The sequence below is a fragment of the Clostridium sp. genome (assembly GCF_032576335.1).
Taxonomy (GTDB): Bacteria; Bacillota; Clostridia; order Oscillospirales; family Acutalibacteraceae; genus Faecalispora.
The window spans coordinates 1-51,855 of record NZ_JAWFXC010000011.1; the positions used below are offsets into that span (position 1 = coordinate 1).

General features: G+C 45.2%; 55 protein-coding genes and 3 tRNA genes. 29 read left to right on the plus strand and 29 right to left on the minus strand.

All coding sequences use genetic code 11. The features are described 5' to 3' along the window. The 3 genes from E7L17_RS11850 to E7L17_RS11860 all read left to right on the plus strand — a co-directional run. Positions 1 to 188, plus strand: a 188-nt coding sequence (locus tag E7L17_RS11850; RefSeq protein ID WP_316323371.1) for a hypothetical protein, incomplete at its 5' end; no start/stop codon positions are given. Positions 189 to 281: 93 nt separating this feature from the next. Next, positions 282 to 1,043 (plus strand): spore cortex-lytic enzyme, encoded by a 762-nt coding sequence (gene sleB / locus E7L17_RS11855; RefSeq protein ID WP_316323372.1) that lies wholly within the window; start codon positions 282 to 284, stop codon positions 1,041 to 1,043. 248 nt (positions 1,044 to 1,291) lie between these two features. Continuing rightward, complete coding sequence (locus tag E7L17_RS11860; RefSeq protein ID WP_316323373.1) at positions 1,292 to 1,870, plus strand: hypothetical protein; 579 nt, start codon at positions 1,292 to 1,294, stop codon at positions 1,868 to 1,870. 149 nt (positions 1,871 to 2,019) lie between these two features. On the opposite strand, the gene E7L17_RS11865 is transcribed toward E7L17_RS11860, so the two are convergent. Then, on the minus strand, positions 2,020 to 2,553 hold the full coding sequence (locus tag E7L17_RS11865; RefSeq protein WP_316323374.1) for a hypothetical protein: 534 nt from the start codon (positions 2,551 to 2,553) through the stop codon (positions 2,020 to 2,022). Between the two features lie 506 nt (positions 2,554 to 3,059). On the opposite strand from E7L17_RS11865, the gene E7L17_RS11870 reads away from it, so the two are divergent. Both E7L17_RS11870 and E7L17_RS11875 read left to right on the plus strand, forming a co-directional pair. Then, on the plus strand, positions 3,060 to 3,428 hold the full coding sequence (locus E7L17_RS11870; RefSeq protein ID WP_316323375.1) for a hypothetical protein: 369 nt from the start codon (positions 3,060 to 3,062) through the stop codon (positions 3,426 to 3,428). Then, the gene (locus E7L17_RS11875; RefSeq protein ID WP_316323376.1) at positions 3,413 to 3,997 is read left to right on the plus strand and encodes a collagen binding domain-containing protein; all 585 of its coding nucleotides are present in this window, start codon (positions 3,413 to 3,415) and stop codon (positions 3,995 to 3,997) included. Before E7L17_RS11870 ends, E7L17_RS11875 begins: the two co-directional genes overlap by 16 nt. 49 nt (positions 3,998 to 4,046) lie before the next feature. On the opposite strand, the gene E7L17_RS11880 is transcribed toward E7L17_RS11875, so the two are convergent. The 3 genes from E7L17_RS11880 to E7L17_RS11890 all read right to left on the minus strand — a co-directional run bounded on the left by E7L17_RS11880 (position 4,047) and on the right by E7L17_RS11890 (position 5,610). Beyond that, positions 4,047 to 4,472 (minus strand): EamA family transporter, encoded by a 426-nt coding sequence (locus tag E7L17_RS11880; RefSeq protein WP_316323377.1) that lies wholly within the window; start codon positions 4,470 to 4,472, stop codon positions 4,047 to 4,049. A 135-nt stretch (positions 4,473 to 4,607) separates the two neighbouring features. Continuing rightward, positions 4,608 to 4,763, minus strand: a complete 156-nt coding sequence (locus tag E7L17_RS11885; protein WP_316323378.1) for a hypothetical protein — start codon at positions 4,761 to 4,763, stop codon at positions 4,608 to 4,610. A gap of 142 nt (positions 4,764 to 4,905) precedes the next feature. Beyond that, positions 4,906 to 5,610, minus strand: coding sequence for a cyclic nucleotide-binding domain-containing protein (locus E7L17_RS11890; RefSeq protein ID WP_316323379.1), 705 nt, complete (start codon positions 5,608 to 5,610; stop codon positions 4,906 to 4,908). A 63-nt stretch (positions 5,611 to 5,673) separates the two neighbouring features. Between E7L17_RS11890 and E7L17_RS11895 the strand changes: the two genes are divergently transcribed. Both E7L17_RS11895 and E7L17_RS11900 read left to right on the plus strand, forming a co-directional pair. After that, positions 5,674 to 6,096 carry a DMT family transporter gene (locus E7L17_RS11895; RefSeq protein ID WP_316323380.1) on the plus strand — a complete coding sequence of 141 codons (423 nt, stop codon included), beginning with the start codon at positions 5,674 to 5,676 and terminating at the stop codon, positions 6,094 to 6,096. A gap of 15 nt (positions 6,097 to 6,111) precedes the next feature. Continuing rightward, positions 6,112 to 6,576 carry a DMT family transporter gene (locus tag E7L17_RS11900; RefSeq protein ID WP_316323381.1) on the plus strand — a complete coding sequence of 155 codons (465 nt, stop codon included), beginning with the start codon at positions 6,112 to 6,114 and terminating at the stop codon, positions 6,574 to 6,576. 120 nt (positions 6,577 to 6,696) lie between these two features. Here E7L17_RS11900 and E7L17_RS11905 read toward each other — a convergent pair whose 3' ends face one another. The 20 genes from E7L17_RS11905 to rpmH all read right to left on the minus strand — a co-directional run bounded on the left by E7L17_RS11905 (position 6,697) and on the right by rpmH (position 21,212). Continuing rightward, entirely contained in the window at positions 6,697 to 7,263 is a 567-nt protein-coding gene (locus E7L17_RS11905; RefSeq protein ID WP_316323382.1) for a DNA-3-methyladenine glycosylase I, read from the minus strand. Between the two features lie 23 nt (positions 7,264 to 7,286). Beyond that, positions 7,287 to 7,733, minus strand: a complete 447-nt coding sequence (locus tag E7L17_RS11910) for a VOC family protein (RefSeq protein ID WP_316323383.1) — start codon at positions 7,731 to 7,733, stop codon at positions 7,287 to 7,289. 248 nt (positions 7,734 to 7,981) lie between these two features. Beyond that, a complete protein-coding gene (locus tag E7L17_RS11915; protein ID WP_316323384.1) occupies positions 7,982 to 8,266 on the minus strand; it encodes a hypothetical protein in 285 nt (94 codons plus the stop codon). 56 nt (positions 8,267 to 8,322) lie between these two features. Further along, positions 8,323 to 8,454, minus strand: coding sequence for a hypothetical protein (locus E7L17_RS11920; RefSeq protein WP_316323385.1), 132 nt, complete (start codon positions 8,452 to 8,454; stop codon positions 8,323 to 8,325). A 105-nt stretch (positions 8,455 to 8,559) separates the two neighbouring features. Continuing rightward, a tRNA-Val gene (locus E7L17_RS11925) sits at positions 8,560 to 8,636 on the minus strand. 43 nt (positions 8,637 to 8,679) lie between these two features. Further along, positions 8,680 to 8,754: transfer RNA gene (locus E7L17_RS11930), tRNA-Glu, on the minus strand. A gap of 2 nt (positions 8,755 to 8,756) precedes the next feature. After that, positions 8,757 to 8,833 (minus strand) — tRNA-Met (locus E7L17_RS11935). 96 nt (positions 8,834 to 8,929) lie between these two features. Next, complete coding sequence (locus E7L17_RS11940) at positions 8,930 to 9,658, minus strand: acyl-[acyl-carrier-protein] thioesterase (RefSeq protein ID WP_316323386.1); 729 nt, start codon at positions 9,656 to 9,658, stop codon at positions 8,930 to 8,932. 116 nt (positions 9,659 to 9,774) lie between these two features. Next, a complete protein-coding gene (gene serS, locus E7L17_RS11945; RefSeq protein ID WP_316323387.1) occupies positions 9,775 to 11,067 on the minus strand; it encodes a serine--tRNA ligase in 1,293 nt (430 codons plus the stop codon). Between the two features lie 44 nt (positions 11,068 to 11,111). After that, the gene (locus tag E7L17_RS11950) at positions 11,112 to 11,975 is read right to left on the minus strand and encodes a ParB/RepB/Spo0J family partition protein (RefSeq protein WP_316323388.1); all 864 of its coding nucleotides are present in this window, start codon (positions 11,973 to 11,975) and stop codon (positions 11,112 to 11,114) included. Beyond that, positions 11,972 to 12,754, minus strand: coding sequence for an AAA family ATPase (locus E7L17_RS11955; protein ID WP_316323389.1), 783 nt, complete (start codon positions 12,752 to 12,754; stop codon positions 11,972 to 11,974). The genes E7L17_RS11950 and E7L17_RS11955 overlap by 4 nt, the downstream gene beginning before the upstream one ends. A 466-nt stretch (positions 12,755 to 13,220) precedes the next feature. Then, positions 13,221 to 14,045, minus strand: a complete 825-nt coding sequence (locus tag E7L17_RS11960; RefSeq protein ID WP_316323390.1) for a ParB/RepB/Spo0J family partition protein — start codon at positions 14,043 to 14,045, stop codon at positions 13,221 to 13,223. Between the two features lie 108 nt (positions 14,046 to 14,153). Then, positions 14,154 to 14,867, minus strand: a complete 714-nt coding sequence (rsmG, locus tag E7L17_RS11965; RefSeq protein ID WP_410470666.1) for a 16S rRNA (guanine(527)-N(7))-methyltransferase RsmG — start codon at positions 14,865 to 14,867, stop codon at positions 14,154 to 14,156. Further along, on the minus strand, positions 14,864 to 16,750 hold the full coding sequence (mnmG, locus tag E7L17_RS11970) for a tRNA uridine-5-carboxymethylaminomethyl(34) synthesis enzyme MnmG (RefSeq protein ID WP_316323391.1): 1,887 nt from the start codon (positions 16,748 to 16,750) through the stop codon (positions 14,864 to 14,866). Before mnmG ends, rsmG begins: the two co-directional genes overlap by 4 nt. Positions 16,751 to 16,852: 102 nt before the next feature. Continuing rightward, positions 16,853 to 18,232, minus strand: coding sequence for a tRNA uridine-5-carboxymethylaminomethyl(34) synthesis GTPase MnmE (gene mnmE, locus E7L17_RS11975; RefSeq protein ID WP_316323392.1), 1,380 nt, complete (start codon positions 18,230 to 18,232; stop codon positions 16,853 to 16,855). A 76-nt stretch (positions 18,233 to 18,308) separates the two neighbouring features. After that, positions 18,309 to 19,187, minus strand: a complete 879-nt coding sequence (jag, locus tag E7L17_RS11980; protein ID WP_316323393.1) for an RNA-binding cell elongation regulator Jag/EloR — start codon at positions 19,185 to 19,187, stop codon at positions 18,309 to 18,311. Between the two features lie 31 nt (positions 19,188 to 19,218). Continuing rightward, complete coding sequence (locus E7L17_RS11985) at positions 19,219 to 20,319, minus strand: YidC/Oxa1 family membrane protein insertase (protein ID WP_316323394.1); 1,101 nt, start codon at positions 20,317 to 20,319, stop codon at positions 19,219 to 19,221. 85 nt (positions 20,320 to 20,404) lie between these two features. Then, a complete protein-coding gene (yidD, locus tag E7L17_RS11990) occupies positions 20,405 to 20,662 on the minus strand; it encodes a membrane protein insertion efficiency factor YidD (RefSeq protein WP_316323395.1) in 258 nt (85 codons plus the stop codon). Further along, a complete protein-coding gene (gene rnpA, locus E7L17_RS11995) occupies positions 20,659 to 20,994 on the minus strand; it encodes a ribonuclease P protein component (protein WP_316323396.1) in 336 nt (111 codons plus the stop codon). Before rnpA ends, yidD begins: the two co-directional genes overlap by 4 nt. An 83-nt stretch (positions 20,995 to 21,077) precedes the next feature. Beyond that, positions 21,078 to 21,212: a 50S ribosomal protein L34 gene (gene rpmH, locus E7L17_RS12000; RefSeq protein ID WP_009064849.1), complete on the minus strand. Its 135-nt coding sequence runs from the start codon at positions 21,210 to 21,212 to the stop codon at positions 21,078 to 21,080. A gap of 698 nt (positions 21,213 to 21,910) precedes the next feature. On the opposite strand from rpmH, the gene dnaA reads away from it, so the two are divergent. The 14 genes from dnaA to E7L17_RS12070 all read left to right on the plus strand — a co-directional run bounded on the left by dnaA (position 21,911) and on the right by E7L17_RS12070 (position 37,335). Next, complete coding sequence (gene dnaA / locus E7L17_RS12005) at positions 21,911 to 23,224, plus strand: chromosomal replication initiator protein DnaA (RefSeq protein ID WP_410470667.1); 1,314 nt, start codon at positions 21,911 to 21,913, stop codon at positions 23,222 to 23,224. A gap of 339 nt (positions 23,225 to 23,563) precedes the next feature. Then, positions 23,564 to 24,670 (plus strand): DNA polymerase III subunit beta, encoded by a 1,107-nt coding sequence (gene dnaN, locus E7L17_RS12010; RefSeq protein ID WP_316323398.1) that lies wholly within the window; start codon positions 23,564 to 23,566, stop codon positions 24,668 to 24,670. Between the two features lie 15 nt (positions 24,671 to 24,685). Beyond that, positions 24,686 to 24,898, plus strand: a complete 213-nt coding sequence (locus E7L17_RS12015; RefSeq protein ID WP_316323399.1) for an RNA-binding S4 domain-containing protein — start codon at positions 24,686 to 24,688, stop codon at positions 24,896 to 24,898. Further along, entirely contained in the window at positions 24,895 to 25,998 is a 1,104-nt protein-coding gene (gene recF / locus E7L17_RS12020; protein WP_316323400.1) for a DNA replication/repair protein RecF, read from the plus strand. Before E7L17_RS12015 ends, recF begins: the two co-directional genes overlap by 4 nt. A gap of 11 nt (positions 25,999 to 26,009) precedes the next feature. Further along, complete coding sequence (gene remB, locus E7L17_RS12025) at positions 26,010 to 26,282, plus strand: extracellular matrix regulator RemB (RefSeq protein WP_316323401.1); 273 nt, start codon at positions 26,010 to 26,012, stop codon at positions 26,280 to 26,282. Positions 26,283 to 26,317: 35 nt separating this feature from the next. Next, a complete protein-coding gene (locus tag E7L17_RS12030) occupies positions 26,318 to 26,638 on the plus strand; it encodes a hypothetical protein (RefSeq protein ID WP_316323402.1) in 321 nt (106 codons plus the stop codon). A 138-nt stretch (positions 26,639 to 26,776) separates the two neighbouring features. Further along, positions 26,777 to 28,720 carry a DNA topoisomerase (ATP-hydrolyzing) subunit B gene (gene gyrB / locus E7L17_RS12035; protein WP_410470668.1) on the plus strand — a complete coding sequence of 648 codons (1,944 nt, stop codon included), beginning with the start codon at positions 26,777 to 26,779 and terminating at the stop codon, positions 28,718 to 28,720. 59 nt (positions 28,721 to 28,779) lie between these two features. Then, positions 28,780 to 29,418: a hypothetical protein gene (locus E7L17_RS12040; protein WP_316323403.1), complete on the plus strand. Its 639-nt coding sequence runs from the start codon at positions 28,780 to 28,782 to the stop codon at positions 29,416 to 29,418. A 49-nt stretch (positions 29,419 to 29,467) separates the two neighbouring features. Beyond that, on the plus strand, positions 29,468 to 30,046 hold the full coding sequence (locus E7L17_RS12045; RefSeq protein WP_316323404.1) for a YcxB family protein: 579 nt from the start codon (positions 29,468 to 29,470) through the stop codon (positions 30,044 to 30,046). After that, entirely contained in the window at positions 30,043 to 30,603 is a 561-nt protein-coding gene (locus E7L17_RS12050) for a YcxB family protein (protein ID WP_316323405.1), read from the plus strand. The genes E7L17_RS12045 and E7L17_RS12050 overlap by 4 nt, the downstream gene beginning before the upstream one ends. After that, a complete protein-coding gene (gyrA, locus tag E7L17_RS12055; RefSeq protein ID WP_316323406.1) occupies positions 30,604 to 33,159 on the plus strand; it encodes a DNA gyrase subunit A in 2,556 nt (851 codons plus the stop codon). It begins immediately after the preceding gene. Between the two features lie 234 nt (positions 33,160 to 33,393). Continuing rightward, a complete protein-coding gene (locus E7L17_RS12060; RefSeq protein WP_316323407.1) occupies positions 33,394 to 33,813 on the plus strand; it encodes a YjdF family protein in 420 nt (139 codons plus the stop codon). A gap of 595 nt (positions 33,814 to 34,408) precedes the next feature. Next, positions 34,409 to 35,998 carry a D-aminoacylase gene (locus tag E7L17_RS12065; RefSeq protein WP_316323408.1) on the plus strand — a complete coding sequence of 530 codons (1,590 nt, stop codon included), beginning with the start codon at positions 34,409 to 34,411 and terminating at the stop codon, positions 35,996 to 35,998. A 197-nt stretch (positions 35,999 to 36,195) separates the two neighbouring features. Next, positions 36,196 to 37,335, plus strand: coding sequence for an aldo/keto reductase (locus tag E7L17_RS12070; RefSeq protein WP_316323409.1), 1,140 nt, complete (start codon positions 36,196 to 36,198; stop codon positions 37,333 to 37,335). 99 nt (positions 37,336 to 37,434) lie between these two features. Here E7L17_RS12070 and E7L17_RS12075 read toward each other — a convergent pair whose 3' ends face one another. Beyond that, entirely contained in the window at positions 37,435 to 37,980 is a 546-nt protein-coding gene (locus tag E7L17_RS12075) for an NUDIX hydrolase (RefSeq protein ID WP_316323410.1), read from the minus strand. A 193-nt stretch (positions 37,981 to 38,173) separates the two neighbouring features. On the opposite strand from E7L17_RS12075, the gene E7L17_RS12080 reads away from it, so the two are divergent. Together E7L17_RS12080 and E7L17_RS12085 are read left to right on the plus strand one after the other, a co-directional pair. Continuing rightward, positions 38,174 to 39,016 carry a M14 family metallocarboxypeptidase gene (locus E7L17_RS12080; protein WP_316323411.1) on the plus strand — a complete coding sequence of 281 codons (843 nt, stop codon included), beginning with the start codon at positions 38,174 to 38,176 and terminating at the stop codon, positions 39,014 to 39,016. A gap of 126 nt (positions 39,017 to 39,142) precedes the next feature. Next, a complete protein-coding gene (locus E7L17_RS12085; RefSeq protein WP_316323412.1) occupies positions 39,143 to 39,802 on the plus strand; it encodes a lysozyme inhibitor LprI family protein in 660 nt (219 codons plus the stop codon). Positions 39,803 to 40,090: 288 nt separating this feature from the next. Here the strand turns inward: E7L17_RS12085 and E7L17_RS12090 are convergent, their stop codons facing one another. From E7L17_RS12090 to E7L17_RS12105, 4 genes are read right to left on the minus strand one after another with little or no spacing between them, the layout of a single operon-like run. Then, complete coding sequence (locus E7L17_RS12090; RefSeq protein WP_316323413.1) at positions 40,091 to 41,557, minus strand: DUF4340 domain-containing protein; 1,467 nt, start codon at positions 41,555 to 41,557, stop codon at positions 40,091 to 40,093. Position 41,558: 1 nt separating this feature from the next. Next, positions 41,559 to 43,244 (minus strand): GldG family protein, encoded by a 1,686-nt coding sequence (locus E7L17_RS12095; protein ID WP_316323414.1) that lies wholly within the window; start codon positions 43,242 to 43,244, stop codon positions 41,559 to 41,561. 16 nt (positions 43,245 to 43,260) lie between these two features. After that, entirely contained in the window at positions 43,261 to 43,965 is a 705-nt protein-coding gene (locus E7L17_RS12100; RefSeq protein WP_316323415.1) for an ABC transporter permease, read from the minus strand. After that, positions 43,962 to 44,921 (minus strand): ABC transporter ATP-binding protein, encoded by a 960-nt coding sequence (locus tag E7L17_RS12105; RefSeq protein ID WP_316323416.1) that lies wholly within the window; start codon positions 44,919 to 44,921, stop codon positions 43,962 to 43,964. Before E7L17_RS12105 ends, E7L17_RS12100 begins: the two co-directional genes overlap by 4 nt. Before the next feature lie 298 nt (positions 44,922 to 45,219). Between E7L17_RS12105 and E7L17_RS12110 the strand changes: the two genes are divergently transcribed. The 6 genes from E7L17_RS12110 (at position 45,220) to E7L17_RS12135 (ending at position 51,589) form a co-directional block, all read left to right on the plus strand. Then, positions 45,220 to 46,494, plus strand: a complete 1,275-nt coding sequence (locus E7L17_RS12110; protein WP_316323417.1) for a DUF1015 domain-containing protein — start codon at positions 45,220 to 45,222, stop codon at positions 46,492 to 46,494. Positions 46,495 to 46,663: 169 nt separating this feature from the next. After that, a complete protein-coding gene (locus E7L17_RS12115) occupies positions 46,664 to 47,065 on the plus strand; it encodes a helix-turn-helix domain-containing protein (protein ID WP_316323418.1) in 402 nt (133 codons plus the stop codon). A gap of 10 nt (positions 47,066 to 47,075) precedes the next feature. Beyond that, positions 47,076 to 47,555, plus strand: coding sequence for a GNAT family N-acetyltransferase (locus tag E7L17_RS12120; protein WP_316323419.1), 480 nt, complete (start codon positions 47,076 to 47,078; stop codon positions 47,553 to 47,555). A gap of 65 nt (positions 47,556 to 47,620) precedes the next feature. Beyond that, positions 47,621 to 50,014, plus strand: coding sequence for an anaerobic ribonucleoside triphosphate reductase (locus E7L17_RS12125; RefSeq protein ID WP_316323420.1), 2,394 nt, complete (start codon positions 47,621 to 47,623; stop codon positions 50,012 to 50,014). 19 nt (positions 50,015 to 50,033) lie between these two features. Continuing rightward, positions 50,034 to 50,519, plus strand: coding sequence for an anaerobic ribonucleoside-triphosphate reductase activating protein (gene nrdG, locus E7L17_RS12130; protein ID WP_316323421.1), 486 nt, complete (start codon positions 50,034 to 50,036; stop codon positions 50,517 to 50,519). 296 nt (positions 50,520 to 50,815) lie between these two features. After that, positions 50,816 to 51,589, plus strand: coding sequence for a hypothetical protein (locus E7L17_RS12135; protein ID WP_316323422.1), 774 nt, complete (start codon positions 50,816 to 50,818; stop codon positions 51,587 to 51,589). Positions 51,590 to 51,855 lie beyond the last annotated feature (266 nt).

Below are 51,855 nucleotides of genomic sequence, written 5' to 3' on the forward strand. Positions count from 1 at the left end.
AACGCCTTTCGGCTTTCCGTGTCGTGCGCCGTTCTCTGTGGCGCTTGACTATAATACCAAACCATTCACTTAATGTCAATGCTTTTTTTAAAGTTTTTTCAGATTTTTTTGAAATAGTTGGTTTTTCGACCAAATTTTCCAGGTTTCAAGCCATTTTTCGACCTTTTTTAATTTTGAAGTTTTTTTAGCATTCCGGTGTAAACAGACTGTTTTCTTTGTATAAATGCATCTTACAGGGGAACTCTTTTCTAAAAGGACTGAAAGAATAGGTTGTGATAACAATGAAACATGCGCAAAAAACAGAGTATAAAGAGTTCGGGAAGTACATTTGGCGTGTTATGATGATACTCCTTGTGAACCTATTAATGATTTCTATTGTAAGCGGTGTAGGCGAACAAGCAGTTTCTCGGCTGCGCGGCAGTACAACTGTAGAGACTCTTTCTCGAGTTGGTTCTCGTGGAGACGAAGTAAAGAAGATTCAAACGAAACTGAAAAACTGGGGGTACTTCTCTGGAAGTGTGGATGGCATCTTTGGAGAAGAGACTCGCCAGGCGGTTGTTAAATTCCAAAAGAAGAATAATCTTACCGCTGATGGCGTTGCTGGAACAGAAACATTAAAGGCTATGGGTATCACTTCTGCTTCCTCATCATCGCCCTCCAAAGATTCCGGTGGCGGTCAGGGCCAATACAGCAGCAGCGATATTGATTTGCTGGCTCGTGTTATCTCCGCTGAATCCCGTGGTGAACCGTATTCTGGTCAAGTAGCGGTTGGCGCGGTTATTCTAAACCGCATTACACACCCCTCTTTCCCAAATACACTGGCAGGAGTAATCTACCAGCCCGGTGCATTCTCATGCCTCAATGACGGTGGCATTAACGCAGCGGTGGCAGACTCTGCCTATAAGGCGGCGCGGGATGCCATTAACGGTACCGATCCTTCGGGTGGGGCTATCTATTATTATAACCCTGAAAAATCGACCAGCAAGTGGATTTTCTCCCGAAAGGTAATTACGGTGATTGGTAAGCATCGCTTCGCGATTTAACTACAACCACAATATTATACTATATATAAGAAGAGGAGCTGCAATAAACAGTTCCTCTTCTTTTTATTAATTATAAATATTTATAACAATTGTAGTGTGATAAGTGCTATACTAGTAAGTATAAATTAAAATGACTCTGAGGAAGCTCAAATTAAAGAGTATTATGAAATTGAGTATATGGATTTGTTTAGAAAGCATTGTTATCACTATGGATGATTCAATAGAGCTCTGTGCTGAGGTAATTACATATGACAACCAAACAAAAAACTCTGATTCGAACCATAATAAAAATCTTTCTCGTCTTTCTTTTATTCTTTGTTTTTGAGAATTGGAAGTATCTTTTCCTATTGTTCGTGTTAGGATGGCTGATTTTTGACTTTGTAAAGAAAAAAAGAAAATCAGTTCTCTTTGACTTCCTAATCATTGTTTACGCACTTATTATTATGTACGTATCTCCTGTTCAGGAGTTTACGGAGCGGATACGCTTTTATGTATTCGAAAGCCGGTATACCTCTGTAACTGAGCAGCTGCAACCTATATTATCCCAAGAGAATGACTCCTCTTGGGTTGAACTGCGAGACAACCGCTTATTTGGCCTTGCAGAAAACCGGACTGTTATCTATGTAAAGCGCGGCAAGGATATCTTAATTTACTACCCCACATGGACTAATTTTTTCAGAAGCGGCGGCTATGTGTATTACAACAGTGAAACTGCGCGGGATTTTTGGGAGCATCCCCACCAATATGATGATTCGCTTTCAAAAAAATCCGCCTATGATGACAAGGAGCCATTGAATGGCAATTGGGATTGCATTAAAATATATTGATAGAAAAGATTTGTAATCTTCATAATGATTAAGCCCCAATAAACCAGATTTATAACGGAGCTTGGGATATTAATTTGTTACTTCTGCATTATATAGTAAGAACAGCCTTTGCTCATATAGAGCAAAGGCTGTTTCGTTTTTGTTTTTAATTACTTTTGAAAGTTTTGAAAAATGGTCTTTACTTCTTCCGCACGCTTTTGGTGAATCTCAGCGTTTTGCGTATCGGTATACACCATCAGGTAGTCACCATTGAGTGTTGCAGGAACCTGCTTCTCCATTATGGTAAAGGTACCTTTTTCTTTTATTTCAGCTAACACCTTATTAGCAGCTTCATTTAGGTTTGCAGAATCAAAACGATACAGCTCGAGGGTAACATTGTCTTTCCCTTCAAAGCTTACACGGTACCGAACACCCTCTTTTGCTCCAATCATGCCGGCTTCCATCGGGATTGCATCGCCTGCGGCCACGCCCTTTGCTACCATATACTCCTGAAGACCCTTCATGGAGTTTTCGTACGTTGCCGGTGCTTGGCTTTGCCCTGCCTGAGAAGATGTCTCAGCCGCTGCCTGTGATGCCGCCGCTTTACTGGCCAAATATTCCGCACTGCCCACATCGCCAGCGCCGCACCCTGCAAAAGAAACTGCCATTACACCGGCAGCCATAATTGCCATCCATTTTTTCATAGGGGACAACCTCTCTTTTTCCTATTTCCATTATTATTTCACGAATCTAAAATCCATTCACACAGTCACCAATATTCATCGAAATTGGTGCTGATTATGCTCTTTTTATAGAAAGCTTCTGCGGTAGAGGAGTATTTTAAGTTGTTTGGCGGGTATCCGCTCCCAAAACACAAAATCAATTTTAACCATTTAAAACAGAACACTGCTCTGCTATAAAATTACCCCACCGGCAAGATGCTTTTGCTTTGGTTATTATAACGTATCCCATAAAAAAATGCAACGGGTAGCTTACTGCCTTATTTTGTTCCGTTTTTATCACTACTCAAGGCATTTCTTCACTCGGCTCCTACTTTATTATTGCAATTAAAAATACCCTACGGTAATCCGTTAAGAAAATTAAGACTTCTGCTCGTATTTTGGCTAAAACACCTCACACCTGTCCCACAGTACACATATACTAAAACAGGGGTAACCTCCCGCATAATAAGACAAAGGACTGTGACTATATGTATTGCAAACCTGCAGGCCTGCTCAATTTGTATTGTTTTACAGAACAGCTACCGCTTAGTGAGGCTTGCATCTATATAGCAGATGCCTGCGGCAATTATGTTAGCAACGGGAAAACAAATAGCAAGGGGCTGGTTCAGCTCCACTTTGAAACAGACGGGTTTTACCGTATTTGGGCAGGAGAGTGCAGACCTTTTCAACCAATTATGCAAGGCTGTGGAGTCTGTTTGTACACCGGCTGCAACAACTGTTTGTCGTTCCCGTTTCGCACAATGGAGGATGGTTCTTTATTGATTACTTTACGGGACAAGAACTACCCCGAATATACTTTATCAAAAGGAGTCTTTACGTTATGGCGGATATACTGATTGGCAGCTCCCAAACGAATGAAAACGGACTAGCTGCTTTTACAGGTTTGCCTCCCGGAACCTATAAGTATAAACAAACCAGTGCGACAACAGGCTATACTTCAGATACTACCGAGTATACCATTACAATCTCCAATGCTATCCCTGTTGAAGCAGACCGCACCAATTCACCAGCAGCTACGGGAACCATCACCATTACAAAAAGTGTTGCTGGATTCCCTGCCTATGTACTACCTGGTGCAACCTTTAAATTGGCAGACAGTAATGGCAAGGCACTTGTTTCCGTTTCTACTCCAACAAGTGCAGATGGTACACTTACCTTCCAAAATGTAATGTCAATTGACGGAACACCTCAAACGTACGAGATTACAGAGGTTTCTGCTCCCTCTGGATATGAACAGAACACCACAAAATATGATGTGCCTGTTTCCGTTGGTCAAGTCGCAACACAAGCTGTTCCCAACACACCATCGGTTCAAGGCGCACTGGACATTACTCTTACCGACACAAACTATACAAATTATGGTTTGCAGGGTTCAGGCTACGATCTGTACCTGGTTACGGACTAATCAAACAAGGGGGCTGGCATTTTGCCAGCCCTTTTCCTTTGGTATTTTATTATTTTGTAATCAAAAAAATACCTACAATACAGACGCACATTCCCAATAGCTGGCGTGCTGTAAAGCTTTCTTTAAATAAAATAAAACCTATTACCAGCAGCACACAAGCAAGCGCCACATTTGCCACCAAAGAACCTACGCCCACTTTCCATCCTGCGCGGTACACAAATAAATAACCAAGCTCTAAAAATACGATGGAAAAACCAAGGGTAAAGCTTGTCCAGTTAACCTTATGTACCTCTTGCAAAAGATTTTTGTTTTCCCCAAACACAAAATACAAAAACAAGGATGAAATTGCAGCTGTAACATAAGTAACCATAAGGGATGCAAGCGGTGCAACATCACTCGGTGTAGACTTTGCGCACAGGTGGTACAGTGAGTTAGCCCCTACCACCATGAGGATAGGCCAAATATAATTCCACATAATACTAAGTACCTCCAAAAAAAGTCGCAAACAAGAAAGCTTCCTTGTTTGCGACAGCATTTCAATTGCTAGATTCGGCAAATGTGATTTCACCTATTATGAAACTACAAACGTTTGCCTATTCCCGACCAAATATTATTCTTTTCCGTGTCTGGTAAATGCCCAGGCCACTACACCTATAATAACCACGGCTACAGCTGCAAGAGCGAAAAGACCAACCATACTCATACTTGAAACCTCTTGTGACACAATAATAGAAGTTGGCCCATCTGCACTGCCAATAACGCCCATTTCATGTCAATCCCTTTCCTTATATGATTTTTTCATCATAGCATTAAACGCTTTTTTTGTAAAGCACGGGCCCGCTAGCAAAGCGCATGAGCCTTCTGAAAAAATTAAGTAAGAAAGGCTCTCTTCTTCCCATATCATTCTTCTATTGACGGTAAACATTCCCTGCAATTTTACTTAAAGAATCAGAGTCCGCGATTCGGTACCCCGCCTTTGTTTTTTGCAGCAAGCCTTTATCACACAAGGAGCGAAAAACACGAAGCAAATGCCGTAAGCTGCAACCAAGGCTTTCTGCGAGTAGCGTGTAGTTGGCAGAGAATACCCCATTCTTCTGCATAACCAGAATATACCCTGCCAGCCGCTGCTCCAGCGGATACAACAGGTTAATTGCAATGGTTGAGCTATTACGGTCTGTTTTGGCGCAGGTTTCACGGCAAACAAACTGCAGAAAAGAATTGTCTGACAACAGCCGCTCCCTGTGCTCCTGAACAAGCGCAGAAAGGCAATAGGTTTCTTTTAAGGCTTGTACATTTGTTTTTGCGAGCGGGTCGCCAAACAGCTCAAACTCCCCCATTACTTCAATATCCTCATAAATGCAAAGAAGCACATTGCGTCCATTTTCAAGCGTTTTAAATACCTTGCAGCTTCCTGCAAGCATAATTTGAAGGCTGCCCGCCTGCCTGCCCTCCTTGTACAACAGCTCCCCGGTATCATAACGACACAAGCGAAAGCATTCAAATGCCTGTGCGGATAAACTAGAGCGCACTCGGTTTATCCGCTCCAACAAATCTTGATTTTGAGAAAGCGCAAGATACTTTATAGGAATTCCTCCTTTTATGACATTTGTCATAACCGCTTCTGTGAACTCTATGCAATAATAATACCATAAATAAAAGCGCAGAGGGGCGTTTGAATGAACTTTTTCCTTTTACTGGTAAGTGGAATCTGTTTGGGGCTAATGGTTAGCCTGAATGGGATGTTGGCAACTGACTTCAACTTATTCGAAGTTAGCTTTTTGGTTCACATCATTGGAGCGGTCATGCTGATTGTATCAGCGGTACTCATTCAAAAGCAAAAAATAAAGCTAACGGGTGCACCGCGTTATGTTTACCTGGTAGGCTTCTTAGGAGTTGCCATGATTGTTACCACTAGTTTAAGCACCACTTATATAGGTGCGGCTTTAACAATGGTATTATCGATTACTGCACAGCTTATCAGTTCGGCAGTTGTTGACCACTTCGGGTGGTTTAACGTACCCGTAAACAAATTTAGTCTGCGGCGCATTCCGGCCTTTGCGGTTATTCTAACCGGCCTGCTGCTCATGATCTTCTCTTAAAGGGGGTAAGAAGAAATGCTATTCTTTGTGATACTCGCCGCAGTAAATGGCTTTATTGCCGTTGTAAGTAAAATGATGAATTTAGAAGCGAAAAAATCGCTGGGAACCGTTAATGGCACCCTGATTAATTATATAGAAGCCTCGGTAATTTCACTTATTATCGTTCTTTGTATGGGAGACAGCCGACTCGCTGATGTTTCTCATTGGTCTACGGTACCACCCATTTATCTTCTCGGCGGTGTTTTTGGTTTGGTCGCAATGGTTTTAACGGTAATTGCAATGGAAAAGGTGCGTATTTCTTACTCCACCATTATTTTACTTGCAGGCCAGCTTGGTACCGGATTTATTATAGATGCCATTCTTGCCGGCAAAGTCGTTCCGCTTAAGCTCCTTGGCCTTATTATTGTAATCGCCGGTATTTTCATTGACCAAATGGCAACCGGTAAAGAAGAAAAGATACCTAAAAAAGAAATAGAATAACAAATAATTACTCCCCTGATTTACAGCACGATTTATTTTAACTTCAAAGAATCATTCAATCAGAATATTTACTTTTTACTTTAATAAAGAAAGGAAGCACATAATAGTGCTTCCTTTCTTTTATGCACGGTTATAAAAATCACAGTACGTTAAATGGTCATTTACCATTCCAATGGATTGCATCAACGCGTAAATGGTTGTGGTACCCACAAACTGAAAACCGAACTTTTTTAGCTCTTTGCTAATTGAATCAGAAATTGCTGAGCTGGCCGGCACCTCACTTAGCTGGTTCCAGTGATTCACAATAGGTTGAAAGCTTACAAAGGACCATAAAAAGTGATCCAATGAGCCATGCTTTTCACACAGTTTAAAATATGCCTTTGCGTTGTTTACCACGGCCTTAATTTTCTGCTTGTTTCGTATGATTCCCTTGTTCTGTAATAGCTCTTCTAATTTTAAGTCATCATAGGTTACTAAAATGGCAGGGTCAAAATTATCAAAGGCTTCACGTAAGGTTTCCCTCTTTAATAGAATGGTTGCCCAGCTTAACCCTGCCTGCTTCCCTTCCAAGATAAGGAGCTCAAACAGCTTTCGGTCATCATGAACCGGTATCCCCCACTCTGTATCGTGATACTCCTGCTCAAGGCGGTTATGCTCGGCCCAATCACATCGCTTCAATGCAACCATCTTTTTCTCTCCTATAATAAACCCTATACGGTTTCATCTTTTATAATGAGCATATTGTTTTCATCAAATTCCCAATGAGGGCCGTAAGCTGCCTCCCAATAATACCCGTCAGGGTCTTGAAAATAACCGCTGTACCCACCCCAAAAAACTCGCTCTGCTTTTTTTGCTATTGTGCCGCCACTGCGCTCCACTAGCTCTAAAAAAGCATCTACCTCTTCTTCAGACTTTAGATTGCATGCAAATGTAATTCCACAAAACCCACCGGTAGACAGCTTGGGCGGGTTTTTCTCATTAATATCCTCCGCCAGCTTTTCAATTGGATAAAGTTCCAGCTTACTGCCTTCATTGTTAAAAAATACAATCAGGGGATTCTTCTCTTTCTCAAATGTTTGAAAACCTATTTTCTTGTAAAACTCTAAGGATTTGGCCATATCCCGTACGCCAATACTGATTAAATTGACTCGATTCATTTTCATTCACTCCCCATTTGCAATTATTAATTATTTATGTGTGTTTTTTTGAATGCCATTCCTTTCATTCTGAATATCCGATATAAATGCCTCCATTTTATCATGGATAACAGAAAAAGTCATGGAAAGAGTCCACAATCTCATTCCATAACTTTTATTGCAATGCCCTCCGTTACAAAAGGCTAAAGACTTTTGTATGGTAAAGAGGATTGTATAATCATTACTCTGTGCTGTTGCAAAATGAATTTTTAATTCAAAGTGTCTACATATTGTTTTGCTGTAACCAAATCCATTTGAGTTTGTTCACGAATTGCTTTTACGGCCTCAACTGTTTTGCCGTCCCGTTTCAACTGAATTACCTGCTCTTTTAAACTGTCAGATACCCAGTAGGAAGATAAATCTTCTTGACCTGTCCGTTTTGCCAATTCATTTAGCCGCTTCTCTTGGCTTTGAATCACTTTCTTTAATGCAGAGATTTCGTAATATGCCATAACCCCCACAATGCACACTAATGCGAGTATAGTATTTTCCACTTCTATTTGCACTCCTTTATTCTTGTTAGACTATTTATATTATTATAGCATAAAAATCAGGCTGAAGCAGACGCATTCTCGTCTGCTTCAGCCTGACAATTTTGGTAGACGCAGGGGGACTTAACAGCGTCTATCAACGCTTCCCGGCTTGTGGCACAGCTAGCTGCACCGCTCTTTGCTAAAAACATGCCACCAACCTATTTTCCATACGCTCAGACCCTTTCGGGTTCGAGTCCCGCTTTGTTCAATACAAAAAAGAAAAGAACCCAGCAACATTGCTGAATTCTTTTTCTTGGTGGACGCAGGGGGACTCGAACCCTCGACCTCTCGCGTGTGAGGCGAACGCTCTAACCAGCTGAGCTATGCGTCCAAATAAACGATTCCCCCGAATGATTCGGGGGAATGTTTTTGTGTGGTGACCCGGACGGGATTCGAACCCGTGAACCCGCCGTGAAAGGGCGGTGTCTTAACCACTTGACGACCGGGCCGCTGGTAGCGGCAAATGGACTTGAACCATCGACACTTCGGGTATGAACCGAATGCTCTAGCCAACTGAGCTATGCCGCCATATGAACAACGCACAAAGCGGAGCGATATTCATTATATTATATACTTGTCCTTCTTGTCAATACATAAAACGAAAATATATTTTTTCTTTTCTTATTATTCGACTTTTCCCTGATATTCAAAGCTAATTCCGCGCGGATTTACCCCACGCATAAGTATATATCCGTCTTTTTCTTCCCGCTGTATCTGCAATATCTCTCCCTCAAGGCTTTCCATTGCATAATGAATCTGAAATTCACGCAGGGTACGTCCGTGCATTCCGCCGGGAACAAAGTCACAAAAAATATCGCTATATACCGAGTTATTGACATGACCATTATAGTCTAAATCGGAATAGCGTATTTCACGCTCACCAACTACCGGCATATCTTTTGGTAAGTTGAGACGCTCTAGCCGCTGGCCACAGTTTTCACCGGCACCAACACCGTAATCCAGAAACGCTTTGGGGCGCAGAAGCTTATGTTCCTGTGTGCTTACCACAACGGAAGCCTGTAAGATTTCCGCCAAATGCTCATCACCACAATAAAAATCGAAACTGCGATAAAACTGTACCCCCACTACTCCGCATGCGCGCGTAACTATCGTGACCGGGTCATGCTGGCCAGGCCAGCGGTGAATCACTCCACCGGAACGGGTAAACACAAATACAATGCCATCTTTTGACATTTTCCCATGAGTAAGACCATAGCACGCCAAATGAAGCTCGCAGGCCTCTTGGCAATAGCGCAGCAGTGCAGACGGCCGAAGGGTCACGTTCGCATCCATATCGTATGTTTTAAGTTCTACCTGTTGTGTGTATTCACTCAGTTTCGCATTTAGTCCCATTCTCTACGCTCCTTTTAAAAGAACCGCCCCGGGCTCTCCCGGGGCGGATGACACGTTAAACTTCCGCCCGCTTTTCCATTTTCAGCGGGGTTTGCATACTTTGAAATAAAATGAGCTTATTCCGGGCACTTGAGAACATCTACGCCCATAAACGGACGCAGAACCTCCGGAATGGTGACGCTACCGTCTTCATTCTGGTAATTCTCCAAAATAGCTGCAACGGTACGGCCAACTGCCACACCGGAACCATTAAGGGTGTGCACGAGCTGTGCTTTATCGCGAGGTGTTGCTTTAAAGCGAATCTGCGCACGGCGTGCTTGGAAATCCTCGAAGTTTGAGCAAGAGGAAATCTCGACATACCGATTGTAAGACGGCATCCAAACCTCAATATCGTAAGTTTTTGCTGAAGAGAAGCCAAGGTCACCGGTGGCGAGACAAACAACACGGTACGGCAGGCCCAAAAGCTGCAACACGCGCTCTGCATCGTTCGTGAGAGATTCGAGCTCTTGGTAAGAAGTTGCAGGATCCGCAAACTTTACAAGCTCTACTTTATTGAACTGGTGCTGGCGGATCAGGCCGCGGGTGTCACGCCCGGCAGAACCAGCCTCCGCACGGAAGCAAGCAGAATATGCACAATATTTAATCGGCAGGCTAGCGCCCTCCAATATTTCGCTGCGGTGCATATTGGTTACCGGCACCTCCGCTGTGGGGATGAGGAAGTAGTTCTCAGCGGTGTCTTTATTAATCACCTTGTACGCATCCATCTCAAACTTCGGCAATTGCCCGGTACCGGTCATCGATTCACGGTTTACCAGAAAAGGAGGGAATACCTCGGTATAGCCACCCTCGGAATGTGTATTTAAAAAGAAATTGATGATAGCACGCTCCAAACGAGCACCCAAACCTTTGTAGAAATGGAAACGAGCACCGGTTACTTTCGCCGCTGTTTCGGGGTCTAATATGCCAAGTTCCTTACCCAAATCCCAATGAGGCTTGGGTTCAAAGGAGAACTTCGTGGGCTCGCTCCAGCAGCGCAGCTCTTTATTCTCGGAATCATCCTTACCCAGCGGTACATCAGCACAAGGAATATTGGGCAGAGTGAGCAGCAAATCACGCTGTTTTTCTTCCAGCAGACCAAGCTCGCCATCCAACTCTTTAATTTGGTCGGATAGCTGTTTGAGCTGAACCATAAGCTCGGTTGTGTCTTTCCCCTCTTTTTTCAGCATGGGAATCTGTTTTGTGTCAGCATTTTGCTGTGCCTTCAGGCTTTCTGTTTCACCGGTAACACGGCGGCGGTCAACATCAATTTGCAGGATGGATTCGATTACTTGGTCGGCATCCATATTTCTGCTCTTCATAGCCGCTTTCACCCGTTCGGGGTTTTCTCGAATGACTTTAATATCTAACATGTAAGTTCTACTCCTTTATTTTAGTGCGGGGACTTTTTTCTAGTTCAGTCTGTATGAAAGCGCAGGCTGTTCACTAGATTCGCTAAATCCTCTTCACCATAAAATTCTATTTGCAGCATTCCTTTGTTCTTGCCGCCATCCACCTTTACCTTTCGGCCTAAGTGTGTATTGAGCGCAAGCTCTACCTCTTCAAAGTAATGGGGCTTCTTTCCCTTCGATGTTACCGGCTCAGCACTAGGCTCATGCAACAGAAACTTCTTTACCATTTTTTCCAGTTCTCGCACAGAAATACCATGCTTTACCGTAAGCTGTGCCATTTCGAGCATGTCCTGCTCAGACTCCATGGGCAGCAGCGTTCTGGCATGGCCAGCAGATAACTTCCCAGCGCCCACCATTTCACGTATGGATTCTGGCAAATTCAGCAGACGAAGCACATTAGCAACAGCCGGTCGCGATTTGCCTACTATTTTTGCAATCTCCTCTTGTGTTAGCTCATACATCTCCATGAGTGTTTGATAGCCCTGTGCTTCTTCCATGGCGGTTAAGTCTTCTCGTTGCAGGTTTTCGATCAACGCAAGCTGCATTACCTGACGATCCGTCATTTCACGTATAACAGCTGGTACCTCAGTAAGCCCCGCCATTCTAGCGGCCCGCCAACGGCGTTCGCCCGCTACAATTTGGTAACCGCCACTGACCAGCGGCCTTACTAAAAGTGGTTGCAAAATTCCATGCTGTGTAATGGAGTCAGCCAGCTCTGCCAAAGCACCTTCATCAAACTGCTTTCTGGGCTGTCCACGGTTCGGCTCTATCTCTCGCAGAGGTAGCGTGATGGAGGAATTTTGATTCTCCGTATCATTTTCTGCAAAGATGGCGTCTAGGCCCTTTCCAAGACCGCCTCTCTTTTTCATTCCGTACGCCCCTCTCCCTGATTATTCTGAATAATTTCCATTGCCAACGCTTCATAGGCCACTGAACCCTTGGAAGTGCGGTCAAAATACAATACCGGCTTACCAAAGCTTGGTGCTTCCGAAAGTCTTACCGTACGCGGCACAACTGTGGCAAACACCTTACGCGGAAAATACCGCTTCACCTCATCCACCACCTGCTGGGTTAGGTTTAGGCGGCCATCGTACATGGTAAGCAGCACTCCTTCAATATCAAGCTGGTCGTTATACTGCCGTTTCACACGCCTTACCGAGTTCATAAGCTGTGAAAGCCCCTCGAGTGCGTAATACTCGCATTGCACCGGCACCAGAAGTGTATCTGCAAGACACAGTGCGTTGGTTGTGATAATTCCCAAGGAGGGGGGGCAGTCCAAAATAATGTAATCGTATTCCGAGCGCAAAGGTAGAATGGCACACCGAAGAACGGCTTCTCGGTTTTTCAGGCTAACAAGCTCCAACTCTGCGGCAGCTAAATCCATACTAGAAGGAATTAAATCCAAATTCTGGAACCCAGTATGAATTCGTACGTCACTCGCCTTCGCCTCATCCAATAAAATCTCATATACGGTGCTTTTCAGCTTACGACGGTCAACCCCTACCCCACTTGAGGAATTACCCTGGGGGTCGATGTCGATAAGGAGTGTTTTTTTACCCAAACTCCCAAGAGAAGCCGCCAAATTAACGGCGGTAGTCGTTTTGCCTACACCGCCCTTTTGGTTTGCAATCGCAATGATTTTGCCCATGTCCTATGTTCCCCGCTTCTCTTACTTTTTATAAAATCAGTATGTACTCCGGCAAATCATTGGTAAGGAAAAGCCGAAGTCTGATTTTCAGCCCTAATCGGCTGCATTGCTTCCCATTATAACACTCTTCTTTTATAAGATAAAGGGTATTTGGGCAAAAAGTGCTTGTTTCACGTGGAACAATACCCAATGTTGGACTTATTATCTATCAGTTTAATTTTAAACAGCTTTTAGACTTGCCTGTGGAGAACTTATAATTGTGTTTTTAAATTTCGATTAAGTTTTCCACTGTTGAAAACAAAATGATACGAAGCGCTTGGTTTTCAACAGTTTCATTTTTTTATTATTGATTTTATCGCCTGATTATCTGTCATTTAAAAACAGTAAAAGAGCGGAGCAAAAGCTCCGCTCTTTTACTGTGGAAAATAAATAAGGGAATGGGGAAATTCCTTGTAAGTAAATTTTGTTAGGCAGGCTTTTTCTTATTTGCTAATGCCTGCTCTTTTGGAATGCGAACGACATATTCAATATATTCGTCTGTCTCATGGTTTTGCGCCACTGCATCAATTCCAGATTGTCGCATGGTATCTACCGCGTGACGGATTGTATTTAAAAACAATCGAACATCTTTAATCACAAACGTGCGTTTATTCTTTACCGGTTGCGGCTGCATACATTTTTCTAGTTCCTCTGCAATGAGGTCTTCTGTTTGCCGCACATTCAAGCCCTCATTAATAATCTTATGTAGTACACGCAGGCGAAGCTCTTGATTCTCAATACGAAGCAGTGCGCGCGCATGGCGCTCGGTTAACTCTGCGTGAGAAATCATATTCCGCTCTGACTCCGAAAGTCGGAGTAAACGAAGCTTGTTTGCGATGGCAGACTGGCTTTTCCCTAAACGGGCTGCCGCTTCCTCCTGAGTGACACCCCACTCTTCAATTAAACGTCGTATGCCTTCTGCCTCTTCAAAGATTTGCAGATCTTGCCTTTGAAGATTCTCAAGAATCGCATACACAGCAGACTGCTGTTCATCGCAGTTTACTAAAATACAGGGTGCGCTGCTCATTCCCGCCATAAAACAGGCACGCATCCGCCGCTCTCCTGCAATCAGCTCATAACCGCCGGGTACTTTTCTTACGGTTAATGGTTGCAGTAAGCCGTTGGACCGAATACTGTCTGACAGCTCCTGTAACTCTCGCGGCGCAAAAATGCGGCGCGGCTGAGATGGATTAGGCCGAATTTGATTCAGCGGAATCTCATTGACCCGCTTCTTTTCTTGAAAGAATAACAAAGCGCCGCCCCCCTGCTTGTCTGTTTTTTCCAGAATAACATAGAGAGCGGCACATGTTCTGTTGAATTATGACTTGTCTAAATAATATTTTGGCTTGATTTATGGCCTTTAAAGGGGAGTTTTCGCAATTTTTGAGCCGTGACGCGGATATTTGTCGGAGGTAGCCGACGTTTTACGGCAGATAATAATATTCCGTTCACTGCCATCTGGCAAAGTAAAGGCTTTGGTCGACTCTGCTTTTGCACCTAAAAGGCGAATCGCTTTTTCGCCAGCACTCAATTCTTCCGCTGCGCCAGGCCCCTTCATTGCCGCAAAGGCGCCACCGCTGCGTACAAACGGCAGGCAGTATTCACATAGCACCGGCAGTGATGCCACAGCACGTGCGCACGCTAAATCATACTGCTCCCGCAACTTCGGTTGGCGGCTTCCCTCCTCTGCTCTGGCATGAATCAATTCTGCAGAAAGGCCTAGAGCATCACACACTGCTTGTAAGAAGTTCAGTCTCTTCTGTAAGCTATCTAATAAAGTTAAACGGATATCTGGTCGGTAAATAAGGAGGGGTATCCCGGGAAAGCCTGCACCGGTGCCAACATCAATTACCTTTGCATTCTGGGGAATCTCCACTGCCTTTAATAGTAGAAGGCTGTCTAGGAAATGCTTTTCTACCACCTGCTGCGGTTCTGTAATAGCTGTAAGATTCATTTTTTCGTTCCACTCAAGCAGAAGCTCCATATAGGTTTGAAAAGCAGCTGCCTGTTGTGTGCTAAGGGGAAGTCCGTTCTCCTCAGCAAGCTTTATCATATGCTGTTCCATATTACTCACAGAGCAGCGTCCTCCTTTTCTTCCTGCCGGGCAAGCCAAATCAATAGCACCGATATATCTGCCGGACTAACACCAGAGATACGAGATGCTTGACCAATACTCGCTGGGCGAATCTTTTCCAGCTTTTCCTGTGCTTCTAATCGAAGACCGGTTACTGTCGTATAATCGAGCTTCTTAGGCAGAACTCGTTGCTCCAAACGCCGCATTTCTGCAATATCTGCTTTCTGGCGCCGAATGTAGCCCTCGTACTTTATTTCAATCTCCACATTTTCAAACACAGATGCTGGTAGCTCTGGCCTTGCCGTGTCTATAGGCGTTAACACCTCATAATTAAGTTCTGGGCGGCGAAGTAAGTCAATGAGATGTACCCCGGTAGAAACTGAAGTTGTTCCACGTGAAACAAGTATTTGATTGAGCTCTTCTGTTGGAGAAAACACCGTTTGCATGGTACGTTTTTTCTCCTGCTCTTTGAGTGCCTGCTTTCCTTGGTATCGAGCGAAGCGCTCTTCCCCAACGAGGCCAAGCTCATGCCCAAGTGGAGTCATACGCTCGTCTGCATTATCTTGCCGCAGCACAAGGCGGTATTCCGAGCGGGAGGTCATCATACGGTAGGGGTCGCTTACGCCCTTGGTTACAAGGTCGTCTACAAGTGTTCCAATATAAGAGCCTGCTCGATCCAGTATAATCTCTTCTTTTCCTTGTGCCCTGCGTGCTGCATTGATACCCGCTAAAAGTCCCTGTGCGGCGGCTTCCTCATAACCAGAACTGCCATTAAACTGCCCTGCACCGAAGAGGCCGGGTAAATCTTGAAACTCGAGTGTTGGGTCAAGCTGGAGAGGGTCTACACAATCGTACTCAATGGCATAGGCACAGCGCATGATTTCAACATTCTCTAACCCTTTGATGGTACGGTAAAACGCAAGCTGTACCTCCTCCGGTAATGATGAGGACATTCCCTGCAAATATAGCTCCTCTGTATCTAACCCGCAAGGCTCAATAAAGAGTTGGTGGCGTTTTTTATCTGTAAAACGCATAATCTTATCTTCAAAGCTGGGGCAATAGCGCGGGCCAACCCCTTCAATTTTTCCCGCGTAAAGCGGAGAGCGATGTATATTCTTTAGTATGATCTCTTTTGTATCATCGTTCGACCAAGCCATATGGCACACTGCCCTATTTTTGGGAAGCTCAACCGTATCATAAGAAAACGGAACTACTGGCTCATCTCCCTCTTGTACCTCTAAATCCGTAAAATCAACACTAGAGCGGAGCACACGAGCGGGTGTACCTGTTTTAAAGCGGCGCAGGCTTACTCCCAGCTTACGAAGCGATTCCGATAAAAAAGCTGCCGGGAACAAGCCGTCTGGTCCGCTTTCATAAGAAACATCTCCCACATAGATTTTACCGCTCAAATAGGTTCCGGTAGCAAGCACCACGCATTTCGCTGTAAAACCAGCTCCCATACGCGTTACCGCCTGCCATGTACCATCTCCATTTCGGAACAAATCGATAATCTCGCCCTGCTTAAGCTGAAGATTTGGCTCCAGCTCCAACTTATGCTTCATAATTTTGGAATACTCCCGGCGGTCAATCTGTGCTCGCAAAGAGTGTACCGCAGGGCCCTTTCCCAAATTCAGCATGCGGCTTTGCAGGGTGCACGCATCTGCCGTCTTCCCCATTTCGCCGCCAAGGGCATCAATTTCACGAACGAGGTGACCTTTTGCCGTTCCGCCAATGGACGGATTGCATGGGCAGTTTCCCACTGCATCCAAATTAATGGTAAAGATTACCGTACGGCAACCAAGCCGTGCCGCAGCCAAGGCTGCCTCTATTCCGGCGTGGCCGGCACCAATTACTAGTACATCATACTGATCTGCCTGATACATCGTCTTTTGCACCTGATTCCTTTCCGCCGTAAGGCGGTTTCCGAATTATTTCCCTTACTAGTTCTCTTTCTTTTAAAGCCCAATACTATCGAAAGAAACCAGTTATTTTCCAACACAAAAATGAGCAAAAACCGTTTCAACAATTTCATTTGTTGCACGTTCCCCGGTAAGCTCCAGTAATGCAGAAACCGCACCCTCTACCGATACCGTAACGGCGTCGAGTGTCATTCCCCCAGCTAGGGCTTGAATGGCTTCTTCCAGCTCTTCTTTGGCACGACGCGCAGTATCGCGCTGCCGTTCCGTATACAAAATCCCCTCGGATGGGTTTAAATCTGCCGTGTGAAGTATCTGCTCCACTGCTTGCTGCAATTCGGTAAGACCATCTCCACTTTTGGCTGAAATATATACATATTGTTGAAATGATTGTTTTATATACTCATTGTCGATTTTTGATTCCAAATCACTTTTATTGATGATTGCAACTGCCGGCATACCGGCTAAACGAGTGACTAGTTCGCGATCCTGCTCTGTTAGCGGTGAGGAAGAATCAAATACTGCCAGCACAAGCTGCGCGGTATTCAACCGATTTTTTGCACGGTCTACTCCTATGCTCTCCACCGGGTCTTCTGTTTCGCGCAATCCTGCCGTATCTGCAAGCCGCAGTGGTACACCGCCAAGCAGAACGGTTTCTTCTACAATATCGCGTGTTGTACCAGCATACTCGGTTACAATAGAGCGCTCACAGCCTGCCAGCAGATTCATCAAAGTAGATTTCCCCACGTTCGGCCTGCCCACGATTACCGTATCTACACCCTCTCGCAGAACCCTTCCCGCATCGAATTGACTGAGTAGTCGAGACAAATCAACCTCTACCTCTTGAAGAGAATGAAGCAGCGATTCCTCATCGAGCTGCGGAATATCATCCTCGGGGTAATCTGCCCAGGCTGAAAGGTGCGCTGCAATGGTAAGAAGCTTTTCTCGGCTTGTGTGAATCCGGCGGTAAAGCGCCCCCTCGCGGCCTGCACGTGCCGTACGGAGTGCTTGACCACCCTGTGCGCCTATTAGCTGCATGACTGACTCTGCCTGCGTTAAATCCATCTTCCCGTTTAAAAATGCACGGCGGGTAAATTCTCCTGGTCCGGCAGGAGTTGCCCCGGCAGCTAAAACAGCATCCAGCACACGGCGCAAGAGGTACAGTCCACCGTGACAAGAAAGCTCTACAACATCCTCACCGGTATAGCTATGGGGAGCAACAAACACCGTTGCCACCGCTTCATCAATTCGCTCTTTCTCTTCCCCTGCATATACCCAGCCATACAGTGCCGTGTAGCCCGGTATTTCTTCTATTTTCTGCCCTCTGGCAGAGACAAATACCCGGCCTGCAATTTGCCTTGCACCCGTGCCGGAAATACGTATTACACCAATTCCACCGGGAGCTTGTGCCGTTGAAATTGCCGCAATAGCGGAAGTTCTTTGTTGCATGATTCTCTCCTTTTGTACCACAAAAAGCGGCTCGTTTCACGAACCGCTTTTCTATCGTTCTTATACCACGCAAAAGTTAATCCTTTTTCGTGTCAATCTTGCTGTATAAAGGGCTGTTTCCCTTTTTTGCGGGGCGGCTTTCCGCAGGCGGAGTATAAGGTGCTCTTTGTTCCTGCGCTGGGCGCCTATCTCTGCTGTCACGCGAAGATGTTGAGGAGCGTCCACCATAGTTTCTACTTCCACCCTGTGAGGGGTGGCCGCCACGGTCTCTATTAAAATCTCTTCCGCCACGAGAGCGGTCATTCGGTCGGCGGAACGCAGGGCGCTCACCACCCTCGGGGCCAATTACAACATGGCGCGCAAGGTCTTCCCCCTCGCTCCAAGATTTTACCCCTTCCACCTCTTGAACAGCCGTATGTATAATGCGGCGCTCATAAGGATTCATTGGTTCCAATGAACAATTACGCTGGGTTTTAAGAGCCTTTGCCGCCATTTTTTTACCGAGCGACTCGAGCGTCTCCTTACGTTTTTCTCTGTAATTTCCAATATCAAGTGTAATTCTAAAGTAAGAATCCTCCACATGATTTGCCACTAAGCCGGAGAGATACTGTAAAGAATCGAGTGTTTCACCTCTGTGACCAATGATAAAGCCAATGTCATCACCGGTTAAGGTAAGCAACGCACCGTTCTCTTGTTCGGTAATCTCAATTTTGACTGTTGGAATGCCCATCTGCCCTAAAACCTGTTTTAGGTAATCAGCAGCAGCCTCTGCGGGGCCAGATTTCATAAAAGCGCGTACTTTCGCGGGTGCGCCGCCAAAAAGGCCGAATTTCTTTTTTTCGGGAAGCTCCAAAATTTCAAATTCCGCTTCATGTGATTCTACCCCAAGCAGTTTGCAGGCTTCTTCAAACGCCTGCTCCACGGAATCTCCCGTTGCAATCGCTTCTTTAACCACCTTCGCACCTCCAAATATTGAATCAGAAACCCTATTTTTTCTTCCCTAGGTAGCTATCTTGGCCACCTATGGATTTTCCGCTTTTCTTTTTCTGTTCTTTTTTTGCTGATGTATCTTCCTTTTTACTATCTGTAGCAGCAAATTTTTCTGCTGTACGCTGGCGTAGGTGAGCCGGCTGCGGCTCCATTGCCGCTTCTTCCATCTCCAACAGCGCAATTCGCTGTGCCTCTGCCTTTGCAGTAAGAGATGCGGGGCTGAAAAATGCATGAACCAAAAGCACCTGAATCAGTGCGGTAATGGTAGATATAATCCAATAAAAACCGACTGCCGCAGGAACAGACATGGCAAATACGGCTGTAATAGCGGGTAAAATATACAACATCATCTTCATTGCACCCTGCTGCTGCTGCATACCGGGCTGCAAACGCATGGTAATAATCTGAGTAATTATCGATGATGCAAGGCAAAGTACCGGGATCAACCACAAGTTGGTTTGGAACATTGAAACAAATTTACCGAAAAAGCTGGAAACTGTAACATCGGAAGGAGTTCCTAACAGATTCAGCCCCAAGAAATTAAAGCCAGAGCTGAGTGACTGAATTTTTGCAATCTCATCATCGTTAAACATTGTCAAATAAGGACGAAGCTCTGTAAAATGACGAACAATTTCCATCTCATTGTAAAAGCCGTTTTGGTAAGTAAATGATCCGCTAATGCCAGGAACCGACTGCAGCACCGCTACTGCCTGTGCTACTGCTGCTTTTCCAAGGTGCAAAGCATTGGAGAGAGGATTAACCACCGTATAATACAGACCGATCATAATCGGAAACGGAATCAACATTGGCAGGCAGCCGCTGGCAGGGTTGTACCCCTCTTTTTCATACAGCTTCTGCATTTCTTCATTCATTTTAATACGGTCATTGCCGTATTTTTTTTGCAGCTCTTTCTGTTTTACAGATAACTTCGAGTTCGCCGCCATCGATTTTTGCTGCTTGATGGAAAACGGGAACATAACAATTTTCAATACAATGGTAAATATAATAATCGCTACGCCGTAATTCTTAAAGATCTGATAAAAAACCCACAGCAGATATCCTAGAAAACTGCCGAAAAAATTGCCTATTCCTGCCATATAAAAACCTCTCTGTTTCAAATATTACGGAATCGCTCTTCCATACCAGATTTTATAGAAAACAGCGCAATTTTATAAAACGCCGTTACTTTCTATTTTTTAAGAGCCTGCCTAACAGGCTTTCTCCCCGCTCCGGTACGGGGTCATACCCTCCCGGGTGAAACGGGTTGCAGCGAAGAATTCGCCAAATCGCCATTAAAATTCCTTGAACTGCGCCAAATCGTTCAATCGCTACAATAGCGTAGCTGCTACAGGTAGGAACAAAACGGCAGCTTGGGTGCCGCTTTAACGGGGAAACCCATTTTTGGTACCCCCGTATCATTAAAATCATGATGCGTCTCATTTTAAAACACCGGCCTGCGTTAAATGCTTTCGCATATCACATAGGATGTCTGTACTTTTTACAAACGGTGTTTTTGCCCGCGCTACAAAAATCAAGTCATATCCGCCGGTAAGCTCCGGCATTATCTGCCGAGCCGCTTCGCGAATAATGCGACGGGATCGATTGCGTTTTACCGCAATACCCGTCTTTTTACTGGTGGTAATTCCCACACGTATGCGACGCGCGCGGTTTTTCATTACATACGTTACCAGAATTGGCGAGACAAAGGACTTTCCTTTTGCATACGCACGGCGAAAGCTGCCATTTTCACAAACTGAAACTATTTCGCTCATTGTGAAACTTTAACCTCCCCATATCTGGCCCATTTGAAAAACAAAACAAAGAAAGGCCACACTGCGGTGGCCCTTTCAAAGCTTCAGTAAGACAAACGCGCTCTTCCCTTGGCCCTGCGGCGCGCCAAAACTTTGCGGCCGTTTCTATCGGACATTCTCTTTCTGAACCCATGCTCTTTTTTTCTATGGAGCTTCTTAGGCTGATAAGTTCTCAGCATGAAAAACCCTCCTTTCGGGTACAAACCTTGCAATTTAGCATTATAGCCTAATCACAGGCAAACTGTCAATAAAAAAATACAAATCCGCCCGATTTTGCTTTTGTTTTATCATACCATACAACTACACAAAAAGAAAGCTGGTAAAACATGTTTTTTCTGTCTTTCTGTATTTTTGTCCAAAAATAAAAAATATTTAATAAACTTGTCCTGTTTTCATGAAAGAATCTTTAAATACGCTTTATGAAAAGGTCAAGTTTTTTCTATTTTAAAAAATTTCTTTCCATTATATATTTAAATTTTATGTCCCTCTTTGAATTATAGCATAAAACAATTTAGAAGTATCTCTTTAAAAAATCAATTCACCTTAACGATTGTGCTTCTGCTTTACTGCAACATGGAAATTCCGTGTTTTTATTCCAATAATGTTATCAACATTTAAATATTATAAATATATGCTAATTTTCAACATTGTTTTGATTGCTCCGTGAAAAACTCAGGCGTGCTTTCAATAGTTTTTCACACTCCTGTTTATAAGATGTTGAAAAGCATTTGAAAATTTTTCTTCTTTATGCTATTATTATGTTAATTATCCGTGTAGAACCGAGTTTGCTTTATGCACGTTGTGTTTGCTGGAACGCTCCGGCAACAGCTCGGTTTTTTCTTTATTTTTTATCTCACCGAAAGGTATGATTGTTTTTATGGAATCCTTTACCGAAGCTTGGGGCCTTGTTTGCGATTTTTGCAAAGCCCGCATCACAGAGGTGGCCTACACCACCTGGATCCACCGGATCCGTCCTGTCAGCCTGGATTTTAACAAGGGAATTGCCGTACTGGAGGTTCCGAATGAATTCCACCTTCAAACGTTGACCCGGTGCTACACTTCTCTTCTTCAGGAAGCATTCAACGAAATCTTCGGCGAAGGCATTCAAATTCAGCTCTGTACACCCGAACAGCTGGTGCAGAATAAAAAGCCTGACGCCGTACCTCTTTCGAAAGACGACTACGAATACACCTTCGATACATTTATTGTAGGGTCTTCGAACAAATTTGCACACGCAGCCTCTATGGCGGTGGCAACAAAACCTGCCGTGTTGTACAACCCTCTTTTCATTTATGGAAATTCAGGGCTTGGCAAGACGCACCTTTTGTACGCCATTTGCAATGAAATTTCAAAAACGTACCCTCAAATGAACATTATCTATATTAAAGGGGACGAATTTACCAATGAGCTGATCGAAGCCATTCGCCGTGGTACAACAGTAGAGTTTCATCAGCGCTACCGTAAAGCGGACATCCTACTCGTGGATGATATTCAGTTTATTGCGGGTAAGGATTCGACGCAGGAGGAGTTCTTCCACACCTTTAATACCTTATATGAAGCGAAAAAGCAGATTGTTTTAACGTCTGACCGCCCACCGAAGGATATTGCCACACTGGAAGAGCGGCTCTTAACCCGCTTTGAGTGGGGCCTGACGGCTGACGTGCAGCCGCCGGATTTTGAAACGCGCATTGCGATTATCAAGCGTAAAGCCGAGCTTCTCGAAATTGATTTGCCTGATAATGTGGCAGAATATATTGCAAACCGCCTAAAAAATAATATACGGCAGCTCGAAGGCGCCGTAAAGAAAATGAAAGCTTATTACCTGCTTGCTGGCGAGTCGCTCAGTATTGCTACGGCACAAGCTGCAATCAGCGACATTATTAATAATCACCAACCCGCACCTATGACGATTGAGAAGATTATTGAAGAAGTAGCTCGTACGTTTGGCACCTCCCCCGAGGACATTCGTTCCCCCAAGCGCTCTGCTAATATTTCTTCCGCACGCCAAATTGCCATGTATGTGGTACGTGAAATCACCCAGCTTCCCATGACCTCCATTGGTGAGGCTTTTGGGGGGCGTGACCACTCTACTGTCGTGTACGCGATTCAGCAGGTAGAAAAGAATATTGGCCGCGACCCGAAGACACGTGATACCGTTCAAGACATTATTAAAAACATACGAGACCGGTAAGCGTGTGATTACTGTCTGTATTATTACAAATAGTATAAACTGAAAAGTGGAGGCATTCTCCACTTTTCCACAAATTAAGGGGAAAACCCTTTTTTCTGTGTGAAATATTATAAACTTCTTTTCAACATTCCCCACAGAGTTTTCAACAGTGTGTTAAAACTCGAAAATTCACTCCATACTCTCAACAAATACTCCACAGTGGGTTCTGGAAAACAAAATTGTATTTATCCCTTGGTGTTGCTCACTTTTCACCAGTTTTCAACTTTTCAGTATCCCCTACTACTACCGCTAAATCATAACTATCCTTTCTACTCTAAATAACGTAAGGTGGTAAGAACTATGAAGATAATATGTGACCGCAAGGAATTGGTGGAAGCAGTGTTGAATATTCAGCGTGCAGTTTCCTCAAAATCCTCCATACCGGCATTGGAAGGAATTTTAATACAAACAAAAGGTACCGACTTATTCCTGTGTGGCTACGATTTGGAGCTGGGGATGACAACTACCCTTTCCGCCAGAATTGAACAAACCGGCAGTGTGGTGCTTTCCGCACGCTTATTTGGTGATATTGTTCGCCGTTTGCCGGGTGACGATGTTTCTCTTTCGGTAGATGAAAAGAATGTAGCATCCATTGTAAGTGGCGCCAGTGAATTCTCGATTGCGGGGATTCCATCCGAGGAATACCCAGAGTTGCCTTCCGTTTCCAGTGAAACCTCAATTGAAGTACCGAACGGAATTTTAAAAAGTATGATCCGTCAAACCTTGTTTGCAGTATCGGAAAGTGATATGAAACCGGTACATACCGGAACATTGTTTGAACTGAGTGAAAATAAAATCCGTCTCATATCCGTAGATGGTTATCGCCTTGCTGTTCGTGATGAACCCATTGCATGCAGTCAAGAAACCAGCTTCGTTGTACCGGGTAAAACACTTTCTGAGGTATTAAAGCTTCTTCCAGAAAATGAAGAAAGCCTGAATCTCTCGATTGGCCGCCGGCATATTTTGTTCCAAATTGGCCGCTATACGTTAATTTCACGGCTTCTCGAGGGTGATTTTCTTGATTATAATGCCGCAATTCCGGCTTCCCATACAACCGAAATTTTAGTGAAAACTAGAGCGTTTATCGACAGTGTAGAGCGTGTCTCTCTTTTAATTACAGATCGCCTAAAAAGTCCGCTTCGCTGTGTGTTTGATGAAAATCGCATTCAGTTATCCTGCTCCACGGCAATCGGCCGTGCAAATGATGAGCTGGATGCACAGGGAACCGGCGGTACTCTTGAAATGGGTTTTAATAACCGGTATTTGTTGGATGCGCTTCGCAATACAGAGTGCGATGAAGTCAAAATTCAACTTAGCGGTGCTTTGAGCCCCATGAAGGTCGTTCCGAAAGATGGCAGCAGTTTCTTATTTTTGGTACTGCCCGTACGCCTAAAAAGCGGTGTTTGATAATTAGGAGGCTCTATGGAAATCATTTCAATTGATACAGAGTTTATTCGGCTGGATGCACTGCTTAAATTGGCTGGTGCAGTAGAAACCGGTGGGCACGCAAAATTTGCAGTGCAAAATGGTGAGGTTTTAGTGAACGGTGAAATTTGCACCATGCGCGGCAAAAAAATGCGTGGAGGCGACCGTGCCGAATTTCAGGGCAAGCTATACGAGGTGAAAAACCTGTGATTGTAAGCAGGCTATCATTTTTAAACTACCGCAATTTGTGTGAAGGAGAATTTCTTCCCGATTCGCACATGAATGTAATTTTTGGCCAGAACGCACAGGGAAAAACAAATCTGCTGGAAGCCTTGTGGTTATTTACGGGAGGCCGTTCGTTCCGCGGTTCTCGCGACCATGAGCTCATTGCCTTTGGGCAGGAGACAGCAAAGCTTTCCCTTTCTTTTTTTAGTGAGGAACGGGAACAAAAAGCGGTTCTTACTATTCAAAACAAAAAACGGTCTGCATCCATTAATGGCGTGGATTACGGCGGGGTGATGGAGCTAGTTGGAAAATGTAGAGCAGTAGTTTTTTCACCAGAGCATCTTTCTCTGGTAAAGGATGGTCCTGCCTTACGTCGCTCCTTTTTGGATGGCGCTCTCTGCCAGCTTCGGCCGGTTTATACAAAGTTATTATTTCAATACAATCGTGTACTCCAGCAGAGAAATGCACTGCTTAAAGATATTCCCCGCCATGGCGAGCTGCTTGATACCCTTGAAATTTGGGATGAAAAACTTGCCCAGCGAGGAGCAAGAATCATTATGGAGCGTGGCGAGTACATTCGCTTGTTGTCTCAGCCGGCCCAAGCATTTTACGAGGGAATTTCAGGCGCAAAAGAACAATTTTCTATTCGTTACCGAACGGTAAATGGGGAACAGCCAATCAGTGAAGACCAGTGGCGAGAACATCTCTTTCGGCTGCTTGGCAGCAACCGAAAAGAAGATATTTCCGCAGGGTTTACAACGGTTGGCCCTCATCGTGATGACCTTGAGATACAAGTGAATGAAAGGCTGGCGAGGAGCTTTGGGTCACAAGGCCAGCAGCGCTCCTGTGTATTGGCGTTAAAACTGGCAGAAGCAGAGGTTTTGCAATCTGTTTCTGGTGAGGCACCGGTGATTTTACTGGATGATGTGCTCAGTGAACTGGACTCTGGGCGGCAAGATTTTTTATTAAATCAGTTGGGAGAAAAGCAGGTATTTTTAACATGCTGTGACCCCGAAATAGCGGCCCGTTATTCCGGTGGCGGAAGATTTGAGATGGAGCAGGGACAGTTGTCCGTGCAGCAGTAAGGATGTGTTTTATGTACCTACACCTTGGGCAGGACACTGTAATACAAACAAAAGATATCATCGGAATTTTTGATTTGGAGAATTCCACAATTTCAAAATATACGAGAGAATACCTTGCGAAAGCAGAAAAAGAAGGCAGAGTAGTCAATGTAAGTATGGAGATGCCGAAATCCTTTGTGCTTTGCTGCGATAAAGCAAAGCTAGTAACGGTGTATATTTCGCAGATTTCTTCCACTACACTGCTCAAACGAAGCAGGTTTATGGCGAACCTTTCAAATGTGTAACGAAAGGCCGAACAAAGGAAGAAAACAGGAAAGGAATGGCAAAAGGCGATGAAGCTACAATTACCGGTGTGCCCACATTGCGGGCAAAAGGTCGGTTATGTGAGAGCTTGGTTTTTAAAGCAGGAGGGAGAATATCGCTGCCCCAATTGCGGCGGTTTTTCCGGAGTATTTTTAAGTACCGCAGCACCTATGTTTGGTTCTGTTGCAGTTATTATTTCAGTTGTGGTTTTTTTGATACTTCGGTTTATAACAGGAGGCATGCCGTTTTATGGGGTTTTGCTTATGGCTCTGCCTTATCTATTGTTTTTTCTTTCCGCGCCATTCCTTGTCCGGTTGAGAAAACCAGGTACACGTAAGCGGCCATCTGCCCCACCCAGGGCTGGTAATCTTCCGCCTAATGCGCCGGGTAACCGACCCGGTCCTGGGCCAGATCAAAATAATTCCTTCAGACGTCTTTAATGATAACAAATTGTTGATATATAGGAGGGTTCTACTTGGAGTTTAGCGAAATGACTCAAACCGATCAGAATTACGATGAAAATCAAATACAGGTTTTGGAAGGCCTCGAGGCGGTACGTAAGCGCCCCGGAATGTACATTGGCTCAACCGGACCACGCGGGCTGCACCACTTGGTATACGAAATAGTCGATAATGCCATCGATGAAACGCTGGCAGGCTTTTGCGACCGTATTGTGGTGAAAATTTTACCGGGGAACATTATTAGTGTAGAAGATAATGGCCGTGGTATTCCAGTTGGTATTCAGCACAAAACAGGGATTCCAGCAGTTACCGTTGTGTTTACCATTCTGCATGCCGGTGGTAAATTCGGCGGCGGCGGCTATAAGGTATCCGGTGGTCTGCATGGTGTTGGTGCCTCTGTTGTAAATGCTCTTTCCGAATGGCTCGAGGTAGAAGTATATACAGAAGAAGGTGTATACTGCCAGCGCTTTGAGCGCGGCATAGCCGTTACCGAGCTTGTAAGAACCGGTGATAGTGACCATACTGGTACTATCGTGCGTTTTCAGGCGGACCCTGAGATTTTTCAGGAAAGCACCAATTATGAATACGATATTCTGCAAAATCGTTTGAGAGAACAGGCTTTTTTAAATGCGGGTGTTCACATTGAACTAGACGATGATCGTAATCCCGACCATATCATTCACAATGTGTACCAGTATGAGGGCGGTATTCGCAGCTTTGTCGAATATCTCAATAAAAAACGTTCTCTTGAAGTGATTCACAACGAGGTAATTTACTTTGATGCAGTCGCAGCAGATGACAATGCAACGGCTGAAGTAGCAATGCAGTATAACAGCAGCTACAATGAGCTGATGTTGTCTTTTGCAAATAACATACACACGACAGACGGCGGTACGCATGAGGACGGATTTAAGCGAGCCTTAACCAGAATTATGAACGATTACGCTAGAAAGTATAATATCCTGAAAGAAAACGATAAGAATCTCTCCGGTGAGGATGTTCGCGAAGGCCTGACTGTGATTATTAGTGTAAAACTGAAGGAAGCACAGTTTGAAGGGCAAACAAAAGCGCGCCTTGGTAATACAGAAGTTGCTGGCTTAGTTTCGCAGATGGTTGGCGATAAGCTGATGACGTATTTGGAAGAAAACCCAACCATTGCTCGAGCAATTTTTGATAAGGCACTTTCCGCAGCAAGAGCACGTGAGGCTGCAAAAAAGGCAAGAGAATTAGTTCGTCGTAAGTCGGCATTGGAATCTGCCGCTCTTCCCGGTAAGCTTGCGGACTGTCAATCACGTAATCCGGAAGAAACTGAAATTTACATTGTTGAGGGAGACTCTGCAGGAGGCTCTGCCAAGGGTGGACGTGACCGTAAATTCCAAGCAATTCTACCGCTTTGGGGCAAAATGCTCAACGTTGAAAAAGCAAGACTAGATAAGGTTTATGGCAATGAAAAGCTGATGCCAGTTGTAACGGCACTCGGGTGCGGTTTGGGTGAAGAATTTGATTTAAGCAAGCTGCGCTATGGCAAAATCATTATTATGGCGGATGCGGACGTCGACGGTTCGCATATTCGTACGCTGCTGCTCACATTTTTCTTCCGTTTTATGAAGCCGTTGGTGGAACAAGGGCATATCTATTTGGCACAACCGCCGCTTTATCGTGTAACTCGGGGCAAAAACCACCGTTATGCGTATTCTGATAAGCAGCGAGATGCCATAATGGCTGAGATGAGCGGAACCAATTACGATATTCAGCGCTATAAAGGTCTTGGTGAAATGGATGCGGATCAGCTTTGGGAAACAACCATGAATCCAGATACTCGCACAATGCTCCGTGTTGAAATGGAGGATGCAGCAGCAGCAGACGAAACCTTTACCATTCTGATGGGAGATAAGGTGGAACCCCGCAGACTATTTATTGAGCAAAACGCCAGATACGTTACAAATCTGGATATTTAATCGGCAAAAACCCGGTGCTTTGGGTGGCTGCCTAATAAAATTCGGGAGGAAATTCAGGGATGAATGACAATCAGCAAACACAAGAGAATTGTATGGAGCAAGCTGAGCAGGGCGAGCCTGCGGAACCTCCGCAGCAGAGCCGTTCACAAACTCTCAATTTAGTAGCGGATGAGGATGCAGCTGTGTACGAAGAGCAGCAAACAGGGGTGCGTTTTTCCTATGTTCTTCGGCAAGAAGAATTTTACGAAGCATTCCGGCGTGAGAATAAACGCAGTCCTGCATATAAAAAACACATTTTGTGGTTGGTTCTGCTGGGCGGCATTACAATTGTTTGTGTGGTGTTTGGCCTTATGTTGGGTAATTCAGGCCAATTATTCCGTGTTGCAATACTGAGTGCACTTTTTGGCTTGTTTTTATGGATTTCTCCTATTTTGCGAATGAAGGGTCTAGCAAAGCAGCTCGCTACGGGAGAAGAAATTAACGTAGCGGTTTACCCAGACGAGATTGAAGTGGAAGTTGGCGATAACCACTGGACTCTTCCACTCAATAACACAGCAAAAATGGATATGACCCCTCAACTGATATTGCTGCATAAAAACGAGAACCGGGGATTGGTGATTCCGCAGAGGAGCATTGAACCCGCCATTCGTGCAGACGTGCTGGCAATTCTTATGGCAGGAACACAAAAGTATGAATAATGCGTATCATTAAAAAATTGGTTGGGCGACCGGAAAGGAGGCAGTGAATATGGCGGAGTTATCTCGAGAAGTGCCAATTCTAAGCTTTCAGCAGCAGCTAAGTGCGGAAGACTACGCACAATCCGCTCTCATGTACGAAAACACATTGTTTCCTTTTCGTCGCTTTTGGGTACGGGCTGGCATTTGTATTTGTGCTGCCGTGCTGACTGCCTCTACTATTCCCTGGTATTTGTCCCGGTTTGCTACGGGATTTGTACCAGCATGTGCCGTTGTTTTCTTTTTGGCACTCGCGCTTTTCTTCTGGAGGGAACAGCCCAGGCGACGCTTGCACAGTGCGGTACTGCAATTTTGCAATAGCAGAATTCTACGGCTTCCCAGTAAAATTACGGTTTACAAAAGTGGAATAGAGCTTGAAAATGAAGTAGAAACCTTAAGTGAATACTGGACGGACTTTTCTGGTTGCGTTGAAGGGCAGCACTATTATGTGCTCTGGGGTGGCATGTCGCGGCCCCTTCTCATCTTAAAAAAGAGTCCTCTTACCCCAGAAGAGGAGAAAATCCTGAGCGCTCACCTGCGTAGTACATTTGCTGGGCGTTGTCGTTTGGAAAACGGCGGGAGGTTTCAATGACCCCACGGGAGCAAAGCAGCCACCAGGTAGTGGTTAGCTTTTTAATGACACGAGAGGATTATGTAAACAGCAGGCATGCTGCGGCGCGTGCCACATACCGAACAGCAGAAGGTACCATTTTACGTTGGAGCGGATTTTTGTTGGTAGTTGCAGGCATTGTAACACGCATCTTTTTTGCAACAAATACTTATAGCCGTTTCCTTTCTACCTCAATTGTACTGCTGGGTACTGTTATTGGCTTTGCCTTAGACAGCTGGCAGCCTGCACTTGTTCGCTACCAGGCGCAGCGGTACTACGATACGCACGGAGAACGCATGCTGGCGCAAACCATGCTATTTGACGAAGAAACCATATCCATTCAAACAGACCGGTATCGCGCAAAACTGCCTTACAACTATCTTTACATGGTCTATGAGGATGCGAAGGTATTTTTACTATATACAGGACAAAATGAGCTTTGGGTTCTGCCCAAGCGGGCGCTGCCCCCCTGGGACCTGGTGAAGGTACGGGAGCTATTAAAACAGAATGAAAATTACAAGCGGGAAGGTGTCCGATAAATGGAGGAAATGCAAATAAACCGGGTAATTAATGTTGACCTGGAAAAAGAGATGAAACAGTCCTTTCTGGATTATTCCATGTCGGTAATTATATCGCGTGCTCTGCCCGATGTACGCGACGGCCTCAAACCGGTACACAGAAGAATTTTGTATACCATGTTTGAAAATGGCCTGTCGCCAGAAAAGGGATACCGTAAGTGCGCAGATACAGTCGGCGCCGTGCTGGCTCGGTACCATCCGCATGGTGATGCGTCAGTTTACGACGCTTTGGTGCGTTTGGCACAGAACTTTTCTATGCGATATATGCTGGTGGACGGCCACGGTAACTTCGGTTCGGTAGACGGTGACCCGCCTGCTGCTTACCGTTATACGGAGGCGCGCCTTGGTAAGCCTGCGGTTCGCATGCTGAACGACATTGAAAAAGACACGGTTGATTTTCGGCCGAACTACGATGACCGCTTAAAAGAGCCTGTGGTTCTACCGGTTCGATTCCCCAATATTTTGGTGAATGGTTCTACTGGTATTGCCGTTGGTATGGCTACCAATATTCCGCCTCATAATATGCGGGAGGTAATCGACGGCCTTTGTTTGCTGATTGATAATCCCGAAGCAACCATGGAAGAGCTCATGGAGCACATTAAGGGGCCAGACTTCCCCACCGGCGGCATCATCATGGGCCGCAGTGGAATTCGTGCTGCTTATGGCACCGGCCGCGGCCGTGTCATTGTGCGCGCCCGCGCCGAAATTGAAGAGGAAAAGAACGGCCGCTTTAAAATCATCGTATCGGAATTGCCCTACCAGGTAAATAAGGCTCGTTTGATTGAAAACATTGCTGAGCTGGTAAAGGATAAACGCATTGAGGGTATCTCTAATATTGAAGATCACTCCGACAGAAATGGCATGCACGTTGTCATTGACGTTAAGCGCGATGCGTCTCCTCAAATTGTGCTCAATCACCTGTATACCTATACCCAAATGCAAACAACCTTTGGTGTAATTATGATTGCCATTGTAGATGGCGAGCCGAAAACATTAACACTCAAAGACATTTTGCAGGAATACATTCGCTTTCAGGAAAGCGTTATTGTTCGCCGTACTCAGTTTGAGCTGCGCAAAGCACAGGAACGTGCTCATATTTTACGCGGCCTGCAAATTGCAATTGACCACATTGATGAGGTTATTTCTATCATTCGCAGCTCGAAATCCATCCCGATGGCAAAAGAACGCCTGACGGAACGTTTTGAGTTGGATGATATTCAAACGCAGGCCATTGTGCAGATGCCCTTGGGTCGTTTGACCGGTTTGGAACGACAGAAACTGGAGGATGAGCTTGCCGCATTGATGCTTAAAATTGCCGATTTGGAGGATATTCTCTCCAATGTTCCCCGCCAGCTTTCCATCATTAAGGAAGAAGCATTGGCAGTGAAGGCAGAGTTTGGTGACGAACGACGCACTGAGATTGCAACCGTCAGTGGTGAAGTGGATATTGAAGACCTCATTCCGCAGGAGGAGTGCGTTCTCACCATGACCAATTTTGGCTATGTGAAGCGCCAAAAGGTAGATACCTACCACATCCAGCGCCGTGGTGGCCGTGGTGTGTCTGGAATGACACGCCGTGAAGAAGATGTGGCAACTGAAATGTTTGTCATCAACAGCCACGACTATGTGATGTTCTTCTCGAATTTGGGTCGTGTCTATCGCCTGAAATGCTATGAGGTACCGGAAGGTTCTCGAACCAGCAAGGGCATTAATATTGCAAATCTGCTTCCCCTGTCTTCCGGTGAAAGTGTAACCTCTATGCTTCGTGTTCCGGAGTTTGATGAAGAAAGCTACCTCGTAATGGCAACGAAGAATGGTATTATTAAACGCACCGCACTCAGTGCTTACAATACAGCACGTAAGGGCGGCGTTATCGCCATTGATCTTGACGAGGGCGATGCACTGAGCTGGGTACGCCGTACCGACGGCAGCAGTGAAATGCTTGTTGCAACGAAAAAAGGTATGGCAATTCGCTTCCGCGAAACAGATGTTAGAGCGATGGGTCGTACTGCTCGCGGTGTAAAAGCCATCACGCTCAAGGAAGGCGATTGCGTTACCGGCCTTTCCACCATTCGTGAGGGCGGTTTGGTTCTTACTGTTTCGGAAACCGGCTACGGGCGTCTTTCTCCTATTACCGATTACCGCACACAAACCCGCGGCGGTAAGGGCTTGCTTAACTATCATGTTGCCAAATATGGCGATGTTGCTTCCATTAAGGTAGTTGACCCTGAGGATGATATCATCATCATTTCTTCCGACGGTGTTATTATCCGAATTCATGCTGCTTCCATTCGTGTATGTGCTCGCCCTAGCAAGGGTGTGCGTGTTATGCGTGTGGATGGTATCGAAAACCGTGTTGTCACTCTGGCAAGAGCCCCGCACGACGATGAAGAGGAAACCGACGATTCTTTAATTGAGGATGACGGTACCGCTGAAAGCGCGGAAGATTTGGTGGAAGAAGACGTTGCTGATGAAGTAATTCCGGAAGAGGAAGAAGCTTCTGGCGACGAAGAATAAACAAACACTTGCCGTAATTTAATTCGATTTGATATGTTTGAATGTCCGCTTTTGGCAGAAATGCCGGGGCGGGCATTTTTATCGGTTTTGACATTTGTTTATACTGGTAATATAATAAAAAAGCAAAGATAAAAACACAGTCCGGTTGGTAGTCCGGGCGCGGCGAAAGCCGTCAGTAACCTGCCTCCTTGGTTGTCCGTTCTTTGTAGGGCAAATTATTAAGGAGGGTGTACAATGGAGTCCATTTGTTCCAAACTAACCGTGTTTTTTGAGTCCCCGTTTTGGGTTGGGGTTTACGAACGTGAGTGTGGCCGTGTGTATGAGGTTTGTAAAATTACGTTCGGGGCAGAACCAAAAGAGTATGAGGTATATGATTTTTTACTGAAAAATTATCATCGTCTTTTGTTTCGATCATCCCTTGGAGAAAATTCAATTTCTTCTAAAATAAAAAACCCAAAACGCTTGCAAAGAGCCATTCATCGGCAGGTTTGCCAGTCGGGTGCCGGTACAAAAGCCCAGCAGGCACTGAAAAAGGCGCAAGAAGAAACAAAAAAGGAACACAGGGTGGTTTCGGTACAGCAACGCGAAGAAGATAAATATCGCCGTTATGAGCTTCATAAAAAAAACCGAAAAGAAAAACACAGGGGCCATTAGCCCCTGTGTTTTTTTATTGGAAGCAACCGAATATAAATTTAAAAGTATAAATGCAAAATCAAATGATTGATTTTAGTGATAAAACACCTTTTCTTTTACAGTTTTATTTTAATTAAAATGAAAGTTGTATTAAACTAAAATTCATTCATAAAAAATACATAAACAGGCACTGACAAAATAAAATGATATTTTTATATAAAATGCGTATTTTTTTGAAGTTTTAAGCTGTTTTGATAATGTGTCATACGAATTTGATTATAATGTATTGACGTGGAGTTTTAACTGTGGTATTAATATATGCAAGACTTCTGTTTAAAAAATTTTTTCCACGCTTCTGCCGCCCATTCGGAGTAAAAGATTTTCACACTCTTTCTATATCTTTTTTTTGGGTGGACGGCAACCACACACAAATAAATCATGAATTTGTTTATGATTTATACATAAGACCGATCCCCGGTTTAGTAGGAAAGACCCGAAATATGTTGCAAGTATTTTTGTAACGATTGGGGTCTTTTTCTATTTTATTTACGATACAATATTGTATAAAAAATAGCTTAGGATTAGCGGTTCTGATAGGAAAGGAGAGTGGTTTTTATTGTATGACCTTGTAATCAAAAACGGGATCTTGGCGGATGGTATGCGTACCAAACCCCAAAAGGCAGATATTTGTATTGAAAATGGAATCATTAGTCAGGTATGTGAACGGTTTGAGGGAGAAGCAGAACAGGTGATTGATGCAAAAGGCCAAATCGTTGCTCCCGGATTTATCGATATTCACACGCACTCCGACGCCAGCCCTCTTATAGAGGACTACGAGCCGCAGGCAAAGCTGTTCCAAGGGGTAACACTGGAGATTACCGGAAACTGCGGAATATCTACCGTTCCAAATAATTCTGCACACCGAGAAGAAGTGAATCAATACTACCAGAAAACACTGGGATTACCAATGGGAAGCCTAGTGCTGCGAGAAGACTCCATTCTCGATGTAGCAAAACGAATTAAAAAAACACCGCCCTCTTCCCACTATGGAATGCTCATTGGCCATGGAACCTTGCGCGGTAGTGTAATGGGCTTTGACCTGCGAGACCCAGAACCTGCGGAGCTGGAAAAAATGGAGCAGGTACTCCATCATGAGCTTCAAAGCGGGGCGTTTGGTTTATCTTTGGGGCTAATTTATCCACCAAGCAGCTTTGCGGGGGTAGCAGAGTTAGTCGCCTTGGCAAAAGTAGTAAAACAGCATGAGGGAATAATGTCGGTACATATGCGAAGCGAAGGCCCCCGTATTTTTGAGGCGGTAGATGAAATGCTGGAGATTGCCCGGCAATCGGGTGTCCATTTACAGCTTTCTCATTTAAAGTTGATGGGAAAACCACAGTGGGGGCGGGCAGAAGAGCTACTTAGTAGGCTGGAAGATGCCCGTGCAGAGGGTCTCAAAATTACTTGCGATCAATATCCCTATACGGCTACTTCTACCAGCCTTACGGCACTGTGCCCCAAATGGGCATTTGATGGTGGAATGCAAAAGCTGTTGGAGCGTGTAAACGAGCCGGATCCACGCCTTCTGAATGATATTCGAGCAGAAATGGAGAATCGCGGAGGAGCCGAAGCGGTTGTAATCGTATCTACTATGAACCGAATGCCGGAGGCATGCGGCAAAAACATAGCAGAGCTATCCTCATTGTTGCATTGTTCTCCTGAGGAGACGGTTACCCGCTGTTTGGTAAAATGCCAAGGTGCTGTAAACTGCAATTATTTTTGTTTAAATCAAACAGATATGCTCCATATAATGAAGAATATGGAAATAGCAGTAGGCAGCGACGGTGTAAACTACCCTTACGATCCCCATATAATGGAGGAAAGTATACACCCCCGCAGCTATGGCACCTTCCCCCGCTTCTTGCAAACGGTGCGGGAACATAACCTTATGCCCATAGAAGATGCTGTATATAAAATGACAGGTCTACCTGCGGCTATACTCGGAATTACCGACCGAGGCACCATTGCACCGGGCAAAGTGGCAGATTTAACGGTGTTTAATCAAGAGGCGGTAAAGGACTGCTGCACTTTTTTTAACCCTTTGCAAAAGCCGGAGGGAATCAATCATGTGATTGTGGGTGGAGTCCCTGCCATCCAGAATGGGGTGCGGACAAAATCCCGAACAGGGGAATTGCTCTTTCACACGTAATTAAAATAAAAAACAGTAAGTGCCGCAGTGATTTTTACTGTGGCACTTTTCTCTCGTTTCGAATTGCTGTAAAATAGCAAGAACAGAGCTTGACTTAGAGTATACTTTATGTTGTATACTAAATGAAATACATAGATAATAAAAGAGTGGATTTTATTTCTTTTATAAGAAACGATGTGAAAAGGGAGGTTGTTACAATGGCTGCTAAAAAACTAGGTTTTGGAATGATGCGCTTACCTCTGAAGGATCAAAATGACCCGGCCAGTATTGATATGGACGCTACCTGTCAAATGGTAGATGCTTTTTTAGAGAAAGGCTTTACGTATGTTGATACAGCTTATATGTACCATGCAGGCCAAAGTGAGATTGCAGTTCGAGAGGCACTTGTAAAACGGCATGACCGAAGCTCGTTTACGCTTACCACAAAGCTGCCAACCATGTTCCTGAAAAATGAGGGTGACCAGGAGCGAATCTTTGAAGAGCAGTTGGAGAAATGCGGAGTTTCGTTTTTTGATTACTATCTTTTACATAATTTAAACGTTACTAATTATGAGGCTGTAAAACGATTCGATAGCTTTTCGTTTGTAAAACAGAAAAAAGAGGAAGGCAAAGTACACCATATCGGTTTCTCTTTTCACGATACACCAGAGCTGCTGGACGAAATATTGACAGCGCACCCGGAAACGGAGTTTGTACAGCTTCAAATTAATTATTTGGATTGGGAAAGCCATAGCATACAGTCTCGCCGCTGCTGGGAGGTTGCGAGAAAGCACGGCAAGCAGGTTCTTATCATGGAGCCGGTCAAGGGTGGTATGCTGGCAACCCTACCAGAAAAAGCAGAGAAGCTTTTAAAAGAAAACCAGCCCGAATGGTCACTGCCCTCATGGGCGATTCGTTTTGCCGCCGGGCTTGACGGTGTGATGATGGTGCTCAGCGGGATGTCTAACATGGATCAGGTGCAAGACAATACCGGTTACATGCAGCATTTTGAGTCGCTTAGCGAAAGTCAGCGCGCGCTTTTGCTTGAGGTTGTAGAGTATATTAACGAAACAATTGCAATTCCCTGTACCGCCTGTGAGTATTGTGTAAAAGGGTGTCCCAAAAACATTGCGATTCCCAAGTACTTCTCAATGTATAACATGGATAATCGCGAGAAGATTCGTACCGGTGACCCCAACCGTTGGACGATTAACGGGCTTTATTATTCGAATATGATAAAAAACTTTGGCAAAGCCTCCGATTGCATTGCATGCAGAAAATGTGAAAAAAGCTGTCCTCAGCACATAGAAATCGTCGACTGGTTGCGTGAGGTTGCCAAAACGTTTGAGCAAGCATAAGAGCGATTTTTACAAGTCATCGAAGTGAAACTATAATAAATCATGAACAAAACAAAAGAGTTTTCCACGATTATTAAGACCCTCGTGGAAAACTCTTTTTTATATTTTACCGGCACGCAACAATGCATCTATCTTTAAAATAATGGTTTGGGTTTTGGCATCCGGCAACTTATTTTCCAGTACCATTTGCACTGCCTGTTCCAGTGGAATGTGTTCTGCTTCTAAAAATTCACCTTCATCCGGTCGGCTCTCCCCTACAGTGTCTACCCGACAGAAAAAAAGACGAATAATTTCATCGCAGTAACCCGGTGACGGGAATAAATTCCCCAAGAAGTGGTAATCCTTTCCAATAACTCCCGTTTCCTCCAATAGCTCTCGTTTTCCTGCTTCCAAAGGGTCTTCCCCACGTTCCAGTTTTCCTGCAGGGAGCTCCGTTACCACTTCTTGATACGGGTAGCGGAATTGCCGCACAAACAGCAGCTCATTTTGCTCGGTAAGTGCACCCACACAAACACCGCCGGGGTGCTCCACTACTTCACGCAAAGCAGTTTTGCCATTCTCCAGCAGAGCCTCATCAATACGCAAATTAACGATTTTTCCACGGTAACGATAATCTTGTTGTAAGGTTTTTTCCGTAAGCTTCATGAATGATATCCCTCCATACCTAATCGGTGCTTTTTGTGGATTCTTAGCTTGATTATTATAGCATGAATAATTGTTTATAGCCAAGCGCAAAGCGGTAATTTGCGCAGAATGCAAATTTGATTAGCCTACCTGCGACAAAGTTCTTGGAGGAAGGTCGCTTATACTGGGATTACCAGAAAAAGGGGGTTATACAATGGAACAGCAGCTATTGCCGCCGGATTATTGCATGTTAAAACAGCAGATGCAAGAGTTGGCAAACTATCCGTTTGCGAGGGTTGGTTCAATTGGGTGCAGTATATGCAGCCGCCAAATTTACTCTTTTTCGGTAGGTAACTGTGACGAGAGGGTATTGCTTGCCGGGGCGTTTCATGGTATGGAGTGGATTACCACAATGATATTGCTTCGCTTTGCGCATAGGCTTTGCGAGTCTGTTCGTGACCACACGTTACTGGCCGGTGAAGATGTAACGGCGCTTTTAGGCAACAGAGGGGTTTGTATCATCCCCTGTGTGAATCCAGATGGAGTTGCCATCCAGCTTTGTGACCCAGAAAAGCGGTGGCAGGCGAATGCACGCGGTGTAGATATTAACCACAATTTTAATGCTGGCTGGTGCGAGCTGCGTGAGCTGGAGATTGAATCTGGCATTACCGGGCCGGGCCCTACTAGGTATGGCGGAACCTGCCCCGAGAGTGAACCCGAAACAGCTGCAATGACCCGGCTATGCAGGCGGCACTGTTTTTGCCAGGCACTTGCCTTTCACAGTCAAGGCGAAGTAATATATTACGATTTTGGTGAACATACCCCACCTTGTTCCCTTGAGATGGCACAAAGGCTGGCGGATGCAGCAGGGTACCAGGTAGAAAAGCCGGAGGGCCTGGCGGTGGGCGGCGGTTTTAAAGACTGGTTTATTGATTGTATGAGGCGTCCTGCATTTACGGTAGAGGTAGGCATGGGCCAAAACCCACTGCCAATTGAACAGTTTGAGCCTATTTATCAACAGCTGGAGCCAATGCTTGTTTTGGCGCTGCACCTTTAGCTTAAGATTCTAGTAAGATTTTTTTCAGGTTTGTGTGATTGAAAGACAAAGGATGTTGTGGTAAAGTAAATGAGCCAGCAAAACATGAAGCGTTGGGAATTTTACTTTAGAAAGGATGTCATGGTGATGAAAAGAATGAAAACAGCATCATTGCTGATCGCTTCCATAATGGTTTTTTCGGTGTTTTTTGGGTGTAATAAGAGTACGGAGAATACATCGTCTGTAACGTCAGAGCCGATTATTTCCGCTCCGCAATCGCAGGCGCCCTCAAAGGCCTCTTCGGGCTCGTCTTCGGCAGTATCTTCTGGTGCCTCCGGTACTACTTCGGGAACATCTTCTGCATCTGCCGGTCCGGATGATAAAGCGACCTCACTTAAGAACATTGTAACGAGCAACAAAGAGTTTAATAAGCTGTTTGTAAAGAACCCCATCGACAAAGCCTATTTGGCAGAGATGGAAAAGGCTTCTTCCAGTGCCGATATGATTAAGGTGAATGAAAAATACACCAAGCTCTGGCAGACAGAGATTGACTCCGGCTATAAAAAGCTGTTGGCAAAAGGTCCTGAATCCAAAAAGAAGAGCTACCAGAACCGCCAAGAGAAGTGGGTTAAAAATACACCCGATGATCTGAAAAAGATTGCAGAAAAAGCTCAAAATTCTGGTTCCACGGCGCAGCTTACTATTTCAGGTGAAACCATGGAGCATTACAGAGAGCGCGCAGCCGCTATCTACAAAAATCTGTATGCAGTGGATGCGAAATTCACCTATGCGTATACCGGCAAATAATTAACCTTTCTAAATTTCAGCCTGTTGTTTATTCAACAGGCTGATTTTTGTTCCGCAATTTCATTTATTTAAGTATGGGTATGGTTTATTTAGATTTAGGTTAGCGCGTTTCACTACAGTTCATAAAATAGAAAAATTTGCGATACTCTTTTTATCAGATTTTGGTGCAGGGTTTTATCGATTCTTTATTTTATAAGGGCGTACTGTCAAAAAGATTAAATGTAATTTGAACATAAGAAAAGACCCCAATTATGGGGTCTTTTCTTATGTTTTAAAGTTTATTTCAGATTATAGCCCTGCCTGCACCGTACCGTTTGCAGATACGGTAGCCGTATCTGCAATTAGGCCGTTAATGTTTGTTGCGGTAACAAGGCCTTGGGGTACGTTGTCTACCACCGCCAAGTAACGCCGGTCGTTAACGGTGTAATATTGCACTGTAACTGGTTTTTTAGCGGAATCATAAAAGCGGTATCGTACGGTAAAAACAGGTGACTTACTCATAGCCGTCGCTACTCCGTCAGAATCTGCATTTGCTTCTTCTAAAAGCTGAACGGCAATTACATTTTCATAATACTTTTGAAAGTTCGGTTCATACGTAACTGCTTTGCCATTGCTGGTAACGGTATAATCGAACACCTCACTGTCTTTGGTAGACTTTGTAGTATTTTTTGTGCGTGTCTTTTCAAAGGTAAAAGCTTGGTCTTCCGCCAATACATCCAACCCACTTACGTCCGCAATACTGGGAAGCTGTACGAATTTGCTTCTAAGGCTAAACAGAGTAGCATTTGCCCATACGGACGCGCTATCTTCCTGAATGGCAAAAATAGCGTCAATATCGTCTGCCATTACGTACCACAAGCCGTTTTCTACCTTGCCGGCCTTTAAGGAATGTGAGTGCTTATCGGCGGTAAAGGAGAGCGTTGTGGAAGGTGTATCTAACCCGTACTTCTTTTTTAGCTCTGCCGAGGGACGAATCGCCGTTACTTCATTCGCAGTAACGGTGGAGATGGTAGTAGCAAGCGTAGAATATTGCGTTTCATCTACCGGCAGGGTTTGTTTTCCGTCTGAAACCGTAACAAGGTTATTCTTATTGGTTATATTTAGTTGTTCGCCCAAATGGGTGTTGGTAAGCGTTATCGTTTCAATAGCGGGGGTCTCTTGCCCGCTGCTGGCATTGGTTAGGGAGTACAGTTCTTTTTTCACAAAATCTTTGGTACTGCTGAAAATCCCGCTGTCTACGGAGACGATATAAACGTTGCTGGAGTTTTTGCCTGCCATATAGTAGCCATCCGAGCCAGCGGCTTCATTGCCCAAAAGGTAATCAAAGCTTGTGCCATCCCGAAAATTGACCTGGACTTCCGCAGCGGGGTGATCCAAACCATACTCTTTTAAATTGCTGACGGTGCCAATGTTTTTAGAGGCAATCAGGCTAAAGCCGTCTTTCACTACATTTTCCGCCGCCGTTTTATACAGCGGAAGCCCCTCCAACCCTTGCACCGTGTAAGTGATTTGGTCAGATACACCGGAGGAAGTGCCAACGGTACTGGGAACAATCACAAAGCCACCATTTTTATTTTTTACCTGCATCGATTTTACATCATCAATTTGCTTGGAGAGCAGACTGATGGCGGTGTCATCCGCAACTGAGGAAGTAGTCTCCGGCTGTTTTTCGGTCATTTTTAAAGCGGCAAACACACCGGCTAGTACAATAAGCAAACCGGCGGCTGACAGTAGGTTTCTATGGAGTGGTTTCATATTATAGGTGCCTCCTCTTTAGAAAAACGACGAAGCCTGCCGCTAAAACGCAGAGGGGGATTAATACAGTAAACAGCCCAAAGCCAAGAATCACACTGGCAGCTTGTGAAAGGTTAATGTCTACCTGATTTGTTTGAACTGGTGTAACAAGCAAGCCGGTGTTAGAATCAGTTTCCCCGGTGGCGTAACGTACAAGGTCGGTAACATATTTTCCATTGCCATAGGCAGAGGCATTAATTACTCCCTCCGCAAACATGGGTGAGCTGCCTGCAACAATTACATTCTGCTTGTAGACGGTACCGTCAAGCGTCATGTTTTTCTGTGCGAGTGCTACTGTGGTGTATGCTTGCTCCTTTGCATTTTTCACTGTTTCTTCCGTAGATTTGGAGTCAACCAGATACGAAGTATTATATGAGGTTGCCATAGAATGCGTGGTGACGCCATCACGGGAGGTAAATAAAAGATTGATGGGGCTCGATTCCGGCATTACCACATTTTCATACTGAGAAACTTGCGAGTTAAGCGTTATCGTAGAATCCACATTCGTTTGTGTGAGAATAAAAGATGGGTTCGACTGCGCGATGTGTGTTTGATCTCGCTCGACTACCACTGCACGGGGTACCTCAATTCCCCATTCTTTCAGGAAAGCGGAGAGATTTGGTAATGCCTCTTGACTGGGGTAGAAGGTAATCATCAGGGAGCGGTCCGCCGTAAGCTTACCGTTCTCGAGGAACGCATCCAGCTTCTTGAGCTCCTGCGGCGTATAGTCGGTTGCTGGGGATGCAAGCATCACCATTTGTGCATTAGCGGGGATGGCATCTGTTAATATATTAAAGCTGACCGCTTCAAAATTTGCGTTCTTCAATACATTTTGCAGTGCAGAGCTATCATAAATTTCTTCATGGCCTGTTGCAAATGCAATCACTGGCAGCTTTGTACTGTTTACTTGGCTAATTGCCGAAGCCAGTGCAGTGCCAACCATGGAATACGAGCTCGCCTGCCCAGTGGTGTAATCGGTTTGCGTGTTAAATAAATCTGTAATTTGCAGTACCCGGTGGCGTTTTTCTGTACTCACCACCACACAGCCTGCGTTTAAATTCGATTCCCCGAGCTCAGAAGCATAGGTCGGGTTCTTATCAAGGTCTACGTATTTTACTGTGATGTTCGAGTTGCGCTCCTTTATTTTGTCAGACAAAATAGCAACTTGGCTGTAATTAAAGCCATAGCCGGAGTACATCACATTATCCCGCACATCATTTTCAGGACCTAATATCGTAATTGTCGTAGGGAGCTTAATTGAATCAATGACTTTGATGGCATCCTCTGTAAGTGTGTTTGTTTTTTGTGCTGAAAGGTCAAGGTTAATCGAGGGGTACCTGGTGCTGAGCATTGATACAATAACATTCAATAGAATAATTACGGCAAGAAATATGGCGGTAAACACCGTAGAGATGCCCCGGCGGCGCATCTTCTGGGACGACAACATTTTCCCAAAGCCTTTATTTTGTGTGGTGAGCTTATTTTCGGTAAGGCTGTTCTCTTGCATTGCAGCCTCTTCTTCCACTGCTTGCTCTTCTATGGCGGCCTCTTGGATCGGCTGCGTATCCGTTTTAATATCTTCTTCCTCTAACACGGGCGGCTCAACGGTCGGCTCCGTATTTTGGGGTGTCTTTTTTTCTTCACTCATTCGGTTCATCCTCCCTTCAATTCCAGCGGCGGCTTTCCAAACGCCGAGCGGTAAAGAATAAAAATACCGCTGCAACACTTAGAAAGAACACAATACTGGAGACATTGAGCACCCCTGTGGTGAAGGGGGTGTACCGGCTATTAAACGAAATCCATCCAATCAGTTTGGCGATTACGGCGTTGGAGATAGAGCCGGAGAGCTGGTCGATAATTAGCAGGAACATAGAAGCGGCAAACGTGCCAATGGCCGATATAATCTGGCTTTGCGTCAGGCTCGATATAAACACACCGATGGAAATCATTGCGGCACCGTACAGCAATGCACCAAATACGGTGCCAAGTACCGTAACCCAATTTAGGTTCGACACAAAAGAGATAACCACAGCGGGTAGCAGGCTGCCAAGCAGTGCAATGCCAAAAACGCTCACGCACGCCAGAAATTTGCCCATAACAATACCCATCACCCCAACAGGGGCGGTGAGTAGCGCTTGGTCTGTTTTATTGCGGCGGTCTTCACTCATGGAGCGCATGGTCAGTATGGGCACAATCATCATGCACCAAATAAACATGGTGCCGTAAACGCTGGTAATGTAAGAGGTGGAGCGGGCGTTCATGACCATTGCATAGTAAAAACCAAACAAGGCCAGCAGAACAGCCACACACACATAGCCTATAGAAGATGAAAAATAAGATTTTAACTCCCGTTTGTAAATTGCTTTCATTCGCTTTCTTCCCCCTGTTCTGCCAATTGACCGTCGGTAAGGCGCAAAAAGACCTCTTCCAGAGTAAGGTCGTTTGTTCGCAGTGAAAGAATTGGCCATCCCTTGCGAGCCGCCAACGCAAATAGGTCGCGGCGCAGGTCTGCCCCGGGTTCGCCCTCAACCGTAAATTCAAATACACCGGGTTCTTTTTCACCAAGCGGCTGAACCTCTTTTACATTGGAAAGGGTGCTAAGACCCTGTGCCAAGTCGTTTTCTTTGCCCTCCAAACGCACAAGCAGCTTGTGGTTGCCGGTCATTTGGTGCGAGAGCGTATCGGGTGAGCCGTCTGCCACAATATTACCTTGGTTAATCACCAGAATGCGTTCACATACTGCTTGCACCTCCGGTAAAATATGCGAGCTTAAAATAACCGTGTGATTGTCGCCCAGCTTTTTAATTAAATTGCGGATTTCAATAATCTGCTTGGGGTCAAGGCCAACGGTGGGCTCATCCAGTATTAATACAGGCGGATTGCCCAACAAGGCCTGTGCAATCCCCACCCTTTGGCGGTAGCCTTTTGATAGGTTCCCGATTAAGCGCCCGTACACATCATCAATTTTTACTAGTGAACAAATTTCTTTGATATGCTGTTCGCGGGGAAGCGATACCTTTTTGAGCTCGTACATAAAATTCAGGTATTCCTTAACGGTCATATCCATATACAGCGGGGGAAGCTCTGGCAGATACCCAATTTTCTTTTTTACCTCGTTGGGGTAATCGAGAATGTTCTGCCCGTCTACGGTAACTCTGCCGCTGCTGGCGGAAAGGTAACCGGTAATAATGTTCATAGTAGTGGATTTACCAGCGCCGTTTGGCCCCAGAAAACCTAAAATAGTGCCTTCCTCTACGGTAAAACTGACGTGATCCAGCACCGTTTTGGAGCCATACCGTTTTGTGAGGTCTTTTACCTCTATCATTACAAACGTCCCTCCTTTGAGCCATCCCCCAAAAGCGGTGCAGCACTCTGCTGACCGGTGTTTATGGGAAGACCATTAAACCTATCATATCAATGCAAGACAGTTTAAATGTAAACAAATTTTTAAGAATTTTAGGCATTCTTATGAAAAAGAGAATTCGTGGTGTTTCGTGCAATTTTTTAATTTGCTTGACGAAGCTATAAAAAAGCCCTAAAATAAAATGACATGTAAATTGATCGAAAATTTTGCAGATTTGAAAATAGGCAGAAGTTAAAAAATAAAATTGGGAGTGGTCACAGTGGCAGAAATAAAAGCATACCGCGCGCTGCGCTTTTGCACCGAACAGGCAGGCAATATCTCAGAGCTTACTTGCCCGCCCTACGATATTATCAGCGAGGAGGAGCGGCTCGCTTTTCTGGAGAAGAACCCGCACAATATTATTCGTTTAGAGCTGCCGCGGGGCGAAATGCCCTATCAGCAAGCGGGTGAGACACTATCCCAGTGGCTAAAAGAGGGAATTCTGCGCCGCGACACCCAACCAGGCCTTTATATTTATGAAGAAGAGTTCAAGGCTTATGGGGAAACTCACCGTCTGAAGGGCTTTATCTCTTTGGTAAAGCTAGAGGAGTTTTCTGCCGGTGTGGTTTTACCTCACGAAGAAACGCTCAGTAAGGCAAAGGCTGACCGTTTTGAGCTGATGAATGCGACCAACTGCAACTTCAGCCAGATTTACTGCCTGTACATGGATGAAAAGCACGATACGCTATCCCATATCGATGCTCTTTCCAAAGATACGCCACGTTATGAGTTTAGCGACGGTTCGGTTATCCACCGCCTTTGGCTGGTAAATGACCCTGTGGCGATTCGTGCAATCTGCAATGAATTCGAGAACCGTAAGCTATACATCGCCGACGGACACCACCGTTATGAAACGGCGCTCAACTACCGTAATGCGTGCCGTGATAATGGATCGGCAAACCCTGCACAGGATTATGTTATGATGATGCTGGTAGATATGCAGCACCCCGGCTTGGTTGTGTTCCCCACCCACCGCTTGGTTCGCGGCCTGGAGGGCTTTGACGCTGGAAAGTTGTTAGAGCAATGCAAAGAGCTGTTTGATGTAACGGCGATGGAGCAAAAAGATACCATAGAAGCTGTTTTAGCAGAGCAATACGCTGAGGGTAAAAAAGCTTTTGCCTTTTATACCGGCGGGGAGCAGTGGCACCTGTTGGTTCTTCGTGATCTCTCCGTTATGAAGGAGCTTCTGCCAGACAAAAGCGTGGCTTCGCAAGGGCTGGATGTTACCGTGCTGCATAGCCTAATTCTGGAAAAAATGCTCGGTATTGATAAAGAAAACATGGCACAGCAAATCAATTTAACCTACACCCGCTCCCTGCTGGAGGCAATGGATTGCGTGGAGCACGGTGAAGCGCAGTGCGCTTTTCTGCTTAACCCCACCCGGGTGGAAGAGATTCGCGATGTTGCTGCCGCAGGAGAAAAAATGCCGCAAAAATCCACCTATTTCTACCCCAAATTAATTACTGGTCTGGTCATGAATCAGCTGGAAGAATAAGAAAATTAAAGCAACCAAAGCACCCGATGAGTAGGAGCCGCGAGTTCGTTTTCGCGGCTCTCGTGTTGTGTTTATCGGCTCCTGTATGGCCGTACATTTTTCTTGAACTCACCTTTTATCTGTGCTACACTCGGTAATGAATGAGAGCCGTAAAGGAGAAGGGATTCCAATGAAAAAGGAAAAAGAAAAAAAGAAAAAACGAACCCGCATATTGGAAGAACCGGAGCGGCTACAGGGCGATTTAACACCCTTGAAGCCGCAGCCGGGCGACGCAAAGGATTCCCTCGAGTTGTTTCACCAAAAGCTGGGTGGCAAATGGAAGCCCCGCATTTTATGGGTGCTGCGAAGCGGTGAGAGCATACGCTACCGCGAGATTAAGGCGGGTATTACCGGTATAACGGATATGATGCTGAGCCAGAGCCTGCGTGAAATGAGTGCTGACGGCCTAGTGGAGCGCCGCCAATTTCAAGAGATTCCGCCAAGGGTGGAGTACCAGATAACACAATTAGGTGCAGGCGCTTTGCCGGGGTTGGAGCTTTTGGCAAAATGGATGAAAAATAATTTTAAGTGAGGATTACAAAATGTACAGCTATTGGTTTGTGATGGAGCAGAGCTTGGACAAGCTACAGGACGCCAAAGCAATTCGCCATACTGTTTTTGTGGAAGAACAAGGTTTCCGCAATGAATTCGACGAAATAGACCCCATCGCACACCATATTGTGGTGTATATTGAGAATACTCCCGTTGCAACCGGGCGGGTTTTCGCCGGTAAAGGGGAGGAATATATCATTGGGAGAATTGCGGTAGTGCGCCCTTACCGTGGGGAAGGCTTCGGCCGAATTGTAGTAGAAAACTTAGAAAATCAAGCACGCGTTCTTGGTGCAAAAGCGGTCATGCTGTCTGCCCAAACGCAGGCACGCGGCTTTTATGAGTCTCTGGGCTATGATGCGGACGGCGAGGTTTATTTGGAAGAGCACTGCCCGCATGTTAAAATGAAAAAGTGTTTGCAACCCACAATTTCTGGGGCGGATTCCCTTGACAATGCACATTATACGGTGTAGAATTAAGACCGTGATTCTATATATAGTGATATTTCGAAAAATCGAAAGATGAGAGGGAACGAAAAATGGCTGTGTCAAAAAAAACGAAAAAGGTGATTGATTCCGATACGATTTCTTCCATTATCAAGCGCAACGGTGTAACGGTGCCCTTTGATCCGGATAAAATTCGCAATGCAATTTTCAAGGCCAATATTCAGATTGCAGATGAAAGAATCAGTGACGACGCACTGAATCGCCTAACGTTTTCCGTGGTTTCTTCCATGCCTGCCGGAGAAATTCCCACTGTCGAGCAGATTCAGGATACAGTAGAAGATAAGCTGATTGCTGCGGGATATACCAAAACAGCAAAGGCCTACATCTTGTACCGTGCGGAGCATACCAAAATCCGCGAGTTGGACCAGAATCTGATGAAGATTTATGAGGACCTTACCTTTAAACCTTCCGCGGAAGCGGATTTGAAGCGTGAAAACGCAAATATCGACGCCGATACCGCCATGGGCACCATGCTCAAATACGGTTCTGAAGGCGCCAAATGCTTTTACAATACGTATGTGCTACCTCCTGAAATTGCAGAGGCACACCGCAGTGGCGATATTCATATTCACGATATGGATTTCTATGCCCTGACCGAAACCTGCTGTCAAATTGATTTGATTAAGCTGTTCCACGACGGCTTTTCCACCGGCCACGGGTTTTTGCGTGAGCCGAACGACATTCGCAGCTATGCCGCACTCGCTTGTATTGCCATTCAGGCGAACCAGAACGAAATGCACGGTGGCCAGAGCGTGCCGAACTTTGATTACGCGATGGCAAAGGGTGTTGCCAAAACGTATCGCAAGGCTTACTTTAAGGCACTTACCCAGTACCTGCACATCAAAGAGGAGCTTTCTTTAGAGGATGCTATACTTTTAGTAGGCGAAATTAAGCAATCGGTTACGGAGCCTGTCACCCTTGGCAATATGGAGCAGTACCGCGAGGTCATCAGCAGCTGGCTTCCTGAGCACCAGAGAATCCACGGTTACCAGGAAATTAGCTGGGTCTCCGCAGCTGCGGCGCATGATTATGCCCGTGAGGTTGCAACCCGTGAAACAAATGAAGCTACCTATCAGGCGATGGAAGCGCTGATACATAATCTGAACACCATGAACTCCCGTGCGGGCGCACAGGTGCCGTTCTCTTCCATTAACTATGGAACCGATACGACTCCCGAGGGCCGTATGGCAATGCGTAACATGCTGCTTGCAACGGAGCGCGGTCTTGGTGAGGGCGAAACAGCGATCTTCCCCATTCAGATTTTCAAGGTGAAGGAAGGCGTTAATTACAACGAGGGCGACCCCAACTATGATTTGTTCCAGCTCTCCTGCCGTGTTTCAGCGAAGCGCCTGTTCCCCAACTTTAGCTTTATTGACGCTCCATATAACCTGCAATACTACAAGCCCGGTCAGCCGGAAACCGAGATTGCTTATATGGGCTGCCGTACCCGTGTTATTGGCAATGTGCATGATCAGGAGCGCCAGGTGGTAAATGGCCGCGGTAACCTGAGCTTTACCTCCATTAATCTGCCCCGCCTTGGTATTTTGGCGGAAGGCGATCTTGAGAAGTTCTATACTCTGTTGGATGAACGCATCGAATTGGTTATGCGCCAATTGCTGCATCGTTTTAAAATTCAGTGTGGGAAAAAGGTATATAACTATCCTTTCCTAATGGGTCAGGGTGTATGGATTGACTCTGATAAGCTAGATGTAACCGACAGCATCGCAGAGGTACTCAAGCACGGTACACTCTCCATTGGCTTTATTGGCCTTGCCGAGACCTTGGTCGCCTTAACCGGTAAGCACCATGGTCAAAGTGAAGAATCCCAAAAGCTGGGTCTCGCCATCATTGGGCATATGAGAAAGCGCATGGATGATGAATCCGACCGTACCGGCCTGAATTGGAGCTTGCTGGCTACCCCCGCAGAGGGGCTTTCCGGCCGCTTTGTAAAGATTGACCAGAAGCGCTTTGGTAAACTGCCGGGTGTTACCGACCGTGCCTATTACACCAACAGCTTCCATGTGCCGGTGTACTACCCTATCTCCGCTTACAAGAAGATTCAGCTGGAGGCTCCCTACCACGCTCTCACCAATGCAGGCCATATCAGCTATGTAGAGATGGACGGCGATACCTGCAAAAATCTGGAGGCATTTGAGTCGGTCATCCGCTGTATGAAAGATGCCGGTATCGGTTATGGTTCGGTGAATCACCCGGTAGACCGTGACCCCGTTTGCGGGTTTAACGGAATAATCGATAATGAGTGCCCCAAGTGCCACCGCCATGAGGAGGAGGAAGGCGTTCAGTTTGAACGTATTCGCCGCATTACCGGTTACTTGGTTGGTACGACTGACCGCTGGAACAATGCCAAGCGCGCCGAAGAGCACGACCGTGTGAAGCATGGCTGCGGGTGCACCAGCGGACAATAAACACAAGGAGCGACAAACCATGCTGATGCTGTCTGGTATTGAGCCTGAGTCGATTGTGGATGGAGCGGGCATACGCTATGTCATTTTCGTGCAAGGCTGCCCTCACCACTGCCCCGGCTGTCATAACCCAAAAACCCATCCATTTAAGGGTGGTGCACCGGCAGATATTCCGGCGATTCTAGCAGAGATAAAAGAAAACCCGCTGTTAAAGGGCGTTACATTTAGCGGTGGGGAACCATTCTGCCAGGCAGAAGAGCTGGTAGAGCTTGCAAAGAAGATTCGCAGTGAACTGCCCCGTCTAGATATTACCGTGTACAGCGGTTACACGCTGGAGCAGCTGCAAGCCATGCGGGAGTCCGGTGTACAGGAACTTTTAAAGCAAGCCGATTGGTTAATAGATGGGATGTTTTTACAAGAACGGCGCGATTTAACCTTGCGTTTTCGGGGCAGTCAAAATCAGCGGATTATTGACTTGCGAGGCTCGGAACCAATCATTGTTGAATAAATGGATTCCCGCACAAGCCGTGCGGGAATTTTTTTATTCGTTTTAATTGCGGACAAGCTTTCAACAAACTGTTAACACAGTGTTGAAAACTAATTAAATTTAACTGTTAGTTGTAAAACAAACCATTGTTTCTACATACTAGGTAATAAATATATGTGCTTTTTTCTTACATTGTAGACTGGATTTAATTGCAAATATATGGTAATATGTATTTTCAATTTTCATTTTAATATGTATTTATTAAAAATATTAAGAATTAAAATTTGTCTACTATTTGTAAAGGAAAGTGATAAAGAATGGGTCAAATTTTTCAAAACATGAATGAGGATTATATTGAAAAGCATTATCCCAATCGCTCTGTGTTTGAGGCGGTTGCTAAAACTACCAAAAAGGTAAGCATTGGAGTTTATGCTTTTTTTGGAATTGTACTTGCGGGTTGCCTTGCTGGCATCGGATGGTCGGTAAACACAATCAATGCATACAAGCAAAGTGGAGACACCGAGATGGCAGATGTAGGCATGATTATCTGCATTGTTTTTGCTGCATTTGCCCTCATCTCAGCACTCGCTATTATAATAACGGTTATGCGCGCAAAAAGAGGAGCCGAAGACTGGATTAAGAAAAGTGCAAGCAATAGCAAGCTAACAGAATCAGAAATCCGTGAGTTTGAGCAGCAAGCAATGGCGTCAGACAGCTATATTCTAAAAATGCAGGATGCTATCGATTCGGTAATGTCTGGTGCAAAAGATGGAATCTTAACAAGAGATTTTATTTATCTGGCAGACATAAATCTAACGGTAATCCGCTGTAAAGACCTTGTGAGTGCGTGTTTAACGGACATGGTGATTTATATTGGTGAGCAGCATAATCGCAGACCGGTACATTACCTAGGCATTCAATTGCTTTCAAAGAATGGAGCACATTCGTTTGCAGAGGTTTCACCCGAGGTAGGAAATGCGCTGGTTGAATTGCTATTACAAAAATACCCCACGATTAATACGTGCGATGGTCGTATTTTGACCGAAAAAGAGTATGACGAATATAAGAAAAGCGAATTAGCAAAAGTTTAATTCATTTAAATGGAGTGAAGGTGAAATTCCTTCATTCTTTTTTTGTAAAGAAAAATTTTCTGCTGGCGCAGGGCTTTGCCCCTCATGCCAGAGGCTTTTGCTTTTCAAAAAGAAAGAATTTGCTTGAAGAAGTTTTGCGCTAAGGCGCAGGGAATTCTGCTGGCGCAGGCTTTGCCCCTCATGCCGGGGCGGGCACCTACTTTCACGAAAGGGTGAAAGTAGGCAAAGGCCTTCCAAAGGGAGAGTATCGATTCTCTCCCTTTGGA

What these genes read in the sequence shown, in the direction of transcription:
- sleB (WP_316323372.1), top strand. Translation starts at nt 282, where the DNA reads ATGAAACATGCGCAAAAAACAGAGTATAAAGAGTTCGGGAAGTACATT.
- E7L17_RS11860 (WP_316323373.1), top strand. Translation starts at nt 1,292, where the DNA reads ATGACAACCAAACAAAAAACTCTGATTCGAACCATAATAAAAATCTTT.
- E7L17_RS11865 (WP_316323374.1), bottom strand. Translation starts at nt 2,553, where the DNA reads ATGAAAAAATGGATGGCAATTATGGCTGCCGGTGTAATGGCAGTTTCT.
- E7L17_RS11870 (WP_316323375.1), top strand. Translation starts at nt 3,060, where the DNA reads ATGTATTGCAAACCTGCAGGCCTGCTCAATTTGTATTGTTTTACAGAA.
- E7L17_RS11875 (WP_316323376.1), top strand. Translation starts at nt 3,413, where the DNA reads ATGGCGGATATACTGATTGGCAGCTCCCAAACGAATGAAAACGGACTA.
- E7L17_RS11880 (WP_316323377.1), bottom strand. Translation starts at nt 4,472, where the DNA reads ATGTGGAATTATATTTGGCCTATCCTCATGGTGGTAGGGGCTAACTCA.
- E7L17_RS11885 (WP_316323378.1), bottom strand. Translation starts at nt 4,763, where the DNA reads ATGGGCGTTATTGGCAGTGCAGATGGGCCAACTTCTATTATTGTGTCA.
- E7L17_RS11890 (WP_316323379.1), bottom strand. Translation starts at nt 5,610, where the DNA reads ATGACAAATGTCATAAAAGGAGGAATTCCTATAAAGTATCTTGCGCTT.
- E7L17_RS11895 (WP_316323380.1), top strand. Translation starts at nt 5,674, where the DNA reads ATGAACTTTTTCCTTTTACTGGTAAGTGGAATCTGTTTGGGGCTAATG.
- E7L17_RS11900 (WP_316323381.1), top strand. Translation starts at nt 6,112, where the DNA reads ATGCTATTCTTTGTGATACTCGCCGCAGTAAATGGCTTTATTGCCGTT.
- E7L17_RS11905 (WP_316323382.1), bottom strand. Translation starts at nt 7,263, where the DNA reads ATGGTTGCATTGAAGCGATGTGATTGGGCCGAGCATAACCGCCTTGAG.
- E7L17_RS11910 (WP_316323383.1), bottom strand. Translation starts at nt 7,733, where the DNA reads ATGAATCGAGTCAATTTAATCAGTATTGGCGTACGGGATATGGCCAAA.
- E7L17_RS11920 (WP_316323385.1), bottom strand. Translation starts at nt 8,454, where the DNA reads ATGTTTTTAGCAAAGAGCGGTGCAGCTAGCTGTGCCACAAGCCGGGAA.
- E7L17_RS11940 (WP_316323386.1), bottom strand. Translation starts at nt 9,658, where the DNA reads ATGGGACTAAATGCGAAACTGAGTGAATACACACAACAGGTAGAACTT.
- serS (WP_316323387.1), bottom strand. Translation starts at nt 11,067, where the DNA reads ATGTTAGATATTAAAGTCATTCGAGAAAACCCCGAACGGGTGAAAGCG.
- E7L17_RS11950 (WP_316323388.1), bottom strand. Translation starts at nt 11,975, where the DNA reads ATGAAAAAGAGAGGCGGTCTTGGAAAGGGCCTAGACGCCATCTTTGCA.
- E7L17_RS11955 (WP_316323389.1), bottom strand. Translation starts at nt 12,754, where the DNA reads ATGGGCAAAATCATTGCGATTGCAAACCAAAAGGGCGGTGTAGGCAAA.
- mnmG (WP_316323391.1), bottom strand. Translation starts at nt 16,750, where the DNA reads ATGTATCAGGCAGATCAGTATGATGTACTAGTAATTGGTGCCGGCCAC.
- mnmE (WP_316323392.1), bottom strand. Translation starts at nt 18,232, where the DNA reads ATGCAACAAAGAACTTCCGCTATTGCGGCAATTTCAACGGCACAAGCT.
- E7L17_RS11985 (WP_316323394.1), bottom strand. Translation starts at nt 20,319, where the DNA reads ATGGCAGGAATAGGCAATTTTTTCGGCAGTTTTCTAGGATATCTGCTG.
- yidD (WP_316323395.1), bottom strand. Translation starts at nt 20,662, where the DNA reads ATGAGACGCATCATGATTTTAATGATACGGGGGTACCAAAAATGGGTT.
- rnpA (WP_316323396.1), bottom strand. Translation starts at nt 20,994, where the DNA reads ATGAGCGAAATAGTTTCAGTTTGTGAAAATGGCAGCTTTCGCCGTGCG.
- rpmH (WP_009064849.1), bottom strand. Translation starts at nt 21,212, where the DNA reads ATGCTGAGAACTTATCAGCCTAAGAAGCTCCATAGAAAAAAAGAGCAT.
- dnaA (WP_410470667.1), top strand. Translation starts at nt 21,911, where the DNA reads ATGGAATCCTTTACCGAAGCTTGGGGCCTTGTTTGCGATTTTTGCAAA.
- dnaN (WP_316323398.1), top strand. Translation starts at nt 23,564, where the DNA reads ATGAAGATAATATGTGACCGCAAGGAATTGGTGGAAGCAGTGTTGAAT.
- E7L17_RS12015 (WP_316323399.1), top strand. Translation starts at nt 24,686, where the DNA reads ATGGAAATCATTTCAATTGATACAGAGTTTATTCGGCTGGATGCACTG.
- remB (WP_316323401.1), top strand. Translation starts at nt 26,010, where the DNA reads ATGTACCTACACCTTGGGCAGGACACTGTAATACAAACAAAAGATATC.
- E7L17_RS12030 (WP_316323402.1), top strand. Translation starts at nt 26,318, where the DNA reads ATGGCAAAAGGCGATGAAGCTACAATTACCGGTGTGCCCACATTGCGG.
- E7L17_RS12040 (WP_316323403.1), top strand. Translation starts at nt 28,780, where the DNA reads ATGAATGACAATCAGCAAACACAAGAGAATTGTATGGAGCAAGCTGAG.
- E7L17_RS12045 (WP_316323404.1), top strand. Translation starts at nt 29,468, where the DNA reads ATGGCGGAGTTATCTCGAGAAGTGCCAATTCTAAGCTTTCAGCAGCAG.
- E7L17_RS12050 (WP_316323405.1), top strand. Translation starts at nt 30,043, where the DNA reads ATGACCCCACGGGAGCAAAGCAGCCACCAGGTAGTGGTTAGCTTTTTA.
- gyrA (WP_316323406.1), top strand. Translation starts at nt 30,604, where the DNA reads ATGGAGGAAATGCAAATAAACCGGGTAATTAATGTTGACCTGGAAAAA.
- E7L17_RS12060 (WP_316323407.1), top strand. Translation starts at nt 33,394, where the DNA reads ATGGAGTCCATTTGTTCCAAACTAACCGTGTTTTTTGAGTCCCCGTTT.
- E7L17_RS12070 (WP_316323409.1), top strand. Translation starts at nt 36,196, where the DNA reads ATGGCTGCTAAAAAACTAGGTTTTGGAATGATGCGCTTACCTCTGAAG.
- E7L17_RS12075 (WP_316323410.1), bottom strand. Translation starts at nt 37,980, where the DNA reads ATGAAGCTTACGGAAAAAACCTTACAACAAGATTATCGTTACCGTGGA.
- E7L17_RS12080 (WP_316323411.1), top strand. Translation starts at nt 38,174, where the DNA reads ATGGAACAGCAGCTATTGCCGCCGGATTATTGCATGTTAAAACAGCAG.
- E7L17_RS12085 (WP_316323412.1), top strand. Translation starts at nt 39,143, where the DNA reads ATGAAAAGAATGAAAACAGCATCATTGCTGATCGCTTCCATAATGGTT.
- E7L17_RS12090 (WP_316323413.1), bottom strand. Translation starts at nt 41,557, where the DNA reads ATGAAACCACTCCATAGAAACCTACTGTCAGCCGCCGGTTTGCTTATT.
- E7L17_RS12095 (WP_316323414.1), bottom strand. Translation starts at nt 43,244, where the DNA reads ATGAGTGAAGAAAAAAAGACACCCCAAAATACGGAGCCGACCGTTGAG.
- E7L17_RS12100 (WP_316323415.1), bottom strand. Translation starts at nt 43,965, where the DNA reads ATGAAAGCAATTTACAAACGGGAGTTAAAATCTTATTTTTCATCTTCT.
- E7L17_RS12105 (WP_316323416.1), bottom strand. Translation starts at nt 44,921, where the DNA reads ATGATAGAGGTAAAAGACCTCACAAAACGGTATGGCTCCAAAACGGTG.
- E7L17_RS12115 (WP_316323418.1), top strand. Translation starts at nt 46,664, where the DNA reads ATGAAAAAGGAAAAAGAAAAAAAGAAAAAACGAACCCGCATATTGGAA.
- E7L17_RS12120 (WP_316323419.1), top strand. Translation starts at nt 47,076, where the DNA reads ATGTACAGCTATTGGTTTGTGATGGAGCAGAGCTTGGACAAGCTACAG.
- E7L17_RS12125 (WP_316323420.1), top strand. Translation starts at nt 47,621, where the DNA reads ATGGCTGTGTCAAAAAAAACGAAAAAGGTGATTGATTCCGATACGATT.
- nrdG (WP_316323421.1), top strand. Translation starts at nt 50,034, where the DNA reads ATGCTGATGCTGTCTGGTATTGAGCCTGAGTCGATTGTGGATGGAGCG.
- E7L17_RS12135 (WP_316323422.1), top strand. Translation starts at nt 50,816, where the DNA reads ATGGGTCAAATTTTTCAAAACATGAATGAGGATTATATTGAAAAGCAT.